Below are 57,671 nucleotides of genomic sequence, written 5' to 3' on the forward strand. Positions count from 1 at the left end.
CCGCAATGTCGGCCCCAGCCGAAAACGCGCGCCCTGCCCCCGTCAGGATGACGGCGCAGACGGTCGGGTCATCTTCGATCCGGTCGAGCAATTGCACTAGGTGGTCGATCAGGGCGTAGTTCAGCGCATTTAGTTTCTCGGGTCGTTGAGAGTCACAAGAACGACCCGCCCTTTCGTTTCACGAAGCACCAACTCTTCCATTCAAGATCCATTTCGTCGTTTGATCAGGTGCGGACTACGCCGCAAGCGCGGTCCAGCAGCCCCTGGGCCGAACCCGTCCCCCTCGGAGGGCGAAGCCCGTGCACCCCAAAAAACTGATTTGTAGGAAAGCCGCAGCCCCTCCTGCGAGAAGCACAGGTAGGGCGACCAGGCACAAAAGGTCCTCCAGCGTACAGTTCCATCGAACGACTGGCGTCGAGCAGCGTTGAACCACGCATGCGCACCCGCGGTAATGGAGCGGGCGGGAGACCCCATGAACCTGCGATCCGCCAACGGCTCTCAATCCGCAAACCGCTCGCTTCGGGATCTCGCCGCCCTCGGCCAACTCCGAGGCACACTGAGCATAGACGAAATTCGCGAATCGCTTCCGATCAACCAGATGAGCGAGGAGGAAGTCGGAAGAGCGATCGCCTATCTTGAAGACAAAGGCATTGAGGTGGTGGTAGACCCGGGCCTGCTAACCGGTTCGGCACGACCCGGAGCCGCAGCGCGGTTCGATCGATCCGCCGGCGGCCCGGTCAACACGACGGCTCCAAGAACCGATCTTTCTCCTCAGCCATCGCGCAGTCTGCCCGAACAACCAGTTCCGGTCCGATCTCGCGAGCACTCCCGGTCAGTGACGGTTGTTGTTCTGTCGGCAGGCGTAGTCGTCTGCGCTCTGGCCGCCATCCTGGTCTGGATGTTGCGGTGAGCCCGAACGCTTTCGCGCCGCTCGCTCGCACTCCGAAGCTTTTTCGCTCACGGAGAACACCAGGGTCTCGCGGCAATTTGCGCGCGAGTTGGCGATGGCGGGGCGAGTGCGCCGCCGCGCAAACCGGGTCAGTCGCCGGAGCGGGGGCGCAGCACTACGTCCGAGCGCCCGGCCATCCCTAATTTCACTGAGAGCTCGATCTGGTATCCGCGGCCGCGGTCTAGGCCCCATTCAGGGCGCGAGAGAGTCCCAGCCCAGATCAAGCTTCGCTGATCGAAAAAGACGAAGCCAGCAGCATCAGAAAAAGCGCGCGATTGGCCTGGTACGTGGCGGCCGTCCGGCTACCCTCCGAGCCCTGCATGATGGTACGACCGTCGGTCGTGCACAGATACCACCTGCACGCCCGGCGACGACTTCTCAGGCGAATGTCAAAAAGAGGTAGCTCGTGCGGCATCGAACGCGATTAAACCATGGCAGCTGCCAAGTAGTGCCGGCATCGCTACTCCGGTTCAAGCGTTCGTGAAAAAAGCTTTGAAAGCTCAGGCGATCGGATATAGCCTCTTTTGGTCGGAGCTCGCATCCTTTTGCAACGGAAGGACGCGGGCAAGCGGCCGAGGCAGCGCCGCCCCATTCAATCTTCCATGTTTTTGAACCTGAGCCGGTCGGGCGGCTTCCGCCACCCGACCGAATGCGAGCTGGCTGCAATGTCGTCGACCCCCAGCAGGATTGCGGTGTTCATCGATGGCGCCAATCTTCACGCCACCGCACGCAGCCTTGGCTTCGAGATCGACTACAAGCGTCTTTTGAACGAATTCCAGAGCCGCGGGACCTTGGTCCGCGCCCTTTACTATACCGCCTTGCTCGAGGATCAGGAATTCTCGTCCATCCGGCCGCTGCTCGATTGGCTCGATTACAACGGCTACACCGTCGTCAGCAAGCCTGCGAAGGAATTCGTCGACGCGCTCGGACGGCGCAAGCTCAAGGGCAATATGGACATCGAACTCGCGGTAGCCGCGATGGAGCTCGCGGGCGAACTGGACGAGATGGTCCTGTTTTCCGGGGACGGCGACTTCCGTTCGCTGGTCGTGGCTGTGCAGCGCCGCGGCGTTCGAGTGACCGTGGTGTCCACCACCTCCACGCAGCCGCCGATGGTCGCCGACGAGCTCCGCCGCCAGGCGGACGTATTCACCGACCTCACCGTGCTGCGAACCAAAGTCAGCCGAGACCCTCCTGAACGCCCGGCTTCCGGCGAACGCCGCAACGTCGGGGCCGGGCCGCTGCGGCGCGCCAAGGCGGCCCCGCCCGTGAAGCCGGACCAACTCATCCCTTAGTCCAACTACCTCGCCGGCGCCGCCGCGAGTCCCCCCTCAAGATGAAAAATTTTCGCTCGTCTTACCCGAGTAGAGGCATTCTAACCTTCGGGGAGCGCCCACCATCCTGACGAGGCGCCCTTTGTTGCTCGATCGGTATTAGATGGAAACGCACAGCCCTACCGTCGTGCTTGTGGTGGACGTTCAGAAGGCTTTCGACGAGTGGGAGCTCTCGGGGCTTCGTCGCAATAACCCTCAGGCCATCGATCGGATATCGGACCTTCTTCGCTTCTTCACGCGCCGTCGGTTGCCGATCGTCCACGTCCGTCACGAGGGGCCGGTGCAAATTCGCGCTTTCGAAGGGATCGCAGCGGCTTCTGCGTCAAAGAGGAGGCGCGAGAACATCCGGGCGAACCCGTAATCGTCAAAAAAGTGAACAGCGCTTTCATTGGAACGGACCTGGAGGAGCGCCTAAAGGCTTCGAACATCGGTACCATCGTGATTTGCGGCGCCACAACCAACCGCTGCGTCGAAACCGCATCCAGAATGGCCGGCAATCTCGGATTCGATGTACGTCTGGTTCGGGACGCCACCTGGAGTTTCGACAGAGTCGGACCTGACGGTGTGCTGCTCAATGCGCAAATCGATGTCACCTCGGTTCTGCTGACCGTTCAGGTCCCGACGCTGGTTCTGCACCGTGTCACCGACATCGTGGTCCCGGTCGAACTTGGCCGCCAACTGGCGACGCAAATCCCGGGCGCACGCTACATCGAATATCCCGAAGGCGACCATGGCTTCTGGACGGGCGATACCGAGACACTAGTCGGCGACATCGAGGAGTTCGTGACCGGTCATAAAGACCCGGTGAGCCGCGGGCTCGAGCGGATCCTGGCGACGCTGATGTCACCGACATCGTCGACTCGACGCGGCAGGCGGCCGAACTCGGCGATCAGCGGTGGCGGAGCCGATTGGACGAACACGACGCGCTCGCGCGCCAAACGATCGAGCGTCACCGAAGCGTGCTGGTGAAGTCGACGGGCGACGGAGTGCTGGCCACGTTCGATGGCCCATGCCGCGCTATCTGGTGCGCGCTTTCGTTCAGCAGTGCCACTCACAGATCGGACTGCCCATGCGCACGGGCCTGCACACCGGCGAGATCGAACTGCGGGGCGACGACATCGGCGGCATCGCGGTCCATGCCGCGTGCCGCGTGATGGCGCAGTCAGCGCCCGACGAAGTGCTGGTTTCACGCGTGGTCACCGATCTCGTCGCTGGAGCGGGATTGCATTTCAGCGAACGCGGATCGCATGAATTGAAGGGCCTGCCCTGCAAAAGGGATCTGTTCGCGGCAGCGCCTAATTCATCCCGTGCCGAAGCTGCTGGCGCGCAACAGAGTTTTGTTTAGTGCCAAGCAGACTTCAAGCCTCAACTTGGTGACGCCGTAATTCCCCTGCGCGAGCCTGGAATTAAGAAAGGGCCGCATTGGCGCGACCCTTGCCGGCAAATTTGCTCGGAATGAAATTGCAGCCCCGGCAAGAGCCATCCTGGCGCTATCAACAGGTTTGTGTAATCCGGAGTAACACGGTGTTCCTATACCGGAACCTGCCGCGTCCCCCTGAGTGTCGCGCTCGGCACAATGAACCTTGGCATGGCTGTGCCGACTAACCAGGTGCCGGGGTTTGCATAGTCCCCCGGGCTGGAAGCCCGCCGCCTGCACTCAATTTCGAGCAGGCGGCGCTTTTTTTGCTAACGCCTTGAGGAAAGCGGGCCCACTCGGGGCTGGATCAGTGCAGCCACCGTTCGGGTGGCGCCAGAGCCAAGTGCTTTCAAAAGCCCGGCGGAACCTTTGAGCTCCAAGAGATGACTTTATCCCATCATCAGCCAAGCCATCCCGGCGATGAGGACTAAAAACCCGGTGAGCGCCGTCACCGCGAACGCATACTCGACCCTGTCCATAACCGCCCCGCCCGCTACGCACCATCAAAATGGTGCCTTGCGCTGGGACAGCAGAACAACACATTTGTTAATCACCCGTGTTTAATTCCCCTCCGCGATTACGAAATGGCCCCAGCTCTGGGGGCGACGGGGGGATCGCGAGCTGGGGCCGGTAGCCGCCCTCGGGGAAGGGCATCGGGAAAACGTGGCAGCAACAGCAACGTTCCGATACGTGTCCTAATTTCAATCGTGAGTGTCCTCGTTAGGACCCTACGCCGTTGCTGGAGAGGGCTCGATCGAGCCGCACTGAGCCTGCTCCTGCAGAAGAACTCTTCAGACGCGGACGAGCGGTCAGGTCCCGGGGTGATAGCCTTGCTCAGATACGTCGTCCCGGATCTGCGCGCTGACCGAGCGGACCGAGCGCTTCTTCCGCCAGCTTCCGTTCAAATCAAGTGGGACGGAACGGCCACGGGGAACGACAAGCAGGTCGTTTCGCTCATTCACGTAGACATCGTACATGGAAGCGCTCATCTCAAGCGACTTAGCCCGAAGCTCCAAGCCTTTGGTGACTTGGGCGCCACAGTCCCGACAAAGCCGCTCAAGCTACCTTTTTCGCCGCCAGCTTCTGCAAGGCTAGGCGCGCCACGAGCTCCAGGGCAGTCAGCGTATGCTGACCACGCCGTGCCGCCCGAAGCAGCCGCTCCGCCACGAATTTTCGGCTTTCGTGATCGCCGCCATGGTTCGGAAGATGCCGGCAGACATCGCCGAGGACAACATCCATGTTCGCTAGTGTCCGGTCGTTAAGTTTCCTCATTGGACTGCTCGCTCGAAGACAATCAGTTCTGTTAGGACCGCACCTCGGTCTGCTCTCGTCCGGGAGATTGAGCTCACACGGCCGCAAGTTGGCGTTATCGAATGCTAAGCGGTTCGCCGGGGCTGCGCTTTGTCCCCGCTTTCCCCATTGTCCTCAAATGAGCGCCGCCATCGACGACTAGGCGCCCCTACAAGGAACCGCGCGTTGGGAGCGACAGAGGAACCCGCTACTTCGCGCGACGTTGTCGGCTTCAGGCTCGGCGAGCGCATAGATGATTTTGCGTAGGCTCATCGGTTTGGTTGTCGTGCTTGCAGTGCTCTCGGCCGGCGGCTTCGGCGTGTACGCCTGGCGTCCCGAAATTCCGGCAATTGCGCCGGCACCGCCGTCCAGCTTCGATCCGGAGCTTGTCCGGCGAGGCGCTCGGCTTGCGGCGGTCGGCAATTGCAACACCTGCCACACCAGAACGGGTGGTCCGAGTTTCGCGGGCGGACTGCGCATCCCGACCCAATTTGGGTCCATCTATACGACCAACATTACACCCGACGCGGAAACCGGGATCGGGCTGTGGTCGGAAGCGGCGTTTCAGAGGGCGATGCACGACGGAGTGGATCGCCTTGGTCGGCACCTCTATCCGGCATTCCCCTACGATCACTTCACGCACGTCACCGAAGAGGACGTCAGGGCACTTTATGCTTACTTCATGACGCGCCAGCCGGTGCACGCGACGCCACGCGCGAACGATCTCCGGTTTCCGTATAATCAGAGGATTCTTTTAGCCGGCTGGAAGCTCCTCTTCTTCCGCAAAGGTGGCTTTCAGCCGGATGAGCGACATGACGGCAGGTGGAATCGAGGGGCCTACCTTGTCGAGGGCCTTTCGCATTGCGGCGGCTGTCACACACCGCGGAATGCACTTGGAGCCGAGCGCGGCAACCATGCTTACGACGGCGGTGCGGCCGAAGGCTGGACAGCCTATGCGCTCGACGTCGACTCACCCTCCCCTGTCCCATGGGACAAGGACGCCCTCTTCGAATATCTTCGTCACGGCTGGCATGAGGCTCACGGGATCGCACGCGGCCCGATGGCACCCGTCGTCGACAACCTAAACGCTTTGGGAGATGATGACCTCTCGGCCGTCGCCATGTACATCGCAGATGTCCTCGGCACTCCCTCGCCAGAACGCGCCGAGCGGGGAAGATCCGTACTCGAACAGACAAGCGGCGAGGTCAGAAAGGGCGCAACGACAACGAGCGACAGCGCTGCGCCGAGCGAAGCGACTAAGGAGAAGCCCGAGGGGAGGCCATCTACGTCACGACCTGCGCACCATGCCACGAGAGTAGCCGGCCCCTGCCGTATGGCGGAATCAATCTGGCGAGAAGCACAGGGCCAAACGGCCCAACGGCCCGCAATCTCGTCAATGTGATCCTCTGGGGTCTACCTCCTTCAGATGGTCAACGCAGCCCGATCATGCCGGGCTTCAACAATGCGATGACAGACGACCAGGTGAGAGCGCTGCTGAGCTACGTCCGGCAGCGATTTGGCCATGGTTCGACTTGGACCAACATCGATCAGGAAATTCGCGACGCGCGAGCCGGGAAGTTCGAGCTCGGCGTTTACCCCGCACCCGCGACTGATCCGGCCTCGGGCGTGATAAGCCAAGCGGAGGTGAGATGATCAAGCTCACCGTCAACGGCCACGAGCACAAGCTCGAAACAGAACCTGACACCCCGCTGCTCTATGTTCTTCGGGATGAGCTGGCGCTGAACGGGGCGAAATTCGGGTGTGGCCTCGGCCAATGCGGCGCATGCACCGTCATGCTCGACGGAGAAGCGGTGTTTTCATGTTTGACGCCCTTGCTGCTCGCCGCCGGCAAGAACGTGACCACGGTCGAAGGGCTCGGCACTCGGGAAGCTCCAGGGCCCTTGCAGCGGGCGTTCATCGAGGAGCAGGCCGCTCAGTGCGGATATTGTATCGCCGGCATGATGATGCGAGCCCAGGCGCTGCTCGTCAAAAACTCCAAACCGACGGACGCTGAGATCCGATCTGCGATGGAGCCGAACCTTTGTCGTTGCGGCACGCACATGCGGATCTTGCGGGCGATCAAACGGGCAGCCGCGCTTATGAAATCAGCGGAGGCGGGCGCCGCCGGGAGGGCCAGACCTTGAAGGACAGCGTGATTCTTTCTCGTCGTCGTGTCCTTGCGGGGGCCGGGGCGCTGGTTGTCAGTTTCGGGGCGGCACATGCGATCGCGCAGGAAGGCAGCACGGCCCAGGATGTGCAGTCAGGCGCGCGCGTATCCCGACCTGCGCCTTTGCCGGGGAGCCTCAAGGACGCACCCCTGCTCGACAGCTGGATCCGCATCGACGGCGATGGCGGGATCACGGTGTTTACGGGCAAAGCCGAACTTGGCCAAGGCATCAAGACCGCACTTTTGCAAGTGGCCGCCGAGCAGCTGAGCGTTCCCCTGCAGGCGCTCAAACTGCAGACCGCGGATACCGCCCTCACTCCGAACGAAGGATTTACCGCAGGCAGCCATTCGATGCAGGACAGCGGCACTGCCATCATGCATGCTGCAGCACAGAGCCGGATCATCCTGGTCGGTGAAGCCGGCCGCCGGCTCGGGCTACCGCCCCACCAACTCGAGGCCAAGGACGGGTTCGTGTTGGCTGCCGATGGGCGAAAGCTCTCGTACGGCGAGCTGGTCTCCGAGGAGATTTTGCATGTCCGGGCGCAGCCGAGTTCGCCGTTGAAGGACCCGACCAGCTTCAGCGTTATGAACACCCCCGTCCGTCGGGTGGATATCACCGCAAAGGTCACGGGCGTCCCCGCCTATGTCCAGGATATGCGTCCTCCGGGCATGGTGCATGCGCGTGTCGTCCGCCCGCCGAGCTACGAGGCCCAGCTTGTATCAGTGGACTCCAAGGCAGTCGAAAAGGAGCCTGGCGTGCTTAAGGTGGTGCGGGACGGCGATTTCCTCGCGGTGGTCGCTGTCAGTGAGTACCAGGCGGTAGAAGCCATGCGACTTCTCACTGCGGCAGCCCGCTGGGACGAGAAGTCGGGGCTGCCGACGCTCTCCGACTTACCGAATGCAATTCTCTCTCTTCCGTCCCAGGACTCCGAAATACTCAGGCAAGGTCAGCCTGGAAGCAGCAGCGGTGGGCGAAAACTCGAGGCCAGATACACCAAACCGTATCACGCGCATGGCTCGATCGGACCTTCTTGTGCGATAGCTGAAGCCAGCGGCGACCAAGTGACGGTCTGGACCCACACCCAGGGCGTCTTCCCCGACCGGGATGCCATCGCCGGGATGCTGCATCTTCCGAAGGAGAACGTCCGCTGCATCCATGCCGAAGGATCCGGCTGCTACGGACACAACGGAGCTGACGATGCCGCAGGCGACGCGGCTCTCATCGCGCGTGCCTACCCCAACGTGCCGGTGCGCGTTCAATGGATGCGTGAACAAGAGCATGCGTGGGAGCCTTATGGACCGGCGATGGTGACCCATCTGGCCGCGTCCTTGGGCGATGACGGCACAATCGTAGAGTGGCAACACGAGGTCTGGAGCAACACCCACTCCATGCGGCCCGGAGGCGCGGGCGCGCTCCTGGCGGCCCAGCATATGGCGGACCGGGTCCCGGCACCGCCTCCAAAGCCGCTGCCGCTGCCGGAGGGAGGCGGAGATCGGAACGCGATCCCACTTTATAAATTCCCGAACGCGCGGGTCGTGCACCACTTCCTTCCCGCGATGCCCTTGCGGGTCTCCGCGCTTCGCGCACTCGGCGCCTACATGAACGTGTTCTCGATCGAGAGCTTCATGGACGAGCTTGCGGAAGCCGCGGGCACCGATCCCGTTCAATTTCGGCTCAAATACCTCGAGGATGAGCGCGCTCGCGGGGTGGTATCGAAAGCTGCGGAGAAGTTCGGCTGGAGCAACTTCAAAAAAACAGCCGGCCGTGGCCGCGGGTTCGGTTTCGCTCGCTACAAGAACCTGGCGGCTTATTGCGCGATCGCGGCCGAGGTCGAGGTCGATCAGGATAGCGGACGCGCCAAGCTGGTTAAGGCAGTCGCGGCCGTCGATAGCGGGCAGATCGTCAACCCCGACGGGCTGATCAATCAGGTGGAAGGCGCTATCCTGCAGTCGACGAGCTGGACCCTCTACGAGAGCGTCAGCTTCGACGACACCCGCATCACCAGCATCGACTGGGCGACCTATCCAATCATGCGGTTTGCACAGGTACCCGAGAGCATCGAGGTTCATCTGATCGACCGACCAGGACAGCCTTTTCTCGGCGCCGGCGAAACCGGCCAAGGGCCGGCCGTGGGTGCCGTCGCCAACGCCGTCGCACACGCGATCGGCAAGCGGATACGTGAGCTCCCGCTTAGCCGGGACCGGATCAGGCAAGCCTTGATCTAGTGCTGTCTCACTGGATCAAGCGGAAGGAACATCGACGCCCTCACATGCGCAGACCATTTCCCACATGCCTTGTGCGCATGCTCCTGAAGGCCGCACGCCGGCCGCCAGCTCGGAGGGACGCCGGCCTCGGAACGCCAGCAAGAACCGATTAAGGCCCTGCTAACTCTACTCGTAAACTGCCACTCCATATCTCCCCTATATGCGTTCTGTCGGGGGGACGGCCATGACTCAGGTAGAGCAAACACACGATCAATCCAATTCCCTGGACGGGTTCATTCTTCGCCTCGACCGCACCCTCTCACAATCAGGGCCAGTGTTTTGGGTAACGCTGTACGGCGTTGCGTTGATTCTCGCCATCAGTCTCGGAACGGCGTTGATAATCAACAATGTCCGTGATCGAGAGATGATCCGGAGCCAAAAAGAGCTGGAGAGTACTGTTAGGCTGTTGGTCGGTCACTTCGACAATCAACTGGAAGCCTTCGAGGCGGTACCCAAGTCGGTGGCGGATCTTATTTCGGCGACGGTCGCGACCTCAGACGAGTTTAGGTCTTTGGCTTCAACGGAGAGTTTCCATCGCCTGCTCGTAGAAAAAGTAAGCGCCAGTGCTGACTTTGCCGGCGTAAACCTATTCGACGCAGAAGGTGCATTCGTCAATTCTTCGGAAAACTGGCCCATCCCAGCTTTGAGCCTAGCCGACCGCGCGTTTTTCAAAGCATTCAAATCGGCTCAAACCGCTTCACCTCTTCTGATCCAACTTGTTGAAAGCCGACTGTCGAAGGGTTTCACGATCGTCCTTGCTCGGAGCATAGTCGGGGCCAACGGAGCCTTCCTGGGCATGGTCACCCGCAGTATCTCGCCCGAAACCTTCGAGTCCTTCTTTTCCTCGACCCTCATCCCCGATGGTTCGCTTGCCCTGGTCCACCGAGACGGCACGCTGTTGGCCCGGTATCCATCCGGGGCAACCGAGCTTGGAAGATCATTAGTAAATTCTCCGCTGCTCGCTCAAGCCGGTTCGGATGGATACGCCTCGCTTCAGGTCACGAGCCCCTTGGATGGTCAGGAGCGCCTTGCCTCCGCGAGAACCCTTCTACATTATCCACTATTCGTGGTCGCCAGCACGCCGATCTCGGCCGTGTTCGCAAACCGGGCGCAGGAGACACGTACATTCATTGGTGCAGCTGCGCTCGTGGCACTTGTCGTCGCCCTGATGCTGGCGATCATCGTCAGGTATCTAAGGGAGCAGCACCGCCGCCTGGATATTGCGGTCAGCAATATGAGCCAGGGATTGTTGCTGTACGATTCGTCGGAACGACTCGTGTTTTGCAATGACAGGTACTTGGAGATGTTCGGTCTCTCGAGGAATGTCGTCAAACCCGGGTGCAAGTTCAGGGAAGTCGTTCAGCACCACAAAGAGGTTGCTCATCTAACCGGAGACGTGGACGAATACTGCAACCAGGTGAGGCAAAGCATCCACTCTGGGCAACCCACCATCGACGAAACTCCCGATGGCCGCTGGCTCCAGGTGGCCACTCAGGCGGTCAAAGGCGGTGGCTGGGTCTCGACGGTCGAGGATGTCACGCAGCAGCGCCGCAGCGACGAACGGACTGCTCGCCTGGCGATGTTCGACACGCTCACCGACCTCCCCAATCGCGCCTTCTTTCACGATCGGCTTGCAACAGAGCTTGAGCGTTGCAGCTCGAAGGCCGGATTGGCGGTCCTGTTTGTCGATACTGATGAATTCAAGTCCATCAACGACTCTCTGGGTCATCAGGTCGGCGACGATCTACTGCGATCCATCGCACATAGCCTGCAGACTTGCCTCAGCGGGAATGAGTTCGTCGCAAGACTAGGAGGCGACGAATTCGCCGTAATCTCACCCGAGGTGGATTCTGAACAAGCTGCGATCGAGGTCGTGGAGCGCGTCTACGAAGCGATCCGTCAGCCTCATCACTGCAAATCTCATCGCATCAGAATCGATGCAAGCGTCGGAATTGCTCTTGCTCCCCATCACGGAACAACTTGCGACGAACTCCTTCAAAGCGCCGACTTGGCGATGTACGAGGCCAAGTCAATTGGACGGCGCACCTACCGGTTCTTCGACCCGTCGCTTGAAAAGAAAGCCAGGGATCGCCGTCTGTTAGAGACCGACCTGCGTTTGGCGTTGGATGAGCGAACACTGGACGTGTTTTACCAGCCTGTCGTCGATGTTCAGCGCGGCCACGTTGTGGGCTGCGAAGCGTTGGCGCGTTGGAAACACCCGACCCGTGGATTCGTGTCGCCCGCAGACTTTATTCCGATAGCAGAACAATCCGGCCTGATCGAGCAACTTGGAGGATATGTGCTCAGAAAAGCTTGCGATGAAGCGGTAAAATGGCCCGAACACATCAGAGTTGCGGTCAACGTTTCCCCGACGCAGTTCAAGGAAACCAGCTTCCCGCTCAAGGTGCTTGCAGCCTTGACCCAATCGGGACTGTCGCCTCAGCGACTTGAGCTGGAGATTACGGAAGCCGTGCTCATCAAGGATGACGAGCTCGCTCTGGCCATTTTGCACGAGCTTCGCACGATCGGCGTGCGTATTGCTCTCGATGATTTTGGGACCGGCTACTCCTCTTTGAGCTACTTGCAACGCTTCCCGTTCGACAAGATCAAGATCGATAGATCATTCATAACCGGGCTATCGGAGCAAGGGGTTCATCGATCGTGCGTGCCGTCGTCGATATCGCCGCAGAGCGCAACATGACTACGACTGCCGAAGGGGTCGAGACCCAAGCACAGAGAAGCCGACTCCGCGAGCTCAACTGCGTTGAGATGCAGGGATATCTGTTCAGCCCGGCGCGGCCGGCAGAAGATATTCTTGCGCTCCTCTCGAGCAAGGCGGCGGTTCAGCTTGCGTCTTAGCACTCGCTCCGTCGTTCCTCCCGATATCGAGGAGCCGGATCACCGTATTCACTTCGCGACAACTCGCAGCGTCCCCACTTTAGCTCCTCTTGGCTGCGCATGCGGAGCTGCCCGAGACCCTCGGCACCCCGCCCGGCCGCGGGACGCCGCAGCCGGGGAGGAGACAAAGACGTAATACGATCACTTCTGGGTGCCGGAATTCTGGCCATTCGAGGAGCCGGTATTGAGCCTGGCGCACCCGCTGCTCCGTCCGAACCCATTCCCACTGGCCCGAATTGATCCCGCCGGAGCTCATGGCCTCAAATGTAAATGCTGATCGAAAATTGACCCCCATCGGCGGCTTGGGGACCTTCAAGTCATCGATTGCATTGAACCTGATCCATTGGACCCTCACGCCGATAAGCGTCGAGACCCCGCGCCGAAACACATTTCGATATGCCGGCTGCTTACTTCCGGGTTGAGCCTTGGGAGCGGACATCAGCAGCGCCGGTCGGGAGGTCCGAGATGGGCCACAGGACTAAACCGCTCGCGCGGTAGAACACCGCGGCTGGCGACACGGCGAAACAATAGGCGATAGCTCATCGTGACGAGCGGGGCAATTAGCCCGTAGCTGGGGATGATCCGATGATCGAGAACGTGCTGATCTGGAAGTTCGTGGCGGAGCACCAACCATTGCACAAAAGCCAACTCGAACCCTCGATCGCGATTGTGTGCAACGTCGCGCTAGTTGGACCCAGTCCAGAAATCTCGACGTAAGCAGAGTTACAAATGCGGTGCTGCTCTTGACGAGCAGCTCGAAACCGTTTCGGCTCTGATAGCTCCGGGGGCTTTCCAAACCGGTAGAGACAGTTTGCCTCATGGCCTTCAAATATCGAGGAGCTCACGTTTAGATTGTGTGGTGCGGTATTTTTGCTATAGCCAAGCCATTGAAAGTACAGGTGCCGCCAAACATTAAATCCCCATAGGCGATCGTCCTAATCGTCTGAAGGTTGTTTGACGCGACTTAGCTCGATCACGCGGCATCGTCCTACGTCCCCCCAGCGCGGTTTCCTCCTTTGGAGGCCTTTCGGACGCCGGCCCCCGTGTGCGCGGCAACACCGTCATGGGGCCGCATCCGAAACCCTTCACACCAGCGGTCGATCACGCTCAAGCCGGGCGACTTCCGCTTTGGCCTAGGGAGCCGACGTTTATGAATACAGACCGTCAGCCGAGGCTCATCCGTCGATCCGACGATCGCTTCGCGTCCAAGTACACCTGATCGACACATCGTTGCACCGGTCCCGGGTAGTCTTGCTCTATCCAGGGCTCATCGGCGAAGTGAACGTCCACGATCTTCGAGAGTCGGAGGCAGATCCACCCGGCTTGCACCGGACGCTTCGAGCTCGATCTTGCCTCCATGAGCAGGGCGAATGCGCGCTCCTCCCCGGCGGCGTGGCCCAGGATATAGGGCAGACCGTCTGGCGCTCGCCGTCATGGCTCCGGCGAACGGGCCGGCGTTCAAGGAGCGCTTGCTTGAGCGCAAGGAAGGTTTGGCCGTGGCCTTCGCTCAGGATCTGGAACGCTCTCTTGCTGCTGCCGAGCCGGTACGCTGCGAAGTCCGGGTTGAAGGTCGCTGCTTGGGTGACCCCGACGCGCTCCATCAACACAAAACTCGTGCGGTCGACGAAGGAGAAGCTCTCCTCCCGACAATTCCTGTTGATCTCCCAAGCCGCTTCTAAATCGGCGGCCACGACAGGCTCGATCCGAACGCCGGCATCTCGTAGCCGCTCCCAGAAGTTTTCCGCAAGTTCGCCGTCAAACTGCGCCTTGAGCAGTTGCCACGTCTCGACTAGCACCAGGTCCGTCGTGAGGTGCTGGTCGATGCTCAGGAGGATCGACTTGGCGCGCTCATTCCGAGCATCCCGCTTGGCGGCCGCGGCGAACCATACCGAGCTGTCGACGAACGCACTCATGCGCGTCACTCCTGAACCGGGTACTCCCAAATCTTGCCCATTGGATCGTTATCCTCAAGCCATTTTTCCGCGGCTTTGATCGACGCAAAGAGCTTGGCCCAATCGGGGTCTCCGATCGCCCTCGACGCTGGATCGCGCGAGCAGAGCCAAACCGATCCTCGGGGCTGACCGTCTTCGACTTCGTACTCCCAGGCTACGCCTTCACGATCGTTTTCCTTGAACCACCTCTCGGCGACGTCGGCAGATGCAAACACCTTCACCCAGCCGGGATCCTCCATCGTGCGCGGTGCGCCGGCTTCGTCGTAGTCGAGGTACAGCCATACGGTTCTGCCCTCCCGGCGGGCTTCATCGTGGCTACGGACCACCTCGTTCACCCTCTGCCGGTCGGAGCGGTCTGTTTCTGGCAGCGACATCACGGCGGCGTAGAGTTCGGCAGGAATGCTGCGCCTGTCGCCGGGAGCCTTGTGGCGCCATTCCACCCATTGATCGAATGCATCCGACATGTGGCTCACCTCCTTGGCTTAACGCGGAATGGACTCTCCATGGTGAAGGCGTCCGGCGCGATCCCGCTATCGATGCGCTTCCAGGTCACGGGCGCTGCGATGGGGAAATCTCTCGCGCGCCCGCGGGGAATAGGTGCCGATCGCCGTCGTGCCGCGGCCGTTGCGCAAATAATCGAGGAAGATGCGGCCGCGACGTTTGGCCTGGGCGGACAGAATGTACCGATCGGGGTCACGCGCGGCAAAGGCCGAGACCAGCTGCTGCGCGATCCGGTGCGCCTTATCGTGCAGCACCGGCTGATCGAGCGGCGCCATCAGATGGATGCCCTTGCCGCCGGTGAGCTTGGGCCAGGTCTCGAAACCCTCGCGCTTCATCAGCATGCGCAGATCGAGCGCGATCTCGACGACCGCATCCCAGTCGACGCCCTCGCCGGGATCGAGGTCGATCACGATGCGGTCGGCATGCTCGAAATCCTCGACGGTCGCATTCCACGGGTGCAGCTCGACGGCCCCGATCTCGACGAGCCCAAGGAAACCATCCAGGCTGTCGACCCACAGGCGCGTTCCCTGGCCGCCCTCGCGCTTCTGAATACGGAGCTGGTGCACGGCGGCCGGAATGTCCTTTGGCAGCGGCCCCTTGTGATAGAACGTGGTGCCGTGCACGTGGCGCACCAGTTTGAGGGGGCGATGGCCGAGGTGCGGGAGGGCTTTCTTCCATACCCGGGCCCAATAGCCGGCGAGCTCCTCCTTCGATGGCACGACCGCATCCGGCAGAAGCTGGAGGATGTTCTCTCGGGGGACGCCCAGCTTCGGGCGGCCGGCTACGGACGGGACCAGCCGCGGCGCCTTGACCTTGCGCACTGCCAGATCATCGCGAAAGCCCTTGAACACGGCTTCCCGGAGCAGGCCATTGTCGGTCAGCGCGCCATATTGGACCTCGATCTCAAGGGTCGGCTCGACCCAGGTCGCCTTCGGCTTCTTCACAGGCACATCGAGCGGAGAGGTCTTGCGGATCAACGGATCGAGCCGCTCGCGCAATTCGCGCGCCGTCGTCTCGGTGTAGCCGGTGCGGACCTTGCCGGCATAGAGCAGCTTGCCGTTCTCGCGCCGCCCGACGTAGAGCGAGGCGACCTTGCGCGGGTGCGCGCCGAGCTTCTCCACGAACGCGACGATCGGAAAGGTCTCGCTCTTCTTGCACTTGAGCTTGACCCAGCTCTCCTGCCGCCCCGAGCGGTAGGGCTCGCCAAGCCGTTTGGCGACCAGCCCCTCCAGCCCCATCTTGCAGCCGTTTTCGAAAATCTGCTTCCCGTTCGCCTGAATCCCTTCGACATAGATGTAGGTCTCGGGTGCGCCCTTCAGAAGCCGCTGCAGCAAACGCTTCCGTTCCTCATAGACAACGCGGCGCAGGTCGTAGCCATCGAGGTAGAGGAGATCGAACGCGTGGTAGCGCACACGCTTGCTTTGCTTCGGCCCGAGCTCGCGCCTCAGCTGCTGGAAGTCCGGCAGCCCGCCACTGCCGTACACCACGGCCTCGCCGTCGATGATGGCGCTGCTTGCTTTGAGCTTGCCCGCGTTCGCGGCGATGGACGAGAACTGTTCGCTCCAATCGAGGCCCGTGCGCGAATAGACTTTGGTGTCGCTGTCGTGCAAATGGAGTTGCGCGCGATAGCCATCGGCCTTGATTTCGTAGACCCAGTCGTCGCCCTGCGGCGGATGGATCCGGAGCGTGGGGTCGCAGGGCTCGATGAATCCTGGAATCGGAGCTTCGCGGGCGCCGGCCACGCGCGATACTCCCGAACGAGACTGACGCAACGCCACGGCACACATGACGATTCAACGCGGTCGGCCCGATTCGTTCCGCGCAGAGCCGGACAGGGCCACCGCCTTCGGTCTAAGGCGACGGCGATGCTGCAGCTGCTCGCGCGAGCGCCGGAAGTGCAAGCTTTCTTCCCGCGTTGCCGAAGCGAGGAGGACCAATGATGGCCAAGGCAAAGAAACAGACAAGTCGTGGACGCAAGCAGGATCGCGCCCGGGTCGCGGGCGGACAAGACTACGAAGTGCGCTACGAAGCTGCCAAAACCGGGCGATCGAAGGCGGCATTGAACAAAGCCGTCAAGGGTCGGCAGCAGCCGCAAGAAGGTCGAGCGGCGGCTCGGGCGTTGACCCGCCGGCCAGTTCCAAAACAAAACCGGCCCGGCGGCAACGGCCGCTAAGCCGGGTCTGTCCTTCCAGGGCTGTACTGTTCGACCCGCAATGTCACGAGCCGCTCTCCGAGCCAGCTCCCCGCTCCGCGCTCATCGTTTGGCGCAGGCGCTCGGCGGCGAGGACGTCCTACGACCGCGGCCAAGCACCGCGGGCGAGCGACTTCGAGCCGTGCCAGCCCGGCAGTGATCGATTTCTGCCGCTCGCAGCCACCGGGTTCGGCGGCAAGCTTCATCGCCGCGACTGCCTCAGGCTCGGGCGGTCCGACTCAATACTCCATGTCCATGCTGCGGAAAGATCCGCGATCGTAGCAATCACGCGTGATGCGACCGAAAGAATCCGGAGTCCGGACACCCAGGCTGTTCACTCCTTACGCCGATGGAAGGGAAACGGCCGTCATCGCGCTCAGCCTTGCGAGGAGCTGATCCTGGAATTCGGGATCGACGGCCTCGCTCGCCGGCTGCTCGTGCCACATGTGATGCCAGTAGCGGCCGCTGACCTTTGCTGCCGGCTCGTCGCTTACGGCCAGCCATGCCTGGGTCCGTTGGCCGGTGTCGAGATCGACCGGTGCACCCGCGCCGCCCATTCGCGTGCGCACCCAGCCGGGATCGACCGCATTGCTGAGCACCTGTGGCCAGCGTCGCGCCACTGCGAATGCCAGCGCCACCACCTGCAGCTTGCTTTCGGCATAGGCCTTTGCCGGATCCCAACTCCGCCTTGTCCAGTCGATGTCGTTGAGCGAGCCCTCCCCGCCGCGATGCAGGCCGCTGCTGAGGTACACCAGCCGCCCGGGCCGTTCTATCAGGGCCGTGAGGATGTACGGCGCAAGCGTGTTGACCGCGAGGACGCCGGCGTGACCCTCGGGCGTCGCGCCGCGGCTGGCTTCAGTGTAGACGCCCGCATTGTGAATGATCGCATCCATGCACCCGATCGCGTTGACCTGGTCCGCGACGCTCCTTGTCTCAACGGCGCTGCGGAAGTCGCCAACCACGATCTCTGCGGCCCGCGATGCGAGCTCGCCGATGGTCGCTGCGCGATCCGCCGATCGAGCGTGCAGCACGACGCGATGACCGGCCTCGATGAGCGACTGAGCCGCCGCGCGGCCGAGCCCCTCCGTGCTTCCGGTGATGAAGACTATCGCCATCGCTGCCCTTCGGACGCTTAGCTTTGACGGCGCAGCCGCGCCTTCGGCGGCCCCCTCCTCCGCGGCACCTGCTCCCAACGCCGCCGCGGCCATGGGCGGTCAATGTCGTGGTGCGTGCCGCTAAGGCGGCGCGCGCCACAGGGTCCTCGCGGCAAACTCACGGTTGCGCTGCCAGCCGCACGCCGTCTGGCCCAATCAGACCGGGGTATGGCGCTTTGAATTTGTAGATGGTTCCGCTCACGGCACCTTCCATGTAGATGTACTGGTTGTTTTCGCCGCCGAAGGCAAAGTTCGTGGCCGACGAATCACCATTTGGGAGTGGGACATAGCCGATGATGAAGCCCCGCGGATCATACTCGATGAGTCCGCCTATGCCGCACGCGGCCCACAGGTTGCCATGTACGTCGTAGTGGATGCCGTCGGGTCCACCGTTGCCCGGATTGTAGCTCCCGGCCGTCGCGAAGAAGAACGTCGTGTGCGACGGGTCCTTGGCGCACTGGGAGCACGCCGGATTCGGCCCTCCCAGGAATGAATAGTATAGCATCCGGTTGCTGGCGTAGTCGGCAACGGCCAGCGTGCCGTCGTCCGGCGAAACCGCTATGCCATTGGGAAAACTACCGGTGGAGATGATGCGCCGGAGAATGCCGTCTTTCGAGTATTGATAGACTGCACCGGTCCGATCGGCCGCATCGGGTCCGGGTCCTGTCCCCCAGGGATCGGTGAAATACAGGTTGCCCTCGGCGTCGAAGTCGAGATCATTCGGACCCTTGAACAATTCGTTATGGAACGTCGAAACGAGGGAGCTAAGTTGCTTCGTGTCCGGATCATAGATCAGGACGCCGAGGTGACGGGTCGTGACATAAAGCTTGCCGTCGTGCCAACGCGTGCCCTGCGGTTCGCAGGCGGGACCGAGATCTCCTTTCGGATTACAGTTGAACACCGGGACCAGCTTCGCGTCGGGAGTGAGATAGGACACCCAGCCGCTGCCGATCGCGACGAACCAGAAATTACCTGCCTTGTCGAAGGCCCCGCCCTCAAGAAACTTGCCCTGCGGCTGATCATGGATATCCGCGAACAGGGTGACCGGCCCGATGCCAGGGGGCGGGGGCGGCACACCCCAGGGCTGCACCTGCTCGGGAGATGGTGGACCGGCCAGCGGGGGTGCGGGGACCGACTGGGCCTGCGCCCATGCGGTACGGACGGGCGCGGCCGCGCCACAGAACACAAGCGAAAACGCACAGACGGCACTTGCCAACTTCCTCGTCATGACGGTTTCCTCCGACCTCGTTTTTGCCCAGCCCTTCCCTTGGAGTACCGCGGAAGCATCAGTTCAAAACGTGGCGCGAACATGAGCGCAACGGCGACTGCATCTCTATGAACGCAGACCAGCCGGGCCCGTGACGCATCATCGGTGGTCCGCATTTTGCTGTGGCGCTGCAATAGTGACTTAGGCAAGCATGGCCGCACCGGTGCTCGCAAGTTCGCGTCGAACGAATTATCTAAGTTGACGCGAGGGTTAGAACGCATAGGAAAGCGACAACACGATCCCGCAGGTTGGCGCAGCAAGTACCGACTGAAAGCCAATCGCAATGCTGGTCTCCGAGATCCGGAAAGCGATGACAAAGGGGAGGAAAAACGAAGGCGTCGGAAGCGAACGGGCCGCAGGGAGAGCCAGGCGCCGACCCGATCACCACAAGGTCCATCACCCCAGCAACACCTACATGGATCAGCACGGCAGCAAGCGCTGGCCTGCGATCGAGCCGGCGCGTGGTCAGTCGGCCCGACGCCACGTTGGGAGAGCCGCGCGGACGTGAAGCATGGACATGAAAGAAGCCTCGGCAATGACGGAAGGGTCCGGTCTCACCGACGAGCAGGACGGCGCCGAGCAGGGCTCCGATGCGCCAGCGTCCGCTCGAGTCGGCTTTCAAACGGGTTGGCGATCCGCTGGGCCGAGCGGCTACGCACCGCGACGGTGAACACTGCTTTACAGTCTCTGTTCGCGACATCTACTCGGAGCCCGGGTTGCGCGGCGGCCGCAACGCAAGCTTCTTCGAAGGTCGGCAGCGCCGCCACCGACGTCCAGGGGCGCAATGTTCACGAACCCCGAGTTGGACGTGTCGGAAGCGGCCGGTAAGCAAGTGTGCGCGGCATAAGCGATCGTCACGGCGACTCCCATTGAGCGCCCCGGACCATTGACCCCCCTCAGCTCGGTTGGGTTCTTTCACGATTTAAACCAAAGCTCCACCGAGACGATCGATATACCCGCAAGGCCGGCGTAGCCGATTAGCCACCAGGCGTGGCCTATGCCGGAGGTCCGCTGTCTCTCGCTACTCGGGGGTCCCTCGGACCTCATGCGCGGCAGCTAGTCGCACTTGTGCTGTACTGTCCGGATTTCCAGCGGCCTCGTCGTCGGTCCCGAGAGGAGCGGCGGCGGGGTCAGTAACGTCCACCCTACTGCCGGCCTGCCCTTGGTCGATGGCGATCCGGAGCTGCGACGTGGTCTCAATGGGCACGTCCGGGTCGAGCCTGTAGCCGGGTTCCGGGGAGGACTCTGATGGGCGGCTGTTTTGAACGGGGTCAGTCATTCCCGACAACGGCCAGATAATAGATATGTTTCTCTTGCTAGATCGTACAAAAACGCTCTCTTCGCGGGCCTGACGCGCCAACGCCTCGGCGTCATCAGTGGGCCAATCGCGTCACCTCGCGTGTCCACGTCCGAGAGCCGCTTAGCAGCGACCGCTGGCTGATCTGTTCGCAGACGAAAGTCAGCCCGAAGGCGTACAGGCGGAAGCATTTCCGTGTGCGCCTTCTTAGAAAAAACCCTAAGCTGTCACATCCTCTATTTCCGCGGAGCGGCGTCAATGCATATTGCGCGACTTGTTGGAGTACCGAGCTTGATGCTCACGCTCTGCACCTCAGGGGTCGCCAACGCCCTGGAGTGCCCAGTATATCACCGAACAGGCAATTCGAGCGCCATTCAGGAGACCAAGGCGCGCACCAGAAGCTTCACGGCGCTGCTCGCTGCTCGCGGCGAGTTAGCCGTTCCCAGCATCATAGAGAGCGTTCGGACCGCCCACCCCGGGGCGTCCGCCGCCGAGGTGACGAACTTCCTAACTACGATCTATTGTCCTCTGATACTGAAAGACGCGACGTTGTCCGACGCAGAGAAGCGAGCCCATCTCAAGTCCTTCTCCGCCGACGTCTTCAAGAAGGTCCCGCCCACGTAGCGCCATCCGAAGCGGACTGCCTAAAGCGAGGGCGCTAGGCGGCGTTGAGCCGCCTATGCCGTGCTGGAATCCTCCTTATGGCACGATCGCTGCCTATGACCTGAAAACGGGTAAGCGTCTTTGGAACGAGCCTTTCGGTGAAGTGCAGAAATACGGCTTCTACATGCCAAAATCCTGGGGCTCGGTGACCATCGGAGCACCCGCGATTACTCAATCAGGTTTGATCTTCATAGGCGCTTCGATGAACTCGCGGGTTCGCGCACTTGACCTCAAATCGGGTACGGAATTGTGGAGCAAGCTCGTCGATGCTCCAGCGGTCGCCATGCCAGCCATCTATGACTACAAAGGAAAGGAATACGTCACCTTCGTGGTGGGCGGCAATTCGATCCTTTTGCCCAAGGTGAGTGACCAAGTGGTCTCTTTTGCTTTGCCGGGCTGAGAAAAACAAAGAACTGCCAATCAGCGCGGCGGATTCATGAGCTCCGTGCCCGATGCATCAGAGTCCCTGGGTGCACCTAGTTCTATGCCGGCGCTGGCGAGTTCGTGAAAGATCCACGCCAGAACGCTGGTCGAATTCTTGACCTCGCCGAAAGCCCGGCGCTGCGAGGGAGCGTAAAGGCGACGTATCGGGCCGCCCTCTCGACCATGGTTTGTGTGCGGTCCCGTACCGCTTGCTGATCGTTCTGCAGATGAGGGCCGGAACATCAGGTCGAGACGGTCATTTACATAGGCACCGACATCGGAAACGGAAATTAAACGCCTGGGCCTGGCGCTATTTCGCTCCGAACCTTCTGGAATTGCGTGGCGCTCGTTTGATAACCTCGTCGAGCAGCAAGTCATGGAACAACAGTGCCAGACTGATCGTCCGCCAGCTCGCCCCGTGACAGTTCGCGTGCCGCAGTGGCTGTACCGGCTCCTTATCGGGCTTGCCGCGTGGTTCGCTCTAGCAGCTTGGCTCTTCTCCGCAAGCGGCCCCACTGACTACCTTCTCTCCATTGTAAGTGGATTCATTTTCGTCGTCGTTCTGCTGCAGCTAATCCTGTCGCGCGTCCGCGGCAGAGACACCACCGCCGGGACAGCCGACGCCTCGCCCCGTTTTACGGAACGAGGAGAATGGGACCTCGATACCCGGCAGGGTCACATCAGCTTCAACGAGGCCGCGGTCCAAATACTGCTGCCGCTTGCGGCGGCGGCGCTCGGCATGACGGCCATTGGTATCGCGCTGCACATCGCCGAACACATTAGCGCCTAGCATCCGAGATGGCTCTCTCCTCACCCCCGTGGGCCAGGCATTGCTCGAACTGAGAGTTTGACTATCCCCCGCTAGGCGATCTCCTGGTGCTCTTGAGCGTGGTGGCCATAGCCCTTGAGTCTCTTGCGGAACCTACGGCGTCCCTGACATTTGTTTTGTTGTGCGCGCAGACGATTTTTGCCCTTGGCCCTCAGTTGCTCAGAAGAGATTGAACCATGATCAAATCTCGCGTGCTTCTCGTGAGCCTTCTCACTGCCGCAGGCCTTGCCATCCTGCCGCTCATGGCCGTGGCGATGCAGAGCGCCAGATCTGCAGGACCAGATATCACGTTGCTCGCTGGCGTGATCCAGCTCGTAAACCGCGCCTATGTACATCCAATAGACTCGGACGAACTGACCAAGGACGCCTTGAAGGGAATGCTTACGCGGCTTGACCCACATTCCGACTACATGGATGAGCAGGAGTTCAGGCGATCGCAGGCGGACCTGGCCGGCAGCTTTGGTGGACTCGGTATGGAAATATCCGAACAGAATGAAATTCCCACGATCGTTTCGCCCGTCGATGCAACGCCGGCGGCCCGTGCCGGGCTCCAGCCAGGTGACGAAATTGTCCTTATCAACCACTCGAGCACACACGGCGTAAGTCTTTCGGAGGTGGTGAGCCTCTTGAGGGGTGCGCCCGGGACGAGCGTCACGATCACTGTCCTACGGGGCAAGCAGCCAGCGTTTGATGTCACGCTCACGCGAGAGATCATCAAGGTCAAATCCGTGAAATCGAAGATGGAGTCCGACCGGATCGGATACATCCGCATCAGCCAGTTCGGCGACGACACGGCAGACGGATTCAAGAAGGCCATTACCGATCTCAAACAGCGTGAAAACGGACGCATTAAGGGCCTCGTACTTGATTTGCGCGATGATCCAGGAGGGCTTCTTACCGGTGCCGTCGATGTGGCCGGGGATTTGCTTGACAGCGGTCCAGTAGTCAGCATCCGCGGAAGGGATGCCAGCGACGAAAAGGTATTCAAGGCTCCCGCACACGGCGACATGTTGTCGGGCATCCCGATCGTAGTACTGATCAACGGAGCCTCCGCGTCGGCTTCGGAGATCGTCGCGGGCGCACTGCAGGATCGCCGCCGGGCCACAGTCATGGGAACTCAAAGCTTTGGCAAAGGATCGGTGCAAACGGTTATTCCCCTGAAAGGCCATGGCGCCGTCCGGCTGACGACTGCGCTCTACTATACCCCCTCGGGAACCTCTATTCAGGACAAAGGCATTTCGCCCGACATTGTCGTCGAAGCGCCCAAAGAGCAACAGATTGCGAGCGGCGCCTTGCTCAGGGAAAGCTCACTGCATGGCGCGTTCGCAAACCCGGGGCCGCTCAACCGAGAAGCCGGCACGGGGCGCGAGCAACCGACAGGGCAAATCAAAGCTGTGTATTCTGCGCCGATCAGGGCGGACCTTATCGGTAAGCCCGAGGACGCGCAGCTCAAGGCTGCACTCGACCATCTCGTGCAGATCGCCGGCAAGGAAACAGGAGCACGCTGATCTGCACGAACTGTGTGGGATCTTCGACGAGACCTGCTCCGCACGAGTCGCTGTCGTCCGCAATCATCGGTCGAGCAGCCCGACCAGAGCGCATCTGAAGGAGACCCGGGTCGCCTCGCAGGTCGGCACGGGCGCCGGATTGGACCGGCAATCATTGGCGAGGACCTGCCATATCTCACCGGTGACGTGGCGATTCCGATCGGGAGCAACGCCTGTGAATACTCGCGGAGCGCCGCCGTCATCGGTAGCGCCCGTAGATGGTGAGTAGATGCCGAAGACGTATTGTTCGAAGCGCCTCTAGCAACCCACCCGCCTCTCCGACGTTAATTCACGGTTCTGAGCTCGGCGCCCGCACAAAGCTCTCGTCGCGCAGGTGGCGTTGCGGTTACTAGCCGATCAGGCCGCGGTCCGGACCTCGTCGCAGCTTCCTGTTGGCGCAGCTCGGGCACGATGCCGCCAGACGAGCCCACGCCGATGACCCAAGCGATTGTCAACATCGTCGATCTTTGCGTGCGCCGGTGGCGAATTGTCATCCTCGTGGGAACACTGGTGCTGGTTGGATCTGCCGTCTACGCACTGACGCAGTTTTCCATCAACACCGATATCGAAACGCTAGTCTCCCAGAAGGTCCCCTGGCATCGACGTGAGGTGGAGCTCTCGCGGAGCTTTCCGGAGAAGGGGACTTCGGTCGTGGTAACGGCCTCGACACCCGAAAACGCCGAGGTTGCGACCGACGAGCTTGCGCACAAACTGAAGGAAAATCCGGAGCTGTTTCGCCAGGTCGTGCAGCCGGACAGCGGAGACTTCTTCGAGCGTAACGGATTGCTGTTCGGCTCAACCGCGGAGGTGGAAAGGACGGTCGACGGCCTCGCCCGCGCCCGGCCATTGCTCCAGGCGCTGGCGGCGGATCCGACCTTACGTGGCGCAGCGCGCGCGCTTGGCTCGGCGGCGGAAGGGGTTCGGGCTGGCAGGCTCACGCTCGAGCAACTCGGCTGGACTCTTTCGCTGACGCGGAAGCTGCTCGGGGACGTCCTCACCGGCAAACGAGTGTTCTTCTCCTGGCAGGAGCTTCTGGAGGGGCATCAGATTCCCAAGAACCAGTCCCGGCACTTCATTGAGGTCGCGCCGAAACTGGATTTCAATGCGCTTCAACCGGGACGGACCGCGACAGAAGGAATCCGGTGGGTTGCCTCGGATCTCAAGTTGAGAGAGCGCCTCGGCGCGGCCGTCAGCATCACGGGTGAGATCCCGATGAATGACGACCAGTTCCACGTCATCCGATCCAGCGTGGTGCGCGACACCCTCACCGCTTTGTTCGGCGTGCTGCTCATTTTGTGGATCGCGCTGCGGTCATTCAAGCTCATTGCCGCTGTATTGTTCAGCTTGGTGGTCGGGCTCGCCGCAACTGCCGCTCTGGGGCTCCTGATGGTCGGCTCCTTTAGCCTTATCTCGATCGCTTTCTTCGTGTTATTCGTTGGACTGGGCGTTGATTTCGGCATCCAGTTCAGTGTCCGCTATCGGGCAGAGCGGCACGAAGTTGACAACTTGCGCCACGCGCTACGGTGCGCGGCGCACAAGTCCGGAGCGCCGCTCGCGCTTGCGGCAGCAGCCACGGCGATTGGCTTTTTCGCTTTCCTGCCCACTGACTATCGCGGGCTCTCCGAACTCGGGCTGATTGCAGGGTCCGGCATGCTGATTGCCTTTACCTGCAGCATCACGCTGGTGCCCGCCATGCTGACCGCCCTCAATCCACCCGGAGAACCCGCCGGGGTGGGCTTCAAATCGCTCGCGCCGGTGGACGCATTTCTGCAGGGCCACCGCTTCCTGGTGATCGCCGGGACCATTCTTGTGGTCGCGGCGGGAACTCCGCTGCTCTTTCATCTGCCGTTCGACTTCAATCCGGTCGACCTCCAAAACCCCGCCTCTCCATCGGTGGTTGCCTATCGCAAGCTGCAGTCGGAACCGGAAACCAACGGCAATGACGCCGAGGTGCTCGCCCCGTCACAGCAGCAGGCCGACGGGATTGCAAAGCGACTCTCCTCGCTGCCGGAGGTGGCGCGCGTAGTGACCCTCACCAGCTTCGTTCCCGCCCATCAGGAGGACAAAATTGCCGCCCTTCGCGCCGCCGACCGCGCGGTTGGACGCGTAATCAGCCCCCATAGCACGAGACCCGCTCCTACCGACGAGGACACGGTCGCTGCGCTTCGCAGCACGGCAGAAGCGGTTTCAGAAGCGGCAGCCGGCGCGAATGGCAACGTCGCGGAGGACGCACGTGCGGTTGCGTCGCAACTCGAGCAACTGGCACATGCGCCGCCTGAAGTTCGTCGCCAGGCAGATGCAGCTGTCACACCGTCTCTGAAGTACGATCTGGACCGTCTGCGCAAAAGCCTTTCGGTCCAACCGATCGCCGTGGGAAGTCTGCCGCGGGATCTCGTTCGCGACTGGCAACTGCCGGATGGACGTGCCCGCGTGCAGGCACTTGCCAAAGGCGATGCCAACGATGTGAAGGTGCTACGGAAATTCGCTGCCGCCGTGCTGGCCGCCGAACCAACCGCGGCGGGAGCGGCCGTCAGCTATTACGAATCGGCCAGGACTGTACTCCGGGCCTTTGTGGAAGCCGGAGTCCTGGCGCTGGTTGCGATCGCCATTCTTCTTGCGATCGCTTTGCGGCGCATCACCGACGTCCTGCTCACGCTAATCCCACTGCTCGTCGCTGGCGCACTCACACTGGAGCTGTCGGTGCTGGTGGGTCCGCAGCTCAACTTCGCCAATATCGTTGCGCTGCCGCTGCTGCTCGGGATCGGAGTCGCCTTCAAGATCTACTACATCATGGCCTGGCGCGCCGGCAAAACCGGGCTGCTGCAATCGACGCTGACCCGCGCCGTCGTGTTCAGTGCCATGACCAATGCGGCCGCTTTCGGCAGCATGTGGGCCTCCAGCTATCCTGGAATGTCGAGCATGGGAAAGATGATGGCGCTGGCTCTCACCTGCACCATGGCTGCAGCCGTGCTGTTTCAGCCGGTGTTGATGGGACCGCCGCGTCAGATCAAGCCGCATGCGGAGGTGCCTCCATTGCGCGAGGCGGCCGAATAGCAGCAAACGCTGAGCGGAAGAGCCAGACCTCAGATCCGCCTCAGCTTCATCGCTGGCGCAGCTGAGAGCCGTCAGAGATGGTCAACTTGACGATGCGCGTTTGTCCGGCACGGTCAATGGTCAACTCGATCTCCTTTGCCGATGCCAAAAACACAGATGCTGCGCGCTGCGAGCGAACACACGAACCAGCGACGGTAATGATTCTTGAAGAGACGAACGGTTGCTTATTCGTTCGAAGCAAGATCGGCCCGCGCGCTAACCATGCGGCGCGGGAGGCAGAGAAGCATATCGCCGAGACGTAAGGCTGCAGCATCCACGCGGTTGCCAAACTGCACTGCGGCTACCAAAGCAGGAGCACGGCCCGACTAGCCCAAGGCATCGCCGGCCACGGAGACGGGCGCACTTCCATCGGCCTGTCGGGAGTGAACGGCCCCGATTAGCATGTAAGCCGCCGGGACCACGAACAGCGTGAACAGCGTCCCGATGCCAAGCCCGGTAGCGATCACAAGCCCCATATTGAAGCGCGAAGCCGCGCCAGCCCCGCTGGCGACGATCAACGGTACGACCCCCAGCACCATAGCCCCTGTAGTCATCAGGATTGGCCGCAACCGAATAGCCGCCGCCTGCTCGATTGCCTCCCGCTTCGATGCGCCATTGCGCTGCAGATCGTTTGCGAACTCCACGATGAGGATCGCATGCTTGCTAATCAGGCCCATCAACGTGACAAGACCCACGTCGGTGTAAATGTTCAGCGACGCCCCGCCGAGGCCGAGACTGACGAAGACGAGCGCACCAGCAATCGACATCGGAACGGAGACGAGGATGATGCACGGATCCCGGAAGCTTTCGAACAAGGCGGCCAGTGAAAGGAAAATAATCAGAAGTGCAAAGCCGAACGTCTCGATGAAGCCGGTCGATTCCTGGACGTATTGACGGGACAGACCGCCGTAATCGATGGTGTAGCCCGCCGGCAGTGTCCTGTCGGCGAGTCCAGTCAGGAACTCAAGCGCGTCGGCCTGCGCCACGCCAGGAGCCGCTACGCCCTGAATCGTGGCGCTGTTGACCTGCTGAAAATGATTGAGCGTCTCCGGAACCGTCTTGTTCGTAATCGTCGCAATTGCCGCGAGCGGGACCGGAATGCCAGCGACGGTGGCAACATAATAATTGAGCAGCTGATCGGTATTGAGCCGGAAACGCCTCTGCACCTGCGGGATCACCTTGTAAGACCGCTGATCGAGGCTGAAATAGTTCACATAAGCGCCACTGAGCATTGTCGTCATCGCGCTACCAACATCGCTCATCTTGAGCCCGAGCTGCGCGGCCTTATCGCGGTCGATCTCGACGATCGACTGGGGATTGTCGACCTTCAGATCCGTGTCGAGGAAGATGAACATGCCGCTGTCGATTGCGGCCTTGAGAAACTTCTCGGTCGCGCCGTTGAGCCTGTCGAATGAGTCCGTAGTTTTGATTACGAATTGCACCGGCAAACCCTGGCTGCCCGGCAACGGAGGCAATTGAAACGCCGCGATCCGGGCCCCCGCAACCTCGTTCAGGCGCTGTTGAACGATCGGCTGAAGCTGGTTGCTGGTTCGGCTACGTTCATCCCATGGCTTAAGCACCATTCCGGCGACCACTCTGCCTGGTGCATTGATCTGGAATACGTGATCGGTCTCCGGATATTCCTTCATGATTTGATAGACCTGCTTTGCGTACAGCACCTTCTGCTGCAAGGTGGCATCGGGGGCCAGCGTCGATGAAGCGATCACGACTCCCTGATCCTCCTGTGGTGCAAGCTCGCTCTTGGCACTGGTGTAGAGGAAATAGATGCTGGACAAGACCAGCAGTGCGAACACCGCGGTCACAGGTAGATAGTCCAAGCTATTGTGCAGCCGTCGCAAATAGAAATTGCGCATGTCCTCAAAGCGGCGATCGATGATATTTTCGAACCACTGCTGCCACCCACGCGCCGCGCCTGGCCGGGTGAGAAGCCGCGAGCTCATCATCGGAGAGAGCGTCAGCGCGACAACAGCCGAAATAGTGACAGTTCCGACGAGCGTGAATGCAAATTCTGTGAACAACGCGCCAGTCAAGCCGCCCTGAAACGCGATCGGGACGTAGACTGAGATGAGAACCACGGTCATGGCAATGACCGGTCGGCCGAGCTCGCCCGCCGCAGCAATCGCCGCAGCGAACGAAGTCTTCCCTTGCTCCAGATGACGATTGACATTCTCGACCACGATGATGGCGTCGTCGACCACGAGCCCGATTGCGAGTACCAACGCCAGCAGAGTCAGCAGGTTAATGGAAAAGCCAAGGGCCAGCATCAGGGTAAACGCGCCGATCAGCGACAGCGGGATCGCGACCATGGGGATGACCACCGACCGCATCGAGCCAAGAAACAGGAATACGACAACATTGACGATCACGAGGGCTTCAACCAGCGTCCGCACGACGTCGCGGATCGCTGCGTGCACGAAATTGGTCGAGTCATAGACGATCTGTCCCTTGAGGCCGTTCGGAAGCGCCGCACGAATGGCCGGGAAGATTTTGTGAACCCCAGCTATGACGTCGAGCAGGTTGGCCGTTGGCGCCACCTGGATCCCGACATAGACCGCGGGCTTGCCATCGAATGCGACTTGGGTCTCGTAACTGTCGGCGCCAAGCGAAACGTCGGCGACATCCTTGAGACGCACGACTGCGCCGCTGGCCTGCTTCACGATCAGGTTGGCGAATTCGCTTTCGGTATGGAGACCCGTAGACGCCGTCAGATTGACCTCCACCATCTGACCCTTGGTAGTCCCCAAGCCCGAAATATAGTTGTTCTGAGCCAGGGCAGCCGAAACATCGGCCGATGTGAGCCCGTACGAAGCAAGCTTTCGCGGATCGAGCCACGCGCGCAAGGCGAAATTCTGCGCCCCAAGGACTTCTGCAGTCTGCACGCCCGGCACTGCCTGCAGTTTGGGCTGCACCACGCGGATGAGGTAGTCTGTGATCTGATTGCGCGCCAGAACGTTGCTGTCGAACCCGAGGTACATGGCGTCGATGGTCTGCCCCACCTGCACCGTCAGCACTGGCTGTTGCGATCCGGAAGGAAGCTGGTTGAGCACTGAACTTACCTTCGTGTTGATTTCCGTCAGCGCTTTGTCGGCGTCGTAGTTCAAGCGCAGATAGACGGTGATCGTGCTCACGCTGCTCGCACTTTGTGAGCTCATGTAGTCGATACCATTTGCCTGCGCGATTGCGTTCTCCAGGGGAGTTGTAATGAACCCGGCAATCACGTCCGGATCGGCGCCGTAGTAAGTTGTTGTGATCGTCACGACGGCGTTCTGGGTGCGCGGATATTGCAGGACCGGCAGCGAGGTCATCGCGCGCAGTCCAAGCGCAAGGATCATCAGGTTGACCACAGTGGCAAGAACCGGCCGACGAATGAAGACATCGGTAAATCTCATCGCGGCTTCACTCTTCGGACACTTGCGGGTTTGGATTGAACGGAACAGGCACCTTGTTATCGATTTTGATACGTGAACCGTTGTGGAGCTTATTCTGTCCCGCGGTCACGATGACGTCGCCAGGCTCAACTCCATCGAGCACCGCAACCTGGTCACCGCGAGTCTGCCCTGTTTTCACGAAGACCTGTCGGGCGACATATTGCCTGTTCCCCTCCCCCGTGTCCTGCCCCTTCGTCGCGACATAGACGATGTCGCCGTACGAATTGTAGTAGATCGCCGTGTTTGGCAGTGTCACGTAATGCTGAGGCGCGCCCACGTCGATTTCCACCGTCGCAAACATGCCTGGCAGCAGCTTCTCGTCGGGATTAGCGAAGATCGCTCTGACCTCGACGTTCCGGCTGGCCGTATTGACGAGCGAGTTGATCGCCAGAATCTTGCCGGTGAATTGCACGTCGGGATATGTATCGATCCCGGCTCTGACGTCTTGCCCGACCTTGATCTGCGCGAGTGCCTGTTGGGGCAGATAGAAGTCGACAAAAATGGGATCTAGCTGCTGTAGCGTCACGATCGGCGTGCCGGGCGCGATATACTGGCCGAGATCGACCTGACGTATGCCTAGTCGGCCCGAAAATGGTGCCTTAATCGATTTGTATCCGACCAACGCTTGCTGCTGCGCAACCTGTGCCTCTGCGCTTTTTAGCGTCGCAAAGTCGGTGTCGGCCGTTTGCCGACTGACGGCATCAGACTTCAAGAGGTGGCTGTCGCGGTCGTAGTTGAGCTGCGCGAGTGCTTCGGTCGCCTTGAGCGATTCCAGATGCGCGATGTCGTCGGCAGCCTCGAGCTCAACCAGCAACGCTCCCTTCTCGACTTTTGCACCGGACTGAAATCGGATCGCTTTGACGATACCAGCAACCTGCGCACTGAGATCGGCTCCCCTTTCCGCCCTCACGCTGCCAACAGCGTCCAGCCGCTTCTGCCAGGCTTGCGTGGCGGCGGTGATGGTCGAGACCGTTTGCGGCGGGTCGCGCAAGCCGGCAATCGCCTTCTGGATCATTCGAGCCTTAAATGCCTGAAAACCGACCACCGCCGCGAAAGCCGCGCCAACTAGCACAAGCATTATGGCCATTCGTCGAAACATCTGCGCACTCGGGAGAACACGAGGAATTTCGATAACGCAGGTGCGACGCTCCAGGTCGCAACGCTCTCGCAGATTTGTCTCGCAGCGCCCAGCTCTAGGCCAGACATGGCGCACGCCTTGCGCATTGCCGGTTCGCCTCACTTCCGCCGACACAGCAGTCGCTGGTGCCTCGAAGCCCGTGAACTGGTTCTCCCGATCCGCGCGGGTGCGCTCCGGTCTGACGGAGCGGCCCTCCTTGGTTAGTTTCGGAGCGCTTGGTACGTTGCCGTACCATCTTCTGCACAGTTGGCCAAGCGTCCCATGGTCGGGCCACTTCGAACAACTAGATTGTCTGCGGGAGGTAGGCACGGACCAAGGGAGACGCACCATGATGCGCGCTCGCATGATCATACTGCTCTCAAGTCTTTCGCTGTTGGTACCGCAGATGGCCGTTGCGGCGTCCGACAAGGTGGTCATTGGTGACATAGACGACATGTCAGGCGTCTATGCTGATGTGATCGGACCTGGCGGCGAGACCGCCGCCAGAATGGCGATCGACGATTTTGGAGGCAACATACTCGGCAAGAAAATCGAGCTGCTTGTCTCTGATCATCAAAACAAACCAGACCTTGGTTCGCAAAGCTTTCGTGAATTTGTGGACCGGGACGGTGTGACGATGGTTCTCGGCGGCTCAAACACGGGGGTTAACCTTGCGATGGCTACCATCGCAAAGGAAAAGAAAACCCCCTTCTTCTCTATCGGCGCGGCTGGTGCCTCCCTTACCGGAAAAGACTGCACGCCATATACGGTACACTACGCATACGATACGACAGCGCTCGCGAACGGGACTGCGAGCACGGTTGTCAAGGACGGCGGCAAGTCCTGGTTCTTTGTAACAGCCGATTATGCCTTTGGCACCCAGCTACAGCAGGCAGCGTCGAAGGTTGTCGAAGCCAACGGAGGAAAGGTGGTCGGTTCAGTCCGGGTGCCGCTGGGGACCTCCGATTTTTCAAGTTATCTACTTCAGGCCCAGAGCTCCGGCGCGCATGTGCTGGGGCTTGCAAACGCCGGCGAGGATTTTACGAACTCAATCAAGGCCGCCAACGAATTTGGAATCGCCCGGACCATGAAGCCGGCGGCGCTGCTGGCTTTCATTACCGATATCCACGCCCTCGGGCTAAGCACCGCTCAAGGTCTCTACCTCACGACTGGCTGGTACTGGGACCTTAACGACAAAACCCGTGCATTTTCCAAGCGCTTTTTTGAACGCACCGGACGCGAGCCGACGATGACGCAAGCCGCGTATTATTCGGCGACGCTCACCTACTTGAACGCTGTAAAGGCTGTCGGATCAACTGATCCGGACAAGGTCATGGCACAGCTCCGAAGAACAAAGATCAACGACATGTTCACGTCCGGTGGAGTGATCCGTCCAGATGGGCTTATGGAGCATGAAATGTACATCATGCAGGTCAAAACACCGGTACAATCGAAGTACCCGTGGGACTACTACCGTCTGGTTCGTGCGATTCCCGGAGATCAGGCCTTTGGGGCGCTTCCTGACAGTGCCTGTCCGCTGCTGAGCCACTAGGTCAACTTTTACAGTTCGCCGGAGTTCTCCTGAACTCAAAGGGGTCTCGTTCGAGTCGAAATATCGGTAAGCTTGGCCGGGCCTGAATTTGACAGTTCACACCACCGAGAAAAAGAGGAGGCAGATCGCGAGCGACTCCAGTATGCGGCTCGCCCGATAAGTCAGCAACATTTGGGTGTTGAGATCACCAACGGGCCACCGCAGATCGCGCTGGTTTCCGATTGAACTTTGTTCTGCGATTTGGATCAATCCCAGCTCTCTCGGCCACTCACACTCCAGCACATAAATTCTCGCGTCGGCTGCATGAGCCGCCGGCGTCCAGCTGGCGCTGTATCCTACGCGAGTTGGTGATTCCGAATCTGCACCATCGATGATGTGATCCAGACCTGACCACTCCATCTAAGGTCTACTAACCTTAATCGAAACCTTCGATCGGCCAACGCATTCATATGACAGGGCCCATTTCTTGACAGGGGGTTGGTGCGCAGGTGCCGCTCATGGCAACACTCGACGTCGACATCCCCTCTCTCGAACGCTCCGCATATCGAGTTCGACTTCGCAGCGAGATCAGCTCTTCCGCTCTAGGGAGTGCGATCGAACGGCACGTAGTTCACGGATTTCTTGCCTACATCGACGCCCTCACCGCCCGCGGAATCGACTTCGTCGTCCGTCCGTTCGGCGCGACCATTTTTGATAGTTGCAAGGATCGCATCGGCTGTAAGTCGGCTTCAGTATCGATGCTCTTGCTACTGGGATGGGCCACCTTCGCGGTGACACTGCACGTGAGGCATGAGACCATCGGCGTCTGGTGCGCCGTAATCCTCACCTTGGTGCCGTTCGTTCGAGATCGGTCACCTCACCGAACTGAAAGCGAAAACAGGAGGCACCGAAGATGAGCACAAGAAACATCTCGCGTGTCACGAGACGTAGGTTCGTGAAGCAAGCGGGGCTTGCACTGGCTGCTGCCCCATTGATTTCCGCGCCATTCGTGACACAAGCCTTAGCGGATACCAAGGCGCTGTCCATCGTGCAATGGAGCCATTTCGTCCCCGAATACGACAAGTGGTTCGACGCATTCGCTAAGGACTGGGGCGACAAGAACAAACTTTCAGTCACCGTCGACCACATTCCGGTCGGGAATATTGCTGCACGTGCGGCTGCCGAAGCCTCCGCCGGAGCGGGTCACGACATCTTCGGATGGAACGGCTCCGGCGGCGCACATCTCTATCGCAAATTCCTGGTCGATCTGACTAGTCTGGTCGATGCGACCGAGAAGAAGTACGGCGAGATTTCCACCATCGGCCGCCAGATAGGCTATAACCAGGACGACAAGACCTGGTCGGCTTTCCCCTGATTTCTACATCAGCTTCCCATCCATGTATCGCAAGAGCATGTGGGACGAGATCGGAGTAGCGCCGGATACCTGGGACAACGTGCGCAAAGGCGGCGCCAAGCTGAAGACCAAAGGTCATCCGGTGGGCATTTCGCTCGGCCATAGCAATGACCCGAACACGACCTGGCGCGGCTTATTGTGGGCGTTCGGTGGCGCGCTACAGGACGAGTCTGGCAAGAAGGTCGTGCTCGACAGCAAGGAGACGCTTGAAGCCGTCAAGTTCGTGGCAGCGCTCTACAACGAGGCTATGACGTCAGAAGTGCTGTCATGGGACGATTCCAGCAACAACCGCTACCTTGCTTCCGGTGTCGGATCGATGATCATCAACCCGATCTCGGCCTACCGGACGTTTCAGAAAAGTAATCCGAAAGGAGCGGACGACACTTTCGTGATGGTGCCGCCGAAGGGACCGGCGCGCCAGATCATGGGCGGCTCGGCGGAGTACTACGGTATCTGGAAGTTCGCCAAGAATCAGGAAGGCGCGATCGAGTTCCTCAAGTACTACGCCGACCATTGGCCCGAGGCCTTCAAGGCAAGCGAAGGCTATAACAACCCGTGCTTCGCCAACCTCGTACCGAAGCCGATGCCGATCCTGTCAAATGACCCCACCTCGACACCCAGCGACAAGTTGGCGATGCTCCAAGGCTCGGACGCGTGGTCGGCCGCTCCTGGTTATCCCGGGCCGTCGTGGCCCGCCGTCGACGAGGTCTATAACGACTTTGTCATCTGCGACATGATGGCGAAGGCGGCGGTGGGCCAGCTGTCCGCAGAGGAAGCGGTCAAATGGGCCGCACAGCAAAGTGAAGCTGTCTTCAAAAAATGGCAGGGCAGCTAGGGCTACTGCGGATCGCGCACGCGCGCGGCCGAGATGGGGCGAACAAGATGACGGGAGGCTCTCCGATCGGCGGGGAGCGCACCGCTATCCAGCGGAGATCCGAAAGATCAATGGCCGAAGTTCTTGCCAAAGACATCGTCAAGTCGTTTGGGGGCGAAGCGCCAGCCGTCAACGGAATCACCTTGGCGGTGCCTGACGGGGAGTTCATGGTGCTGCTCGGGCCCTCAGGTTGCGGTAAAACGACGCTGCTGCGGATCATCTGTGGCCTCGAAAAGCAGACCAGCGGCGACCTTCTGATCGACGGCCGCATCGTAAACGAGATACCCCCACGCGCTCGCGGCGTGGCGATGATGTTCCAGAGCTATGGCCTCTATCCGCATTACACGGTGCGGAACAACATCTCTTTCCCGCTGCGTACGCAGCGAGTTCCAACAGTCGCAATCGACAAGAAAGTCGAGTGGGCCTCGCAGCTGCTAGGCATCGGGCATCTGCTCGAGCGACGGCCGCGGCAACTGTCTGGCGGGGAGCGTCAGCGCGTTGCTTTGGCGCGTGCTCTGGTCCGAGAACCGACCGCGCTGCTGCTCGATGAACCGCTTTCCAACCTGGATGCCAAGTTGCGCACATCGGCCCGCCAGGAGATCAGACAATTTCAGCAACGCGTCGGGCTCACCACAATCTATGTGACACATGACCAAGTCGAGGCAATGGGGATGGGCGACCGCATCGCCGTGATTGATAAGGGGACGATTCGCCAAGTGGGAACACCGGTAGAGATCTATAATGATCCCGCCGATCTCTTCGTCGCGACCTTTGTCGGCGCGCCGCCCATGAACATCGTGACTCGCAAGGGCGGCGGGTATCTAGGTTTCCGTCCTGAGAACTTCCTGCCGAGGGCGATGGTCGACGATGAAAGTGCAGCCGAATTTTCGTTCCGGGTGGATCGCTCGGAATATCTCGGCTCGGAGCGGATCGTCTACGGGGTGCTGGAAGGCTTCGATTCGGGGCAGCCGATCACCGCCAAGCTGCCCGGCGCCCACGTCGCCGAGGCAAGTATCCGCACCGGCGACTGGCACGCATTCGCAGTGAACAGGAACTCGCTTCGGTACTTCAACGGGAACGGCAACCGAATCACTCCCCATTGAACGGACTCACCTTCATGGCCGTCATCGCTGAAACAATCCCAAGACCGGCGTCCCGGCTTCGATTCCTGCTGGACCGACGCGATCTGCTCGAAGTGGTCCTGATCGCACCGGCGATCCTCTATGTTCTTTTGCTGGTTGGATTACCGCTGCTGCTGGCGATCTATTACTCGGTCAGCGCTTACACCATCTACAATCCGACCTGGCGCTTTGTCGGGCTGGCGAACTTTGAGCAGATCATCCAAGACCCTACCTTCACCCATACATTGGCCAACACGTTCATCTTCACCTTCGGATCCCAACTGCTCGGGTTGGTTCTCGGAAAGTTCGGCGCCTTCCTGTTGCTGCGGCCATTCCCCGGACGAAAACTTGTGCGGGCGCTGATCATCCTGCCCTTCGCGGTGCCGGTTGCGCTCGCGACCATCGCCTGGCGTTGGATGTTCGATTCGCTCTACAGCGTCATCACCTGGACGTTGGTTGCTATGGGGCTCGTCGACCGCGCAAACGCGCCGAACTGGCTTGGCGATCCTCATCTGGCGATGTTATGCGTGATCATCATTAATGCTTGGCGTTTTTTTCCATTTGCCATCGTGATCTTCCTCGCCGGCATCACCGCGGTTCCGCAGGATGTGCTCGATGCCGCGACGATCGACGGCGCCGGCTTTTGGCGCCGTAACTACCAGATTATCCTGCCGATGATTCTGCCTATCGTCGCGATTGGCCTGATTTTCGGCATCGTGTTCACGTTTACCGATCTGTCGATCGTTTTTCTACTGACCCAAGGCGGCCCAGTCGGAGCGACTTCGGTGCTGGGTTTTGCGGGCTTCCAGACGGGCATCGTCTCAGGCGACATTTCGCATGGCGCGGCCATCTCTCTGTTTATGTTGCCGGTGCTCCTGATCGTTGTTGTTTTTATGCTTCGCTTCATTCGTCGCCGGGAGATCTGAAATGCGCCCCGCGATTTCCCGCTCGCTAGGTCAGGTCGCGTTCTTTACCGCATTGGCATTTTTCGTAATCCTTGCAGCGTTCCCGTTCTACTGGATGCTGATCACCGCATTCAAACCGAACAGTGACCTCTACAACCTCAGCAATAACCCGTTCTGGTTCAATCAACGACCGACGCTCGATCATGTGATGTACCTCTTCAAGGAGACGTTGTTCGCACGTTGGTTGTTAAACTCGCTGCTCATCGGCGTCTGTGTCGTCATGATCACTCTCGTCACTGCGGTGCCCGCGGGTTATGCCCTCGCCCGCATGACGAGTCGAAGGGGAGAGACGTTCGGCATCGCGATCTTCCTGACGTATCTCGTACCGCCAACCTTGCTGTTTCTGCCGCTATCCCGAATCATCGCCGAACTCGGCCTGCAAAATTCGATGTGGTCATTGGTGCTGGTCTATCCGACGTTCACGATCCCGTTCTGCTCATGGCTACTGATGGGATTCTTCAAGGCACTGCCGGTCGAGATCGAGGAAGCAGCGATCGTCGACGGCTGCAGCGTGTTCGGCGCGTTCATCAAGATGGCCGTTCCGCTGTCTGTGCCGGCTATCCTGACCGTGGTGATCTTCACTTTCACCCTGACCCTGCAGGAGTTCGTCTATGCACTGACCTTCATCTCATCGTCCGACCAGAAGCCGATCACCCTAGGCGTATCGACCGATCTGATCCGTGGCGATGTGTTTTTCTGGGGCGAGATTATGGCTGGCGCCTTGATCGCCGCTGCCCCGGTGGCTATCGCATACAATCTGTTCCTGGATCGCTTCATTTCCGGCATCACCGGGGGGCCGTCAAATAACCATGGCTGCGGCGAACATCTCAACGCCGGAGGCTGAATCCCAACCTTCCTGTCCCACACCGGTTTGGCGCACCGCGCTGTCCCGGTTCTGCCACTTCTGGATCAGGAAGGCCATCGACAACGTCACGATGGTCGTGCCGGTGTTGATGACGAGCTGCCAAGTGTCGGAGAAGTGGAACAGAGGTCGGGCACGGTGAGGACCACCGCGCAAGCCAGGAAAAAGGTGGAAGCGCGCCCGGCCCGCTGCGATGCCTTGTTTGCAACGGATGCGAGCAGTCCGGTTGGCGTGCCGCTCGCTTTCCGGACGGTTTTGCTGCATGCCGCCCTCCCTAGCCGCCTAAAAGGCTCCCCCGACTGCACTCGGCACGTATCAGCCGCCGCTCGCGAATCCCGGGTAGAGGCTCATTCCTCCGTCTACGAAGAGCGTGGTGCCGGTCACGTAGTCGGCTGCATCCGAAGCGAGCCAGGCCACCGCCTGCGCGATGTCCTCCGGCTCTCCGATGCGCTTGTACGGCACCAAGGACATCAGCCGTTCGTAGGCCTCCGGGGTCTCCCATGCGGGACGATTGATGGGCGTGCGAATGGCGCCCGGCGCTACGCCGTTGGCGCGGATCGCCAAGGGGGCGACTTCCTGGGCGATGCTTCGCATCAACTGCATCACGCCGCCCTTGGAAGAAGCGTAGTTGACGTGACCCGCCCAGGGGATCTCCTGGTGGACCGAGCTCATGAAGACGAGCTTGCCGGCGGCGGCCGAGATCTCGCCGACTACCCCGCGCCTCATGAATTCCCGGATAGCGTCGCGGGCGCAGAGGAATTGCCCTGTGAGGTTCACGCCGATCACCTTGTTCCACTGAGCGAGCGTCAGGCGATCAAAAGCAGCGTCGCGCTGCAGTCCAGCATTGTTCACCAGGATGTGCAACGTTCCGAAATGGTCGATGGCCTGTGCGAACATCGACTTAACTTGCTCCTCGTCGCTCACGTCCGCCTTGATCGAGATCGCCCGCCGACCGGAGGCCTCGATCGTGTGGGCGACCTCTTCCGCTGCTGCGGGATCGACGATGTAGTTGACCACCACGTCGGCACCGCTTGCCGCTAGTCCGAGCGCGACCGCCTTTCCGATTCCGGAGTTAGCTCCGGTGACCAGCGCCGGCTGGCCTTCGAGCACGACGGGGAAGCGGCTGGCCGGATGCTCGGGAGCGATCGCTGTTGGCGTGGAAGTCGGGGCTGCTGCCTCACTCATGTGTTCCTCCCACGCGGTCATTCAACTTTGTCGACAGTCGGCGAGTGGTGCTGCCGCGGCGTTGTTCGAATGGTTTCTCGGCGTGCGTCAGATTGTGCGCTGTGTTCACCAGGGCGATATGCGAGAACGCCTGCGGGAAATTTCCCACCAATCGACGACGTGGCGCGTCGTATTCCTCGGAAAGCAGGCCGACGTCGTTGCAAAGACCCAAGAGGCGCTCAAACAGCTTGACGGCGTCGGCATGTCGGCCGACCATCTGATAGGCGTCGGCGAGCCAGAAGCTGCAAGCGAGAAACATGCCCTCGCCTGGAGGCAGCCCGTCATCGGCCGAGCCCGTGTCGTAGCGGCGGACGAAGCCGTCAGTCAGAAGGTCCTGCTCGATGGCCGAGATTGTGGAGGTCACGCGGGGATCTTCCGGCGGAAGAAAGCCGACGGCCGGGATCAGCAGCAGGCTGGCGTCCAGTAGGGACTCGCCGTAGACTTGGACAAAGGACTGCCGTTTAGGATCGTAGCCGCGCCTGCAGACATCATCGTGGATCTCGGCGCGGAGCTCCTTCCATTCATCGACAGGCCCTGCCATTCCGAACTCGTCGGCGCTCTTGATCGCGCGGTCGAAGGCGACCCAGGCCATCACCTTGGAATATGTGAAATGCCGGCGCCCGCCCCGAACCTCCCAGATCCCTTCGTCCGGTTCGGTCCAAATCGATTTGAGATGGTGCAGCAGTGCACATTGAATGTCCCAGGCTCGCTCGTTCTCGGGTAGTCCCCCGCAACGGGCCTGGTGAAGCGCGTCCATCAACTCGCCATAGACGTCAAGCTGAAGCTGCGCATGCGCCGCGTTGCCGATGCGGACGGGCTTCGATCCCTCATATCCGGCGAGCCATGGCACCTCCCATTCGGTGAGGCGGCGCTCGCCCGTCACTCCGTACATGATCTGAAGCTGCGTCGGGTCGCCCGCGACCGCGCGCAACAGCCAGTCCCGCCAACGGCGCGCCTCGTCGTAGTAGCCGGCGCCCATAAGAGCCAGGAGCGTCAGGGTGGCATCGCGAACCCAGCAGAAGCGGTAGTCCCAATTTCTCGATCCACCGATCTGCTCCGGAAGCGAGGTCGTGGGCGCCGCTACGATCCCGCCCGACGGCCTGAACGTCAGGGCCTTCAGCGTGACGAGCGATCGGACAACGGCATCGGAATAGGGGCCTTCCTGATTGCAGCGACCGGACCAATCACGCCAGAAGCGGTCGGTCTCTCGGAGGGCTTCTTCTGGATCAATCGGCGCCTCCACCGGGAGGTACGATGGCTGGTACGACAGCACGAATGTCAGCTGCTGGCCCGGCTCGACAGAAAAGGAGCCCACGATTTTCTCGGATCCGCCGCGCAAAGCAGCGCCGGTCCTGAGCACCAGCATGTGAGCACCGGCGACGGCGCTCAGCGCGCCGTCATCGAGACGGCTTGTCCAGGGCACCGTCACCCCGTAGTCGAAGCGCACGACCAGTTCCGTGCACATCCGGATTTTCCCTGCGAGCCCTTCCACGATCCTGACGATTTTCGAACCGTTCACCTTCGGCGGCATGAAATCGGTCAGCCGCACGCAACCGTTATCGGTCTTGAACGTGGTCTCGAGGATCAACGTTCCGGGCCGGTAGTGGCGAGAGGCCGAATGCTGTTCATCTGGTCGGATCAGCCAACACCCGTTGTTGTCGCCCCCGAGGAGCTTGGCGAATACGCTGTCCGAATCGAAGCGCGGCAGGCACAGCCAGTCGATCGAACCGTCCAGCCCGACCAGGGCGGCCGTCTCGCAATCGCCGATGAGCGCGTAATCCTCAATTCGAGACATGGAAGCTACCACATTATCCAAGTGTGGAGACTGACCTCGGTTCCCTTACGGGATGGAAATCAGGCCTGCCGGAATTCGCGGCGCGCGCTGCGGGAATCGCCTCACAGATTGGATCGGACGTACGGCCAGCAATCTTGGCGCGATCGGTTGTGCCTCTCGCGCTTTCGCAATCTTCTGCCTGCCCGCTAAGGGCTCACTGAGCCCTTGCGGCGGGCCGGAACGGGTGGATGACCGTCGGCGAGAACGGTAATCCGGGCGCTTTCGCGGAGATACCGACAGACTACGGTCGAGGGGCAGGTGGCCAGACCATCGGCCCGGTCGGCCGCGATGCAGCTGCTCTCACTGGCGCCGTGGCCGCTTGAATACGAACAGCACTCCGAGCGCGCCTGCCGCGATCAGGGTGGCAGCATAAGGAACCAACCGGGCGACAGTGCCGCGAGCTACGACTGCTGCATTTCTTGATTCCGCGCTGAAGCTGCCTCGCGTTCGGTGCAGAGAATGTGCTGGCTTGTAAAGATTGTCGATGCGATCGGGTCCGATCGGGTTGTTTGTCTGCTGGCCTCCAATGCAGACCTTCGCGAGATACCAGTCCATGAAGCTCGGTAAGACCATATTGGCAAGGATGACCTTGAGCGTGCTCAAGCCGATCCAATACTCCCGCGCCGGCTTGTTCGCCGCGTGGAAGACAACGTCCGCTATCACTTCTGGCTCGACGACCGGCGCAACCGGTCGCGGCCCACGGCGCATATGGGCCCTTGCCCAGTCAAATTGAGGGGTGTTTACGGCCGGCAACTGCAGCATGGTCAAGTTGATCCCGCTTCGCTCGCTGATGAGTTCGGCACGCAGCGAATCGGTGAAGCCCCTGATGGCGTGCTTGGCTCCGCAATAGGCCGACTGCAGAGGAATGCCGCGATACGCCAGTGCCGAGCCGATCTGGATGATCGATCCTCGATTTGCCGCCCGCATATGGCGGAGTGCGGCCATGGTGCCGTGTACGAATCCGAGATAGGTAACCTCGGTGACGCGACGGAATTCATCTGGTGTCATTCTCCACACCGGCGAAAACACCGTCACCATAGCGTCGTTCACCCACACATCGATGTGTCCGAAGGTTGCTGCGATGCGGTCAGCGGCCGCAAATACGGCGTCGGCATCCGCGACGTCGAGAGGAAGAACGATGGCTCGACCGCCCAGCTTTTCCACCTCGTCACGAACTTCCTGGAGAGCTGTGCCGTCCCGCGCAATGAGCCCGATCGAGAAACCCGCCTGCGCGAACCGATGGGCCGCCGCACGACCGACGCCTGCAGACGCACCGGTGATGACGACCACCTGACTTGGCTTGACCGGCAGATGATTCACGGCTGGCTCCTGATGTTGATAGCGACTGAGCGGATGCACGCCTTGCTAGTTCGCCGGAAAGGCAATGGTGGTCAGCAACGCCATTGCCGGCTGTCGCGAATCGAGCCTTGTATGCTGAACCACGATCGGTGCATTCGCCTCGATGAGCGAGGCGTAGCTGGTGTCACGTGGCACCGGCGCGGGGTCGGCAAGGTCATTGAAGCGCATGTGCAGCGTTCGCCTGGCAGGTACGGTGACGAGAAAGGGACCGACAGGGTCGCGGTTTTCGAAGAACAACGTGATCTTGATCTCGACGTCCCGGTCTCCCGTGTTCAGGAAGCAAGCTGCTTCGTGCGAGACGAGATCATGGGCGTCGCTGACGCTACCACTGGGAATATACCCTTCCGGAATCGCCCAAACGGTGCAGCCGAGCTCTCGCATGTCAATCCTCCAACCTGATCAGCGCCAACCCGCTTTGAGGATTCCTTCTCTTGCGCAAATGGGCCGGGCTTTCCGTAATGATGACCTCTAGCGTTGGACGCACCACACCGGATCCCAAGTGCCCGGCCAGCGCCACCCCGTCGCGCTTGCCGACCACCAAATGAACGTGGATCGACGGCTCGCCTGAGGGTCCCAGAGCGACGTCACCCATCAGAGACGCCACCTCGACCTGTTCGTGGACGGCATTATTCAAATACTCCCTCTTTTCCCAATCGAAGTATTTCAGAACAACCTCGCTGAAGGCGCCGATCCCCGTCATTTGTGCCGCTGAGATCCGTTGCTCCTTGGCCAGTGAAGCCAAGCAATCCATTGCTTCTTCACCCGTCTCAAGCACCACTGCAAAGGTTCGCTGGCCTGCGCTCTTGTTGAGAATCTTGTGCTGCATCGAATTCACCTATTTCTCGTTAGACATTCTCGCTTGACCACATCGTGATCTCTCCTTGACGGGCGAGGGCGCGAATACGATCGGCGGTACGGCACGCGATCGCTTGGATGGTTAGGGACGGATTGGCTCCCCCGACGGTCGGAAAAACAGAGCCGTCGCAGATCCACAAATTTGGGATATCCCAGCTGCGGCAATCCGCGTTCACGACACTGCTTGCGGGATCGGTGCCCATGCGAGCAGTGCCATTGAGATGGCAGGTATCATCCGTCTGGAACCAGATGTCCTTGGCATCGACAGCTCGAAGGGCCTGGCTCATGAACTTGAGCGAATGATCGATCAAGCGCTTGTCGTTTTCGCACCATGAATAGGTCACGCGCGGAATTCGCAACCCGTATTGATCGACCTCCTCGGTCAAGCTGACGCAGTTTCTTTCCTGGGGCAGCATTTCACCGACGATCTTCAGACCAACGACGTGATTGTAGTTCTTCATTTCCTCCACGAGCCTGGCCCCCCACAGGCCGTGCGCGCTCGCCTGCGTATTCGCCCAGAGTTGCGGCAGTGGCCCTTGGCTCATGTAGGCGTAACCGCCAAAGAAATCCTTGCCCGCATCCTCATAATTCCAGTGCTCGGTGATCGCGAGCGAAGGCGGCCCCTTGTACGATCGGATTTCGTCATCCATTACGCCCCACACGGCCTGATTGGACTGCGCCATCAGGTTCTTGCCGAGCAGACCCGAGCTGTTGGCAAGCCCCTCCGGGAATCTGTCCGTCGCGGAATTGAACAAGAGCCTTGGCGTTTCGATCGCATACCCGGCGACAACGACGTTGTGCGCACGCTGAAAATGCCAGGCGCCGTCGCGATGGTAGTGCAGGCCCGAGGCGAGACCGGTCCGGCTCACCTCGACACGGCCGACCATGGCAAGGTCCCTGATTTCGGCGCCTGCAGCGAGCGCCCGCGGAATCCACGTCACGAGCGCGCTCTGCTTCGCGTTCGTCGAACATCCTGCGACGCAGAAGCCGCGATAGACGCAAGGGTGCGCCAGACCTCGGGGTGCGGAAAGAGTGGCAAGTGGTGTTTCGGTCCACTTGATTCCCAACGCGTCGCAACCCTTGGCGAGTGCACGCGCGGCCGCGTTGAGCGGATGGGCTCGATAGGGATACCGCGGTCGCGGCGGCCCCCAGGGATAGTTGATCGGCCCCGATATTTTCAGTGCCTGCTCGACCTCCGTGTAATAGTCCCACATCTCGCGCCAATCCAATGGCCAGTCGGCTCCATAGCCAAGCAGCGTGCGCGCCTTGAACCACTCGGGTCGGAAGCGAAGCGACACCATGGCAAAATGCACCGTCGAACCTCCGACCGCCTTGCCGCAGTTATTGCTGCCCAGCTGCAGCGGATTTGCCCCGTCCACGATGCGATCGTCCGTCCAGTAGAGTTTGGTTTGCTCCGATTCGTCGGAAGCAAAGTCTTCGAGCGGCCGAAAATATGGCCCGGCATCGAACGCAACGACCGAGAAGCCGTACTCGGCGAGCTTACACGCGAGCGTGCCGCCGCCCGCCCCGGTTCCCACGATGGCGAAGTCTACAACCTCGTCATCGCGGTACTGCTTCATCGGCACCCAACCGCCGGGTCGGAAAACATCCGGCGCGTGGCCGTCCCGGGCGCGCGGACTTTGCAGGGGGTCATCGGACATGGCGATTGATCCTCGCTGCCTTGTCCTCAGCGCCCGGCTTTGCTTCAGCTGCCTCCCAGGGATCGCGCTCGTTGAAATCAAGACGCACATAGCCGCGGGGACTTGCCGGTCCACCCCAGCCGATCTCGCTCCACGCAGTGGGGTGGGCGTAATACGCAAGCACGATGTCGCGCAATAATCTGCGTTTGAAAAAGTCCGCAGAGCGCATCGTGCCCCACTCCGAAGCGGTGAGCGCACCAGCTTCAGCCTGACGGAGCAGTTCATCCTGCTCCGCTTCGGTGATCTCGGCGAAGCGTCGCTGGTAGGCCAGTTGCGCTTCGGCGTCGATGGCTTTTAGCCCCTGCCGCCACGCCTCTCCGTCTCGCGGCATTCCGGCAACGCGATAGCCGTCGCGAGTACCTTGATGCAGTTTGCTGTCGAGGAGCGCCGCAACCGGAACTTTCGACCGATTGGCCGGCTGCGGGAGGATACGGGCGGCGATTGCCGAAACTGTCTCGAACTCGGGGACTGTGAAGAACCGCGGCTCCGGTGCGATCGCCAAACGGCGCGCCACGACCGCCCGGGTCTTGTCATTCCATGATGGTCCGCTCCACTTCTTCAGAACGTCATAGTCGGGATAAGGCTCGCTTGAGCTAACAGGGTGCGTCCTGTCATGCATCAGGGTACTCCCTCATCAGCTCGAGCGCTGCAAGACCTGCAAGGGCGAGCCCGGCAAAGCTCGGCGGCGCCGGCAGCGGCGGCCCGCTGAGGAGATTTTGGCTCCAATTGCGCCAGCCCCCCATATTCCGGGATACGCCGTAGGCGTGAAAACCGACCCCTGCCAAGCCCATCCCTACAAGCAGTCGCATCCACCAGCGCGCGAGCCGATGCGGGCGCCGTGCCCCGGCTGACGCCGCCAGAAGCAACCCGGCTCCGATCGGCGGCAGGGTGACTGGAATGGCCATGACCGGATTGTGGAATGCCCCGCGGAAATGCAGCAATCCCACTTCCCCCGTGGTCCCCAGCAACCCAGCCGCGGTCACCGCCGCGATGGTCCGACCGGCTGGAAGCGAGAGGACTTCGGGCCCTGTTTGTGACTTGCTCTCGCGCACGCGCTCCGAGCAATATCCCAAAAGGCCAGAGAGCAGGATCGCCATAGGAGCGCCGACAGGCGCGCCATAAAACAGGTTCTGCCAGCTGAAGCCACCGACCTTCTTCGTCACGTTGTACAAATGAAAGCCGGTCCCAATCAGACCGGTCGCGGCGGCCAACAGATAAGTTGTATCGCGCGCTCCGTGAGCGACCGGACGCGCGTCCGCAGTCCCGTGGGCACTCATCGCAAGCGTCACCGCCGATGCAACGAGCGGCGCGAACATGGCCTTGTTCTTGAAGGAGCCGCGGTAGTGCTCGACCGCGCTATCCGCAAGCACCGAGGCTGCCAAGCCGCCGGCCGCGCGGTTCAATCGACGCGCCGCGACTACGGACTTCTTCTGCGTCGACTTCTTTGGTCGCCAGAGAACGAGTGATCCTGTCCGGCTGGCCGACCGATCGGCCAGCGAACGGGAAGCATCGGCGGCATGCTGGAAAGGAGACTGCGTTGTTCGTGTCATGCGGCGTACTCAAATGGCATAGGGCGCGGCATCCGGCTCTTTGAAGGCCAGCCCGTTTCCCGGTTGCGACAGATCGGGATAGATGACGCCGTTCTTCGGGACAGGAGCGCCTTCGAACAGCATGTGCTCGATCCGGACATGATCATGAAACCATTCCAGGTGACGCAGGCGCGGCGCAGCGCAGGCTGCGTGAAGATGCAGCGAAGGCGCACAATGGGCGGACAAATCGACCTGAAATGCGTCACACAGGGCAGCGATCTGGAGGAAGCCGGTGATCCCGCCACAGCGCGTCATGTCCGCTTGCTGCACATCGACCGCGCGGGCGGCGAGCATCCTCCGCACGTAGTCCGCGGTGTAGGCGTATTCGCCTGCCGCGACATCCATTCCGGGCGGGACGCGCGCGCGAACCGCTCGCAAACCATCGAGATCATCTGAGGAGACGGGCTCCTCGAACCAGCTCACGTTTTCCTGGACAAAGGCGTTTGCAAGCTCGAGCGCTTGCTTGGGTGTATATGCGCCATTTGCATCGACAAAGAGTCTTGCGCGTTCTCCGATCGCTTGCTTGGCGAGCCTCACTCGGTCCGGGTCGCGTTTTGGTTGCGAGCCGACCTTCATCTTGACGTAGGCGCACCCCTGTTCCGCAACCCAAGCTCCAAGCTGCTCTTGAAGTTCATCATCGGAGTATGTGGTGAAACCTCCGCTCCCGTAGATTGGGACGCCAAGCCGGTAGCTGCCCAGCACGCCGGCCAACGGCATGTCCAGGAGCCGGGCCTTGAGGTCATAAAGCGCGGCGTCAACCGCAGAAATAGCGGTCGCCGCGAGTCCTTCTCGACCCAGGTTGCGCACGGCGCGCTGCATGGATGCCCACGAGCTCTGAGGAGACATGGCATCCTGACCTTTGATGGATGGATACAATTCGGCTTCGATCAGGCGGGCAATGGATGCGCTCGAATAGGTGTAGCCGAGGCCTTTCTTGTTGCCGGCCCACGCCTCGACGACGACAAGAGTCGTCGAATCCCACCTGAACGTCCCGTCTGCTTCCGGCCCATCGGTCGGAATGGCAAACGCTCGCGCGCGCAGGCGGTCGATGGAAGGGTCAGGCTTCATCTAGTCCTTCCCCGGCACGATACTGGTCAGCAGCTCCTTTGCGCTATTCTTGAGCACGCTCCCGAGCTCTGGCTCCGACGGAATCATGCTGATGAAGTTCTTCGCGTCCTTGAGCGTGATGTGCGGCGGCAGAGGTGGCACGTTCGGATCGGTGTAGGCCTCCAGCACTACAGGACGGTCGGCCGCGAGGGCCTCATCCCAGGCGGCTGCTACCCTGTCCGGGTTGTCGACAAAGATTCCCTTCAGCCCGAGCAGCTCGGCATATCGATGATATGGAAAATCCGGGATACTCTGCGTGGATTCCGTCTTGCCGGAGCCGAGCTGGATGCGCTCTTCCCACGTGACTTGGTTGAGATCGCGATTGTTCAGGACGAGAACGATGACGCGAGGATCTGACCATTGCTTCCAGTATTTGGAGATGGTGATCAGCACGTTGAGCCCGTTCATCTGCATGGCACCATCTCCCATGCACGCGATGACGGTCCGCTCCGGATAGGCCATCTTGGCCGCGAGCGCGTAAGGAGTGCCCGCGCCCAGTGAAGCCAACCCGCCCGAGAGTGAGGCTTTCATGCCGCGGCGGATCTTCAGATCCCGGGCATACCAGTTCGCGACCGAGCCGGAGTCGGCCGTGATGATCGCATTATCCGGAAGTCGCGGTGATAACTCCCAGAACACGCGCTGTGGGTTGAGCGGATCGGCAGAGTCCATGGCACGTCGTTCCAAGGTGCCCCACCATTCGCGCACGCCGCTTTCGATGTCCCGCCGCCAGGCCGAGTCCTGCTTTTGCTGAAGAAGCGGGAGCAGCGCGTTCAATGTTGCCGCGCTGTCGCCAACAATATTGACCTCCATGGGATATCGCAGGCTGAGCCGCGACCCGTCGATGTCGATTTGCACCCCGCGCGCGTCTCCCGGCTTTGGCAGGAACTCGCTGTAGGGGAATGCGGAACCCACCATGAGGAACGTGTCGCAATTCTTCATCAGATCCCAGCTCGGCTTGGTTCCGAGCAACCCGATAGAACCGGTCACAAATGGCAGATCGTCCGGCAGTGCAGCCTTTCCGAGCAGCGCCTTCGCAACACCCGCCTGACGGCGCTCCGCGACGGCAATGACTTCGTCCGTAGCTTCGAGTGCGCCTGCGCCGACCAGAATGGCGACCCTGTCCCCGCTGTTGAGCACGTCCGCGGCGGAACGCAGCAAGGCCTCGTTCGGCAGCGTGGCCGGCCCGGCGTAGCCGACCCCGGTGTGGGTCGCGCCATGCGCGAGCGGCGGATCGCTGTATTCGAGCTCCTGCACGTCCTTGGGCAAGATTACGCACGTAACGGCGCGTCTAAAGTGCGCGATCCGAACCGCCCGGTCGATCAGATGACGCACCTGCTCGGGGACGCTCGCTTGCGCGACGTACTCCGTGACGTCCTGGAAAAGTGTTTGGAGATCGACCTCCTGCTGATAACTCGCGCCGATCGCGCTTCGCGCCTGCTGTCCCACCAAAGCGACCACCGGGACATGATCCATTTTGGCATCGTACAGACCATTCAACAGGTGGATTGCCCCCGGTCCGGACGTGGCGTAGCAGAGTCCCACTTGGCCGGTGAACTTCGCGTGCGCCGAGGCCATGAACGCGGCCATCTCCTCGTGTCGAACCTGAACGTACTGCATCGAGTGCTTGGCACGATCGAGCGCCACGTCCAGCCCGCCGACGCCGTCCCCAGGATAGCCATAGACGCGCTTCAAGCCCCATTCGGAAAGCCGATGCCAAACGAATTCGCTGATGTTCATTGGATTATCTCGGTGACGGCGCCGCGAACGGCTCAGACGAATCCAACGTGGAATGTTCGCGAACGTTGCAGCGTTACAGGTTATTTAAGCTCGGCGGCCACGCAATCCGGCCGTGAAGCCAGTCTCTTTTGTACGGTAGTGCACCGAGATTGCGTTGGCATTCCTGGCGACCCGGCGACCGACAGCGCACTTGAACGCAAATTCGTGCGTCACTGCGAAGTACGCCGGGAGCAGGGTTGGCCTGTCCAACACTTCTGAGTTGAGCTCTAGCAGGCCTGCTGCTGGCTCCAGGCTATTCGCGTCGCCAGGACCATCTGCGAACTTGCAGCGCCCGTACACACATTGGCAGCTCTTGCTTCCTTGCACGACGTGAGACAGCTGCAAGCATATGCGCATCGCGAGGTAAGGCTCGTGCCGGAGGGCAGACGCAGGCGAAAGGAGAAGTGCCGACTCGACTAGATCTTCGAGAAAGGGCAGAAGCTGCGGATCTCGGCTTAGATGTGCCCCATTTCGTCGATCAGATCGATTTCGCTGGGTCAACCTATGGCTTCGACCCTAGCGAGGAGCGTGACGATTTCTGGCGCGTAAGCGGCGCTAACACCATAGCTTCGGTCGTTGCCAGCGCGAACTCCGAAGGGGGTGACGAGAGTCCCTTCAGGAACATCGGTGAAACGCATCAGTTTGCAGAATACTGGCATGTTCAACAGTCCGGCTCGCGGCGGAGCGCTCCTGTGGCCAAGACAAAGGTTTTGAAGAAGGACCTGGAACGCATTGCCCTCAAGGAGATCCGCGGGTTTCCCGGCGGCGAGAGCGTGGTTTCCGTCGAGATAAAGACCCTCTCTGACGGGCCGCCCGGCATCAGTTGGGAGCTTTACGTTTCCGCGACAAAGCATGCTGATCTTGAAGTACTACAAGAAGCCGCGCGGAAGACGAGCTACAGATTGAAGCGTCATTACCTCCTTCAGCCATCGCCCTGAGTTTTCCCATATGAGCCGCACAGGGATCTTGCTTAGGTGATCGCCACCGGCATCATTACGCATAAGCTGCTTCGCGTTGCGGCGTTCAACGACCATGGACAGATCGTTTGGCCTGGCGATGCGGCTTGCGCTTTCGGCGGAGGATCCCGACCCGGGCCCTCAAGGAACCTCACCGGTCGGATCGGCTTGAATGTGCAGTAGCACATTGCCTGAGCCCCTTCTCAATGAGCGCCCGAACCAACCTTCGAGAGGCAGTCGCCGGCTATCGTGCCGCCAGCAACTCGCTTCATGAGGCATCCTCCCGTCAAAGTCGGTGGGGCCTCGACTGGATGAACTTCTTTATTGCCGACGTACAAACCGGCTTCGGTACTTACGTCGCCTTCTATCTCGCGCAGAGCGGCTGGTCCGAAGGCAGCACGGGCTTGGCTCTCACCGTCGGCGGACTTGCTGGGGTTTTCAGCCAGATCCCGGGCGGCGCCCTGTGCGACGCCCTTAAATGGAAACGTGGACTGGTCGCGATTGGGATAATTGCGATCGGCGCGGCAGCACTAATTCTTGCGCTGTCGCACTCGTTTGCGCCGATACTCTGCGCGGAGGTGCTGCACGGCGTTACTGCCGGAATCATCACGCCCGCCATTGGGGCAATCAGTCTGGGTTTGGTGGGTCGGCGAGCGATGTCGCTGCGCACCGGCCGAAATTATCGATCCGCTGCAGGAGGGCACGTCGTCACTGCCGTTTTGATGGGACTGGCGGGCGCCTATTACTGGCCAGGCGCGATGTTCCTGGCCGCGGCAACGCTATGCATCCCCGCGCTGATCTCACTTGGTTTCATACGGCCGAACGAAATCGACTATGCCAGGGCCCGCAATGCAGCAATAGATCAGCAAGCCAAGAACGTCGGTCGCGTACTGGATCTTGCCAAAAATCGGCCACTCGTGCTCTTCGCGACCGCAATAACGCTATTCCAATTGGCGGACTCGTCAACACTGCCGCTCATCGGCGAAAATATCGCGAAGGCCGGACAAGGATCCGTATCGATTTCCCTTCTCGTTATCGTTCCGCAGATTGTGGTGGCGACCATCTCTCCCTGGATAGGGTATCACTCCGAAAAGAGAGGGCGCCGACAGCTTCTGCTCATCGGTTTTGCGCTTGAACCCGTTCGTGCTGGCCTGCTTGCGTCTACGACGGAGTTGCCGTTCCTCATTATTGCCCAAGTGCTGAGTGGCGTCACTGGCGCCGTCATCGGCGTTCTCATGATCGTCGTCATAGCCGATCTCACGGTGGGAAGCGGACGGTTCAACCTCGCTCAGGGTATCATCGGAGCAATGAGCGGATTGGCCGCATCGGCCAGTACTGTTTCAACTGGTTATTTCTTCCAGGGATTTGGCTCCTGGACCGGGTTCCTTGTGATCGCCGTGATTGCGACTGCGGCGACAGCGCTCATCTGGGCATTCCTTTCCGAGACCAAGCCCCCTGGGCCCGATGAGATCGACCACGAAACGGCGCATGCAGTAGCGGAGCGAAACATCTGATGCATGAGATAAAGGTAGGGCCACCTCAAATGGCCATTAATCAGGGACACAGTGTTCTGCTTACTGATCCCGACGGACAAATCCCATTCCCATCCAACAAGGGGCTTTATTTCTTCGATACTCGGCTGATCAGCAGTTGGACCATCTGCGCAAACGGGACGCCGTGGCGCCTGCTTAACAGCGGCAATCTCTTCTTTTACGCGTCGCGCATATTCTTGACCAATTCCGCCGTTGCCACGGAGCAAGGGAAGATCGCACCGAACACGCTCCAACTGGGGGTCAGCCGGTCGATCGATGGTGGGGTGCACGAGGACATTGACGTCGTGAACCACGGATCGGAGCCGGTCCGTTTCAACCTGGAAATCAAGATTGAGAGCGACTTCGCCGACCTGTTCGAAGTCAAGTCCGGAAACATCGTTCGACGGGGCCGCATAACGACCGAATGGTCGAAGAGCCCATCAGCACTGAGAAGCATTTATCGCGAGAAAGATTTCTGCCGCGAGCTTCGGGTGCTGATAAAGCGCAGTAATTCTGCAGCTGTCTATGCGAATGGGCGCATTAGCTTCGAGTTGCGATTGCAGCCTCGCCAAGAATGGCATGCTTGCCTTCTCTACGAGTTGGGGGACGGTAAGGCCCGCGCGAAGGCACCCGATCAATGTATTGCGGATATCCGGCAATCGACGGTCGGCCAGCGGCTTGAGAACTGGGAAAAAACCGTTTTAAAGATCCAAACCACCAACGAGGAATTCCGCCGGCTGTTCGACCAAGCGATCAAAGACGTAGCGTCGCTTCGGTTGCCGATTGAAAGAGCGAACCACCTCGACTTTATTCCGGCTGCCGGAGTGCCTTGGTTCGTCGCCCTGTTCGGCCGAGACAGCCTTATTGCGTCATTGCAGAATGCTCTCGTCTACCCGGATTTTGCACGAGGAGCCCTTGAAGTTTTGGGTGCGCGTCAGGCCACAACACGCGATGATTTTCGTGACGCAGAGCCGGGTAAGATTCTGCACGAATTGCGCTTCGGCGAACTGGCACACTTTAACCTCGTGCCGCATGCCCCCTACTATGGCAGTGCGGACGCTACCGTGCTTTACCTGATCGTATTGCACAGCGCTTGGAGGTGCACCGGGGACAGAACTCTGCTCGAGCGCCATCTTCCGACCGCTCGACGTTGTCTCGATTGGATCGACGACTTTGGAGATCGTGACGGCGATGGGTTCCAAGAGTATCAGACGCGCTCGCCGGCAGGCTACGAAAACCAGGGCTGGAAGGACGCGGGGGACGCCGTCATCGACGTGGATGGTTCGCTGGTCAAGGGGCCAAAGGCGCTTTGTGAGCTGCAGGGCTACGTCTATGACGCTTGGCAGAAGATGGCCGAGATATTCGATGAACTCGGAAGCATGGAGGACGCGCAGCATTTGCGCGTCAAGGCACAGGCGCTGTTCGATCGGTTTAACCAGGCCTTTTGGGATGAAGGCTCCGGATTTTACGCCTACGCGCTCGATGGCGATAAGCGAAAGGTTCTCAGCGTGGCGTCAAACCCGGGCCATTGCCTTTGGTCGGGCATTGTTCCGGTCGATCGTGCACAAAGCGTGGTCCGGCGGCTGATGGCGCAGGACATGTCAAGCGGATGGGGCATAAGGACACTCTCAGCCGAGCACCCGGCGTTTAATCCCTTGTCCTACCAAAACGGGTCTGTTTGGCCGCACGACAACAGCCTTATTGCTATGGGATTCCGACGTTATGGATTTGCGGCGGAAGCCGCGAGCGTAGCCTTTGATGTGGCCCGCGCGGGCAGCTACTTCGCCCAGTATCAAATGCCGGAGCTCTACGCGGGGCTGCAGCGCGACGCGATAAGCTTCCCCGTGCAATATCTAGGCGCGAACGTTCCGCAGGCGTGGGCGGCTGGATCGACGTTCTTGTTCCTCCAAGCGATGCTGGGAATCCAGCCGAATGCTCCCGAGCAAAGGCTCTACGTCGACCCGGTACTGCCCGAATGGCTGCCGGAGATTACTGTCACGGATCTCCGGGTGGGAGAGCTGCAGTTCGATATCCGTTTTCGGCGCGAGGCCGGCACTACGCAGTGGGAGGTTCTTAGAGGCGGCGCATCCAACGTCGTGGGCCGGAGCTCCTCGACGGGCAGGTATTTGCATCCGGATTAAGCCGTCAACCCTCGGAGTTCTCCGGGCCGTTCATTGTCTCGTCCTTGGCGCGCCCCTGAGGTCGTGGGCCCGACTATACGTCTGACGGGGCTTCACCCGATCCGTCCATAATGTCGGCTCGAGAGGTAGTCTGTACGGAAGCGGACCGAGACTGCTCCGCTCGCGGCATGTTGGCGCGACCGCGCGCAACAGCGCACCTGCGACCCTCTGACGCTTGATCCCGCAAAGCATCATCGGAACGCAAGCTGAAGAAAGACCGTTGCACCCGTACTCAACCCACCATGGAGGCATGCATGAGCTTGCGAACTCCTTATCTCGTCGTCACTACTGCTGCCGCGATCACCCTTGCCTCGACCTCGACCTTACTCGCCGCGCCGATCGCGCCAACGACGGTATCTGTTCAGCAGGTGCAGTACCGAGATTGGCATCATGGCTGGCATCGGCCGCATTGGCACCGACATTACGGGCCCGGTGCCGCTGTTATCGGCGGTCTCGCCGCCGGAGCTCTCATCGGGGGCGCAATTGCGAACAGCGAAGCGAGAGCCGATGTCAGTGCTTACTGCGCGCAGCGGCATAAGTCCTATGATCCTGCATCCGGCACCTATCTCGGCTACGACGGCGCCCGACATCCGTGCCCCTGATTAATCTGGCGGGCCGCTGCGGCCGCGCTTCCGTCCTCAAGCAGGCTGGCCGGAGCGCCGTGATTGTCGAGGGACCTGCTGAATGGACACGGGCGAGTTCACCAAACGGGTTGCGATCGCAGTGGCGATCGCAACTATTCCGTTCCTGCTATGGTACCTTCGCTCGGTACTTCTGGTGGCGGTCGGCGCGATCCTTCTCTCGGTCGTCCTGGACCTCCTGTGCCGTCCGCTGCGCTGGTGCAGAGTGCCAAGGACGGCGTCGGTCGGCCTGACGGTGCTCCTTCTATTCGGATCGTTCGGCGCACTCGCGTACCTGTTCGGCACGACCCTGTCGAGCGAGATGCAAGACGTGCTGAAGCGCGCCGACGTCGCGGCCAAGACAATCGCGAATGGATTGCAGCATTCCGCGTGGGGGGCGGCGCTCCTGGAACACATGGACGCAAGCCAGCTCTCACTCACAAGCTGGGCTGGCAACATCGTCAGCGTGAGCAGTAGCGTGCTCGCCTCGATGGTGGTCATGATCGCAATGGGCGCGTATATGGCGGCTCAGCCCGGGGTATATCGAACCGAGGTCCGCAAGCTGCTTCCGCTGAGATGGGCAAACCCCCTCGAAGCCGCGGCCAAGCACATCATTCAGTCGCTTCAGATGTGGAGCATCGGCCAAGCCATCCAGATGCTGCTCGTAGGCGTGCTCACGACGGCGGCAGTCTGGTTGATAGGCTTGCCGTCTCCGCTGGCTTTGGGTGTCATCGCCGCGCTCGCGGAATTCGTCCCGTACGCAGGCCCCTTCATTGCGGCGGTCCCTGCGCTGCTCGTCGCGACGGCGCAAGGCTGGTCCCCACTGCTTTGGACCGCGCTGGCCTACGTCGCCATACAGCAAATCGAGGGAAACGTGCTGCTCCCGATGATCCAACGGCGGCTCATCGCCATTCCGCCAGCCCTGATCCTGTTCAGCATCTTGGCAGTCAGCAGCTTTTTCGGAGTGGCGGGCGTGATTTTCGCGGCACCGATCAGCGTGATGATCTATGCGGCTTTGGAGACAAGCGCCCTGAAGGCGCGCAATGCGCATGTTGGTCCAGACCAGGGACTTGGTGCAGATAATTCGCGTGAGAAGCCGCGGCATGATTTCTAATGCGGGAATGAACACCGGAAACAGGGGGGGTGAAGCACCAACGGTGCTCCTGCTCCTACTGGCTTTGACGCCCCTCTCGTTCGGCCTCGCCTACATGAACGCGCCGCCTGTGCTGCGATTCGTCACCAGCGCCGCGGCGATTGCCGTGCTGGCGGAGTGGATCCGCCGCGGTACCGAGCAACTCGCGAGGTACGCAGGACCTACCATCGGCGGCCTCACCATGGTGACGTTCGGTAGCGTCGCGGAGCTCGTGTTGGCCTTGTTCATACTTTCGAGCGGTGAAACGGCCGTCGTTCAGGCCCAGATTACCGGCTCGATCATCGGCACCAGCCTTTTGGGCTTGGGAATCGCGATCCTGATAGGCGGTCTCTCGCGGCAGCGGCAGACATTTAATCCGGCCAAGGCCGGACTGCTATCGACGCTCCTGATCTTGTCAGTCATCGCACTGCTGCTGCCGGCAGTGTTCGACTATACGGGTCGGCAGGACCAGTTGCACAACATCCGCCTCACCGATGAGGAGCTGAGCCTGGGCGCATCGATCGTATTGCTTCTACTCTACGCAGGAAACATCGGTTACACGCTGATCACTCATCGCGATGCCTTCGCCGACGAGGAAACCCAGGGCAGTCCTGCGTGGGGGCTGGCAATCTCAATCGGGATCATCGTTGGTGGTACTGCCATTATCGCGGTCGAAGCGGAGATCGTCTCCGAGGTGCTGAGCCAAACGGCAACAGCGCTGAGGATTTCGCCGACTTTTCTTGGAGTGATCGTACTGGCTCTCGTTGGGACAAGCGCCGATATTTTCGCGGCGAGTTGGTTCGCTCACCGCGACAACATGACGGCTGCTTTAAATATCTGCATTGGCTCCGCGATCCATCTGGTGCTGGTGGTCGCGCCGATTTTGGTCCTTCTGTCGGCGTTCATGGAAAAGCCGATGAGCCTGGTGTTCAGGAATCCTCTCTATCTTTTTGCAATCGCGAGCACGGCATTCATCGTCAACGCCATCGCCCGCGACGGCGAGACGACCTGGTTCGAGGGCCTGCTTTTGCTCGGCGTGTACATTCTGTTTGGACTCGGCTTCTTCTTCATTGGTCCGGCCTGACGATAAGCGTTGAGGATGGCCGATGTGCGCGGCTTGAGGTCCGCCAGATCGGACTGCTTGATCTCAGGTTCGCGTACTAAGCCGACAGGCAGAGCCTGAGCTGCTGCTACCGGGAATAAGTTGTGTGGTGGCGGTCTTCGCGCGCATGCTTTTGCC

At 60.7% G+C, this 57,671-nt stretch carries 44 protein-coding genes and 5 pseudogenes (2 of these 49 running past the window's edge); 28 read left to right on the forward strand and 21 right to left on the reverse strand.

What is annotated here, in order from left to right; translation table 11 throughout:
* Positions 1 to 201, reverse strand: a pseudogene (locus tag AB8Z38_RS13745) (crotonase/enoyl-CoA hydratase family protein); it reaches 588 nt to the left of the window's first position.
* A gap of 271 nt (positions 202 to 472) precedes the next feature.
* Between AB8Z38_RS13745 and AB8Z38_RS13750 the strand changes: the two are divergent.
* The 4 genes from AB8Z38_RS13750 (at position 473) to AB8Z38_RS13765 (ending at position 3,625) form a co-directional block, all read left to right on the forward strand.
* Positions 473 to 910, forward strand: a complete 438-nt coding sequence (locus tag AB8Z38_RS13750; protein WP_369725675.1) for an RNA polymerase sigma factor region1.1 domain-containing protein — start codon at positions 473 to 475, stop codon at positions 908 to 910.
* Between the two features lie 704 nt (positions 911 to 1,614).
* Entirely contained in the window at positions 1,615 to 2,241 is a 627-nt protein-coding gene (locus tag AB8Z38_RS13755; RefSeq protein ID WP_369726490.1) for an NYN domain-containing protein, read from the forward strand.
* A gap of 252 nt (positions 2,242 to 2,493) precedes the next feature.
* The gene (locus tag AB8Z38_RS13760; RefSeq protein WP_369726491.1) at positions 2,494 to 3,249 is read left to right on the forward strand and encodes an isochorismatase family protein; all 756 of its coding nucleotides are present in this window, start codon (positions 2,494 to 2,496) and stop codon (positions 3,247 to 3,249) included.
* Positions 3,250 to 3,289: 40 nt separating this feature from the next.
* Entirely contained in the window at positions 3,290 to 3,625 is a 336-nt protein-coding gene (locus AB8Z38_RS13765) for a hypothetical protein (RefSeq protein WP_369725676.1), read from the forward strand.
* A gap of 1,128 nt (positions 3,626 to 4,753) precedes the next feature.
* On the opposite strand, the gene AB8Z38_RS13770 is transcribed toward AB8Z38_RS13765, so the two are convergent.
* Entirely contained in the window at positions 4,754 to 4,936 is a 183-nt protein-coding gene (locus AB8Z38_RS13770; protein WP_369725677.1) for a hypothetical protein, read from the reverse strand.
* A gap of 304 nt (positions 4,937 to 5,240) precedes the next feature.
* Here AB8Z38_RS13770 and AB8Z38_RS13775 point away from each other — a divergent pair, with 304 nt between their 5' ends.
* The 5 genes and pseudogenes from AB8Z38_RS13775 (at position 5,241) to AB8Z38_RS13795 (ending at position 12,278) form a co-directional block, all read left to right on the forward strand.
* On the forward strand, positions 5,241 to 6,389 hold the full coding sequence (locus AB8Z38_RS13775) for a cytochrome c (protein ID WP_369725678.1): 1,149 nt from the start codon (positions 5,241 to 5,243) through the stop codon (positions 6,387 to 6,389).
* Positions 6,314 to 6,640: a cytochrome c gene (locus AB8Z38_RS13780; RefSeq protein ID WP_369726492.1), complete on the forward strand. Its 327-nt coding sequence runs from the start codon at positions 6,314 to 6,316 to the stop codon at positions 6,638 to 6,640. Before AB8Z38_RS13775 ends, AB8Z38_RS13780 begins: the two co-directional genes overlap by 76 nt.
* Positions 6,637 to 7,131: a (2Fe-2S)-binding protein gene (locus AB8Z38_RS13785; RefSeq protein ID WP_369725679.1), complete on the forward strand. Its 495-nt coding sequence runs from the start codon at positions 6,637 to 6,639 to the stop codon at positions 7,129 to 7,131. Before AB8Z38_RS13780 ends, AB8Z38_RS13785 begins: the two co-directional genes overlap by 4 nt.
* A complete protein-coding gene (locus tag AB8Z38_RS13790; RefSeq protein ID WP_369725680.1) occupies positions 7,128 to 9,380 on the forward strand; it encodes a molybdopterin cofactor-binding domain-containing protein in 2,253 nt (750 codons plus the stop codon). Before AB8Z38_RS13785 ends, AB8Z38_RS13790 begins: the two co-directional genes overlap by 4 nt.
* A 403-nt stretch (positions 9,381 to 9,783) precedes the next feature.
* Positions 9,784 to 12,278, forward strand: a pseudogene (locus AB8Z38_RS13795) (EAL domain-containing protein).
* 1,295 nt (positions 12,279 to 13,573) lie between these two features.
* Here AB8Z38_RS13795 and AB8Z38_RS13800 read toward each other — a convergent pair.
* The 3 genes and pseudogenes from AB8Z38_RS13800 to ligD form a co-directional block, all read right to left on the reverse strand.
* Positions 13,574 to 14,230, reverse strand: coding sequence for a type II toxin-antitoxin system VapC family toxin (locus tag AB8Z38_RS13800; protein ID WP_369725681.1), 657 nt, complete (start codon positions 14,228 to 14,230; stop codon positions 13,574 to 13,576).
* Between the two features lie 5 nt (positions 14,231 to 14,235).
* Entirely contained in the window at positions 14,236 to 14,733 is a 498-nt protein-coding gene (locus AB8Z38_RS13805; RefSeq protein WP_369725682.1) for a hypothetical protein, read from the reverse strand.
* A gap of 5 nt (positions 14,734 to 14,738) precedes the next feature.
* Positions 14,739 to 16,557 (reverse strand): annotated as a pseudogene (gene ligD, locus AB8Z38_RS13810) (DNA ligase D).
* A 152-nt stretch (positions 16,558 to 16,709) separates the two neighbouring features.
* On the opposite strand from ligD, the pseudogene AB8Z38_RS13815 reads away from it, so the two are divergent.
* A pseudogene (locus tag AB8Z38_RS13815) lies at positions 16,710 to 16,893 on the forward strand (DUF3606 domain-containing protein).
* Positions 16,894 to 17,302: 409 nt separating this feature from the next.
* On the opposite strand, the gene AB8Z38_RS13820 reads toward AB8Z38_RS13815, so the two are convergent.
* Positions 17,303 to 18,076: an SDR family NAD(P)-dependent oxidoreductase gene (locus AB8Z38_RS13820; protein WP_369725683.1), complete on the reverse strand. Its 774-nt coding sequence runs from the start codon at positions 18,074 to 18,076 to the stop codon at positions 17,303 to 17,305.
* 157 nt (positions 18,077 to 18,233) lie between these two features.
* Positions 18,234 to 19,343, reverse strand: coding sequence for an SMP-30/gluconolactonase/LRE family protein (locus tag AB8Z38_RS13825; RefSeq protein WP_369725684.1), 1,110 nt, complete (start codon positions 19,341 to 19,343; stop codon positions 18,234 to 18,236).
* A gap of 1,627 nt (positions 19,344 to 20,970) precedes the next feature.
* Here AB8Z38_RS13825 and AB8Z38_RS13830 point away from each other — a divergent pair.
* The 5 genes from AB8Z38_RS13830 (at position 20,971) to AB8Z38_RS13850 (ending at position 27,195) form a co-directional block, all read left to right on the forward strand.
* Positions 20,971 to 21,303 carry a hypothetical protein gene (locus tag AB8Z38_RS13830; RefSeq protein WP_369725685.1) on the forward strand — a complete coding sequence of 111 codons (333 nt, stop codon included), beginning with the start codon at positions 20,971 to 20,973 and terminating at the stop codon, positions 21,301 to 21,303.
* Positions 21,304 to 21,358: 55 nt separating this feature from the next.
* Positions 21,359 to 21,742, forward strand: coding sequence for a PQQ-binding-like beta-propeller repeat protein (locus tag AB8Z38_RS13835; protein ID WP_369725686.1), 384 nt, complete (start codon positions 21,359 to 21,361; stop codon positions 21,740 to 21,742).
* 453 nt (positions 21,743 to 22,195) lie between these two features.
* Complete coding sequence (locus tag AB8Z38_RS13840; RefSeq protein ID WP_369725687.1) at positions 22,196 to 22,555, forward strand: hypothetical protein; 360 nt, start codon at positions 22,196 to 22,198, stop codon at positions 22,553 to 22,555.
* Positions 22,556 to 22,770: 215 nt separating this feature from the next.
* On the forward strand, positions 22,771 to 24,102 hold the full coding sequence (locus tag AB8Z38_RS13845; RefSeq protein ID WP_369725688.1) for a S41 family peptidase: 1,332 nt from the start codon (positions 22,771 to 22,773) through the stop codon (positions 24,100 to 24,102).
* A gap of 474 nt (positions 24,103 to 24,576) precedes the next feature.
* Positions 24,577 to 27,195: an MMPL family transporter gene (locus AB8Z38_RS13850; RefSeq protein ID WP_369725689.1), complete on the forward strand. Its 2,619-nt coding sequence runs from the start codon at positions 24,577 to 24,579 to the stop codon at positions 27,193 to 27,195.
* A 365-nt stretch (positions 27,196 to 27,560) separates the two neighbouring features.
* Here the strand turns inward: AB8Z38_RS13850 and AB8Z38_RS13855 are convergent, their stop codons facing one another.
* A complete protein-coding gene (locus tag AB8Z38_RS13855) occupies positions 27,561 to 30,644 on the reverse strand; it encodes an efflux RND transporter permease subunit (RefSeq protein ID WP_369725690.1) in 3,084 nt (1,027 codons plus the stop codon).
* Positions 30,645 to 30,651: 7 nt separating this feature from the next.
* Complete coding sequence (locus AB8Z38_RS13860) at positions 30,652 to 31,761, reverse strand: efflux RND transporter periplasmic adaptor subunit (RefSeq protein WP_338014087.1); 1,110 nt, start codon at positions 31,759 to 31,761, stop codon at positions 30,652 to 30,654.
* Between the two features lie 391 nt (positions 31,762 to 32,152).
* Between AB8Z38_RS13860 and AB8Z38_RS13865 the strand changes: the two genes are divergently transcribed.
* The 7 genes from AB8Z38_RS13865 to AB8Z38_RS13895 all read left to right on the forward strand — a co-directional run bounded on the left by AB8Z38_RS13865 (position 32,153) and on the right by AB8Z38_RS13895 (position 38,549).
* Complete coding sequence (locus AB8Z38_RS13865) at positions 32,153 to 33,352, forward strand: ABC transporter substrate-binding protein (RefSeq protein WP_369726493.1); 1,200 nt, start codon at positions 32,153 to 32,155, stop codon at positions 33,350 to 33,352.
* Between the two features lie 497 nt (positions 33,353 to 33,849).
* Positions 33,850 to 34,248 carry a hypothetical protein gene (locus AB8Z38_RS13870; protein ID WP_369725691.1) on the forward strand — a complete coding sequence of 133 codons (399 nt, stop codon included), beginning with the start codon at positions 33,850 to 33,852 and terminating at the stop codon, positions 34,246 to 34,248.
* Positions 34,245 to 34,706: a twin-arginine translocation signal domain-containing protein gene (locus tag AB8Z38_RS13875; RefSeq protein ID WP_369725692.1), complete on the forward strand. Its 462-nt coding sequence runs from the start codon at positions 34,245 to 34,247 to the stop codon at positions 34,704 to 34,706. Before AB8Z38_RS13870 ends, AB8Z38_RS13875 begins: the two co-directional genes overlap by 4 nt.
* 22 nt (positions 34,707 to 34,728) lie before the next feature.
* A complete protein-coding gene (locus AB8Z38_RS13880; RefSeq protein ID WP_369725693.1) occupies positions 34,729 to 35,580 on the forward strand; it encodes an extracellular solute-binding protein in 852 nt (283 codons plus the stop codon).
* Between the two features lie 110 nt (positions 35,581 to 35,690).
* A complete protein-coding gene (locus AB8Z38_RS13885) occupies positions 35,691 to 36,722 on the forward strand; it encodes an ABC transporter ATP-binding protein (protein WP_085350416.1) in 1,032 nt (343 codons plus the stop codon).
* Between the two features lie 14 nt (positions 36,723 to 36,736).
* Positions 36,737 to 37,666: a carbohydrate ABC transporter permease gene (locus AB8Z38_RS13890; protein WP_085355047.1), complete on the forward strand. Its 930-nt coding sequence runs from the start codon at positions 36,737 to 36,739 to the stop codon at positions 37,664 to 37,666.
* Between the two features lies 1 nt (position 37,667).
* Positions 37,668 to 38,549, forward strand: a complete 882-nt coding sequence (locus AB8Z38_RS13895) for a carbohydrate ABC transporter permease (RefSeq protein ID WP_369725694.1) — start codon at positions 37,668 to 37,670, stop codon at positions 38,547 to 38,549.
* 27 nt (positions 38,550 to 38,576) lie between these two features.
* Here AB8Z38_RS13895 and AB8Z38_RS13900 read toward each other — a convergent pair.
* The 11 genes and pseudogenes from AB8Z38_RS13900 to AB8Z38_RS13950 form a co-directional block, all read right to left on the reverse strand.
* Positions 38,577 to 38,788, reverse strand: a pseudogene (locus AB8Z38_RS13900) (low affinity iron permease family protein); the annotation flags it as partial.
* 94 nt (positions 38,789 to 38,882) lie between these two features.
* A complete protein-coding gene (locus AB8Z38_RS13905; protein WP_085350412.1) occupies positions 38,883 to 39,752 on the reverse strand; it encodes an SDR family oxidoreductase in 870 nt (289 codons plus the stop codon).
* On the reverse strand, positions 39,745 to 41,586 hold the full coding sequence (locus AB8Z38_RS13910; RefSeq protein WP_369725695.1) for a glycoside hydrolase family 15 protein: 1,842 nt from the start codon (positions 41,584 to 41,586) through the stop codon (positions 39,745 to 39,747). The genes AB8Z38_RS13905 and AB8Z38_RS13910 overlap by 8 nt, the downstream gene beginning before the upstream one ends.
* 339 nt (positions 41,587 to 41,925) lie before the next feature.
* Entirely contained in the window at positions 41,926 to 42,936 is a 1,011-nt protein-coding gene (locus AB8Z38_RS13915) for an SDR family oxidoreductase (RefSeq protein ID WP_085350483.1), read from the reverse strand.
* Positions 42,937 to 42,990: 54 nt separating this feature from the next.
* A complete protein-coding gene (locus tag AB8Z38_RS13920) occupies positions 42,991 to 43,365 on the reverse strand; it encodes a sensory rhodopsin transducer (RefSeq protein ID WP_369725696.1) in 375 nt (124 codons plus the stop codon).
* Between the two features lies 1 nt (position 43,366).
* Positions 43,367 to 43,810: a PPC domain-containing DNA-binding protein gene (locus tag AB8Z38_RS13925; protein ID WP_369725697.1), complete on the reverse strand. Its 444-nt coding sequence runs from the start codon at positions 43,808 to 43,810 to the stop codon at positions 43,367 to 43,369.
* A 19-nt stretch (positions 43,811 to 43,829) separates the two neighbouring features.
* A complete protein-coding gene (locus AB8Z38_RS13930; protein ID WP_369725698.1) occupies positions 43,830 to 45,500 on the reverse strand; it encodes a GMC family oxidoreductase in 1,671 nt (556 codons plus the stop codon).
* On the reverse strand, positions 45,490 to 46,158 hold the full coding sequence (locus AB8Z38_RS13935) for a gluconate 2-dehydrogenase subunit 3 family protein (protein ID WP_369725699.1): 669 nt from the start codon (positions 46,156 to 46,158) through the stop codon (positions 45,490 to 45,492). Before AB8Z38_RS13935 ends, AB8Z38_RS13930 begins: the two co-directional genes overlap by 11 nt.
* Positions 46,151 to 46,855 carry a hypothetical protein gene (locus tag AB8Z38_RS13940; RefSeq protein ID WP_369725700.1) on the reverse strand — a complete coding sequence of 235 codons (705 nt, stop codon included), beginning with the start codon at positions 46,853 to 46,855 and terminating at the stop codon, positions 46,151 to 46,153. Before AB8Z38_RS13940 ends, AB8Z38_RS13935 begins: the two co-directional genes overlap by 8 nt.
* Before the next feature lie 243 nt (positions 46,856 to 47,098).
* On the reverse strand, positions 47,099 to 48,196 hold the full coding sequence (locus tag AB8Z38_RS13945; RefSeq protein WP_369725701.1) for an enolase C-terminal domain-like protein: 1,098 nt from the start codon (positions 48,194 to 48,196) through the stop codon (positions 47,099 to 47,101).
* A complete protein-coding gene (locus AB8Z38_RS13950; RefSeq protein ID WP_369725702.1) occupies positions 48,197 to 49,972 on the reverse strand; it encodes a thiamine pyrophosphate-requiring protein in 1,776 nt (591 codons plus the stop codon).
* Between the two features lie 500 nt (positions 49,973 to 50,472).
* Between AB8Z38_RS13950 and AB8Z38_RS13955 the strand changes: the two genes are divergently transcribed.
* The 6 genes from AB8Z38_RS13955 (at position 50,473) to cax (ending at position 57,515) form a co-directional block, all read left to right on the forward strand.
* On the forward strand, positions 50,473 to 50,949 hold the full coding sequence (locus AB8Z38_RS13955) for a hypothetical protein (protein ID WP_369725703.1): 477 nt from the start codon (positions 50,473 to 50,475) through the stop codon (positions 50,947 to 50,949).
* A gap of 224 nt (positions 50,950 to 51,173) precedes the next feature.
* Positions 51,174 to 52,481 carry an MFS transporter gene (locus AB8Z38_RS13960; RefSeq protein ID WP_369725704.1) on the forward strand — a complete coding sequence of 436 codons (1,308 nt, stop codon included), beginning with the start codon at positions 51,174 to 51,176 and terminating at the stop codon, positions 52,479 to 52,481.
* Between the two features lie 29 nt (positions 52,482 to 52,510).
* Positions 52,511 to 54,640, forward strand: coding sequence for a glycogen debranching N-terminal domain-containing protein (locus AB8Z38_RS13965; RefSeq protein ID WP_369725705.1), 2,130 nt, complete (start codon positions 52,511 to 52,513; stop codon positions 54,638 to 54,640).
* Positions 54,641 to 54,933: 293 nt separating this feature from the next.
* A complete protein-coding gene (locus tag AB8Z38_RS13970) occupies positions 54,934 to 55,281 on the forward strand; it encodes a BA14K family protein (RefSeq protein ID WP_085350402.1) in 348 nt (115 codons plus the stop codon).
* Between the two features lie 82 nt (positions 55,282 to 55,363).
* A complete protein-coding gene (locus AB8Z38_RS13975; RefSeq protein WP_085350401.1) occupies positions 55,364 to 56,413 on the forward strand; it encodes an AI-2E family transporter in 1,050 nt (349 codons plus the stop codon).
* Positions 56,403 to 57,515: a calcium/proton exchanger gene (gene cax, locus AB8Z38_RS13980; protein WP_369725706.1), complete on the forward strand. Its 1,113-nt coding sequence runs from the start codon at positions 56,403 to 56,405 to the stop codon at positions 57,513 to 57,515. Before AB8Z38_RS13975 ends, cax begins: the two co-directional genes overlap by 11 nt.
* A gap of 106 nt (positions 57,516 to 57,621) precedes the next feature.
* Here cax and AB8Z38_RS13985 read toward each other — a convergent pair whose 3' ends face one another.
* Positions 57,622 to 57,671, reverse strand: partial view of a hypothetical protein gene (locus AB8Z38_RS13985; protein ID WP_369725707.1) — the 3' portion only. The gene runs 202 nt beyond the window's last position; 50 of the gene's 252 nt are visible here — the last part of the coding sequence; its start codon lies off the right edge, out of view; the stop codon is at positions 57,622 to 57,624.

It is taken from the genome of Bradyrhizobium sp. LLZ17 (assembly GCF_041200145.1).
Classification (GTDB): Bacteria; Pseudomonadota; Alphaproteobacteria; order Rhizobiales; family Xanthobacteraceae; genus Bradyrhizobium.

Excerpts from the sequence above, each read along its gene's own strand:
- AB8Z38_RS13750 (WP_369725675.1), top strand. The coding sequence starts at position 473 with ATGAACCTGCGATCCGCCAACGGCTCTCAATCCGCAAACCGCTCGCTT.
- AB8Z38_RS13755 (WP_369726490.1), top strand. The coding sequence starts at position 1,615 with ATGTCGTCGACCCCCAGCAGGATTGCGGTGTTCATCGATGGCGCCAAT.
- AB8Z38_RS13765 (WP_369725676.1), top strand. The coding sequence starts at position 3,290 with ATGCCGCGCTATCTGGTGCGCGCTTTCGTTCAGCAGTGCCACTCACAG.
- AB8Z38_RS13770 (WP_369725677.1), bottom strand. The coding sequence starts at position 4,936 with ATGGATGTTGTCCTCGGCGATGTCTGCCGGCATCTTCCGAACCATGGC.
- AB8Z38_RS13775 (WP_369725678.1), top strand. The coding sequence starts at position 5,241 with ATGATTTTGCGTAGGCTCATCGGTTTGGTTGTCGTGCTTGCAGTGCTC.
- AB8Z38_RS13785 (WP_369725679.1), top strand. The coding sequence starts at position 6,637 with ATGATCAAGCTCACCGTCAACGGCCACGAGCACAAGCTCGAAACAGAA.
- AB8Z38_RS13800 (WP_369725681.1), bottom strand. The coding sequence starts at position 14,230 with ATGAGTGCGTTCGTCGACAGCTCGGTATGGTTCGCCGCGGCCGCCAAG.
- AB8Z38_RS13805 (WP_369725682.1), bottom strand. The coding sequence starts at position 14,733 with ATGTCGGATGCATTCGATCAATGGGTGGAATGGCGCCACAAGGCTCCC.
- AB8Z38_RS13820 (WP_369725683.1), bottom strand. The coding sequence starts at position 18,076 with ATGGCGATAGTCTTCATCACCGGAAGCACGGAGGGGCTCGGCCGCGCG.
- AB8Z38_RS13825 (WP_369725684.1), bottom strand. The coding sequence starts at position 19,343 with ATGACGAGGAAGTTGGCAAGTGCCGTCTGTGCGTTTTCGCTTGTGTTC.
- AB8Z38_RS13835 (WP_369725686.1), top strand. The coding sequence starts at position 21,359 with ATGCCGTGCTGGAATCCTCCTTATGGCACGATCGCTGCCTATGACCTG.
- AB8Z38_RS13845 (WP_369725688.1), top strand. The coding sequence starts at position 22,771 with ATGATCAAATCTCGCGTGCTTCTCGTGAGCCTTCTCACTGCCGCAGGC.
- AB8Z38_RS13850 (WP_369725689.1), top strand. The coding sequence starts at position 24,577 with ATGACCCAAGCGATTGTCAACATCGTCGATCTTTGCGTGCGCCGGTGG.
- AB8Z38_RS13855 (WP_369725690.1), bottom strand. The coding sequence starts at position 30,644 with ATGAGATTTACCGATGTCTTCATTCGTCGGCCGGTTCTTGCCACTGTG.
- AB8Z38_RS13860 (WP_338014087.1), bottom strand. The coding sequence starts at position 31,761 with ATGCTTGTGCTAGTTGGCGCGGCTTTCGCGGCGGTGGTCGGTTTTCAG.
- AB8Z38_RS13865 (WP_369726493.1), top strand. The coding sequence starts at position 32,153 with ATGCGCGCTCGCATGATCATACTGCTCTCAAGTCTTTCGCTGTTGGTA.
- AB8Z38_RS13870 (WP_369725691.1), top strand. The coding sequence starts at position 33,850 with ATGGCAACACTCGACGTCGACATCCCCTCTCTCGAACGCTCCGCATAT.
- AB8Z38_RS13875 (WP_369725692.1), top strand. The coding sequence starts at position 34,245 with ATGAGCACAAGAAACATCTCGCGTGTCACGAGACGTAGGTTCGTGAAG.
- AB8Z38_RS13880 (WP_369725693.1), top strand. The coding sequence starts at position 34,729 with ATGTATCGCAAGAGCATGTGGGACGAGATCGGAGTAGCGCCGGATACC.
- AB8Z38_RS13885 (WP_085350416.1), top strand. The coding sequence starts at position 35,691 with ATGGCCGAAGTTCTTGCCAAAGACATCGTCAAGTCGTTTGGGGGCGAA.
- AB8Z38_RS13890 (WP_085355047.1), top strand. The coding sequence starts at position 36,737 with ATGGCCGTCATCGCTGAAACAATCCCAAGACCGGCGTCCCGGCTTCGA.
- AB8Z38_RS13895 (WP_369725694.1), top strand. The coding sequence starts at position 37,668 with ATGCGCCCCGCGATTTCCCGCTCGCTAGGTCAGGTCGCGTTCTTTACC.
- AB8Z38_RS13905 (WP_085350412.1), bottom strand. The coding sequence starts at position 39,752 with ATGAGTGAGGCAGCAGCCCCGACTTCCACGCCAACAGCGATCGCTCCC.
- AB8Z38_RS13910 (WP_369725695.1), bottom strand. The coding sequence starts at position 41,586 with ATGTCTCGAATTGAGGATTACGCGCTCATCGGCGATTGCGAGACGGCC.
- AB8Z38_RS13920 (WP_369725696.1), bottom strand. The coding sequence starts at position 43,365 with ATGCGAGAGCTCGGCTGCACCGTTTGGGCGATTCCGGAAGGGTATATT.
- AB8Z38_RS13925 (WP_369725697.1), bottom strand. The coding sequence starts at position 43,810 with ATGCAGCACAAGATTCTCAACAAGAGCGCAGGCCAGCGAACCTTTGCA.
- AB8Z38_RS13930 (WP_369725698.1), bottom strand. The coding sequence starts at position 45,500 with ATGTCCGATGACCCCCTGCAAAGTCCGCGCGCCCGGGACGGCCACGCG.
- AB8Z38_RS13935 (WP_369725699.1), bottom strand. The coding sequence starts at position 46,158 with ATGCATGACAGGACGCACCCTGTTAGCTCAAGCGAGCCTTATCCCGAC.
- AB8Z38_RS13940 (WP_369725700.1), bottom strand. The coding sequence starts at position 46,855 with ATGTTCGCGCCGCTCGTTGCATCGGCGGTGACGCTTGCGATGAGTGCC.
- AB8Z38_RS13945 (WP_369725701.1), bottom strand. The coding sequence starts at position 48,196 with ATGAAGCCTGACCCTTCCATCGACCGCCTGCGCGCGCGAGCGTTTGCC.
- AB8Z38_RS13950 (WP_369725702.1), bottom strand. The coding sequence starts at position 49,972 with ATGAACATCAGCGAATTCGTTTGGCATCGGCTTTCCGAATGGGGCTTG.
- AB8Z38_RS13960 (WP_369725704.1), top strand. The coding sequence starts at position 51,174 with ATGAGCGCCCGAACCAACCTTCGAGAGGCAGTCGCCGGCTATCGTGCC.
- AB8Z38_RS13965 (WP_369725705.1), top strand. The coding sequence starts at position 52,511 with ATGGCCATTAATCAGGGACACAGTGTTCTGCTTACTGATCCCGACGGA.
- AB8Z38_RS13970 (WP_085350402.1), top strand. The coding sequence starts at position 54,934 with ATGAGCTTGCGAACTCCTTATCTCGTCGTCACTACTGCTGCCGCGATC.
- AB8Z38_RS13975 (WP_085350401.1), top strand. The coding sequence starts at position 55,364 with ATGGACACGGGCGAGTTCACCAAACGGGTTGCGATCGCAGTGGCGATC.
- cax (WP_369725706.1), top strand. The coding sequence starts at position 56,403 with ATGATTTCTAATGCGGGAATGAACACCGGAAACAGGGGGGGTGAAGCA.